Origin of the sequence: Streptomyces arenae (genome assembly GCF_022343545.1) — a bacterium.
Taxonomy (GTDB): Bacteria; Actinomycetota; Actinomycetes; order Streptomycetales; family Streptomycetaceae; genus Streptomyces; species Streptomyces humi.
On record NZ_JAKQYH010000013.1, the window covers coordinates 113,732 to 169,280 of the forward strand.

Consider the following 55,549-nt stretch of genomic DNA (forward strand, 5'->3'; position numbering starts at 1 on the left):
GACCGTCACCGTCTCCGGCACCGTCGACGGACACGCCCACGACGGCAGCAGGGTCACCCTCCCCGAGGGCACCCACCGGATCGCCGCCGGCACCCAGCTCACCTTCGCCAAGGGCACCCGCGTCCCCGCCACCGACCGGGGCACCAACGGCGGCATGTCCACCTCGCTCGCCGAGAGCCGCGAGGAACGCCCCCTGTACGCCACGTACGGCCTGATCCTCGCCACCTTCCTCGGCACCATGGGGCTGCCCCATGTCGTGGTCCGCTTCTACACCAGCCCGCACGGCGTCGCCGCCCGCCGCACCACCGTCGCCGTCCTCGCCCTGATCGGCCTCTTCTACCTGCTGCCCCCCGTGTACGGCGCCCTCGGCCGTCTCTACACCCCCGAACTGACCCTCACCGGGGACGCGGACGCCGCCGTCCTGCTGCTGCCGGACCGGGTCGTCGGCGGTCTCGGCGGCGAACTGCTCGGCGCGCTGGTGGCGGGCGGCGCCTTCGCCGCGTTCCTCTCCACCGCCTCCGGACTGACCATGGCGGTCGCCGGCGTGCTCACCCAGGACGTCCTGCCGTCCCGCGGCGTCCGGCACTTCAGGCTCGGGACCGTACTGGCGATGGCCGTACCGCTGGCCGCCGGCGCCCTGGTCGGCGGCCTGCCGGTCGCCGACGCGGTCGGGCTCGCCTTCGCCGTGTCCGCGTCGTCCTTCTGCCCGCTGCTGGTCCTCGGCATCTGGTGGCGGCGGCTGACCCCGCCCGGCGCCGCCGCCGGAATGCTGGTCGGCGGCGGCTCGGCGTTCTGCGCGGTGGCCGCGACGATGGCCGACTTCCCGGGCACCGGCAACCTGCACGCGCTGCTCGCCTGGCCGGCCCTCTGGTCGGTGCCGCTGGGCTTCCTCACCATGATCCTGGTGTCGCTGGCGACCGCGAGCCGGGTACCGCCCGGGACGGCCGCCGTCCTGGCCCGCTTCCACCTTCCGGAAGAACTGCGCGCGGAGGTCAAGGCGTGACCGGTTTCCTGGCGGGCCTGTGCGTGGCCGTCCTGCCGCTGCTGGCCGCCGGTTTCTGGCTCGGCCGCCGCACCGCACGCCCCGAGAGCCTCGGCGGCCTGGGCACCCCCGTCGAGCACGCCACCTTCGAGACCCTGCACACCGCGTCCCTCGCCGCGCCCCCGCTCCGGGCGGGCCTCACCGAGGAGACCGCCCGCCGCTCGGCACGACGGCTGCGCACCCTGCTCGGCACCGACGCCCTCTGCCTCACCGACCACGAGAACCTGCTGGTCTGGGACGGCGTCGGCGGCCACCACCGCGCCGAGATCCTGGAGCGCCTGGCGGGGCCGCTGGACTCCGGCCGCGGCGAGGCCTTCCGGCTGCACTGCGACACCCCGGACTGTCCGGTCCGCTGGGCCGTGATCACCCCGCTCACCGTCGACGACCGGGTGCACGGCACCCTGGTCGCCTGCGCCCCGCGCGAGTCCGCCGTCCTGGTCCGCGCGGCCGGCGAGGTCGCCCGCTGGGTCAGCGTCCAGCTGGAACTGGCCGACCTGGACCGCTCCAGGACCCGGCTCATCGAGGCCGAGATCCGCGCCCTGCGCGCCCAGATCTCCCCGCACTTCATCTTCAACTCGCTCGCGGTGATCGCCTCGTTCGTGCGCACCGACCCGGAACGCGCCCGTGAGCTGCTGCTGGAGTTCGCCGACTTCACCCGCTACTCGTTCCGCAGGCACGGCGACTTCACCACCCTCGCCGACGAGCTGCACGCCATCGACCACTACCTGGCGCTGGTCCGGGCCCGGTTCGGCGACCGGCTCACGGTCACCCTCCAGATCGCCCCCGAGGTGCTGCCGGTCACCCTCCCCTTCCTCTGCCTCCAGCCGCTCGTGGAGAACGCCGTCAAGCACGGCCTGGAGGGCAAGACCGGCACCTGCCACATCCAGATCACCGCCCAGGACGCGGGCGCCGAGGCACTGGTCGTCATCGAGGACGACGGCGCCGGCATGGACCCGGCACTGCTGCGCCGGATCCTCGCCGGCGAACTCAGTCCGTCCGGCGGCATCGGCCTGTCCAACGTCGACGACCGGCTCCGCCAGGTCTACGGCGACGACCACGGCCTCGTCATCGAGACCGCGGCCGGCGCGGGCATGAAGATCACCGCCAGGCTGCCCAAGTACCAGCCCGGGGTGCACCAGGCCGCCCGCCTCGCGACGGACTGACCGGTCAGTTGCTCTGCTGGGTCATCACCATCGCCAGGGTGAGCAGTCCCAGCACCACCCACCCGAACCACAGCCAGCCGTTGCTGCCGAGCGCCACCGTGTACGCCGTCACCACCACCAGGCCGCCCACGGTGAGGACTCCCATCGCCTTGGTGGAACCGTTCGAACCGTTCGTAGAACCGGGCATCGCGGCAGCCTCCTCGTGGTCCGTCCCCTCCATGGTGCCCCGGTTCAGCCCTCGCGGGCGTTCAGTGAGGCCAGATACGCGTTGTACGCCTCAAGCTCCTTGTCGCCGTCCCGGTCGGCGGCCCGGTCCGTACGGCGGGCCTGGCGCTGCTCGGAGCCGTACCACTGGAACAGCAGCGCGACCAGGACCAGCACGGACGGGATCTCACTGAACGCCCAGGCGATGCCGCCGGCCGCGTTCTGGTCGGAGAGCGCGTCGATGCCGAGCGAGGCGGGCGGGTTCCTGAACGTCTCCACCATCGGCTCGGACGCCATCATCAGCGCGATGCCGAAGAACGCGTGGAACGGCATCCCGGCGAACAGCTCCAGCATCCGCATCAGGTGTCCCGGCCGGTGCGGCCCCGGATCGACACCGATGATCGGCCAGAAGAAGACGACACCGACCGCGAGGAAGTGCACCATCATCGCGACGTGCCCGGCCTTTGAACCCATGAGGAAGTCGAACAGCGGGCTGAAGTAGAGCGCGTACAGGCTCGCGATGAACAGCGGGATCGTGAACGCGGGATGGGTGATCACCCGCATGTACCGGCTGTGCAGCAGCGCCAGCAACAGCTCACGGGGCCCCTTGCGGCCCTTCCCCGCGACGGGCAGCGCACGCAGCGCGAGCGTCACCGGGGCGCCCAGCAGGATGAAGATCGGCGACAGCATGCTGATGACCATGTGCTGCACCATGTGCACGCTGAACATGACCATCCCGTAGTCGTTCAGCCGGGTGCACATCACGAGCATGATGGTCAGCACACCCACCACGAAGGACACCGTACGCCCCACGGACCACGCGTCCCCGCGCCGCCGCAGCCGCACCACACCCCAGCCGTACAGGGCGAGCCCCGCGACACAGGCCACGAGGAAGAAGGGATCAGCCGACCACACCAGCCCCCGCCCCAGCGTGAACGGCGGCAGATCCATGGTCATGCCGTGCCCGCTGTGCTCCATCCGGCGGCTCCTGATTCGTGGGGGGGTTGTACGTTTACTGCCGACCCCACCTTAGAACCGTCCCCGGCCACTGTTACGACCGGGGGCACGAGCGCCCCGTCAGGGGCGCGGGGAACTGCGCGACCGGCCACGCACAACCCGCACCCGGCAACGAATCAGCACCCCCTACGGCGCAGCCCCTACAGCACGGTCTCCGCCTCGTCGTACCGCTGCGCGGGAACCGTCTTCAACGTCTCCACCGCCTCGGCCAACGGCACCATCACGATGTCGGTCCCCCGCAACGCGGTCATCCGGCCGAACTCCCCCCGGTGCACGGCCTCCACCGCGTGCCACCCGAACCGCGTCGCCAGCACCCGGTCGTACGCCGTGGGCGTCCCGCCCCGCTGCACGTGCCCGAGGATCACCGGCCGCGCCTCCTTGCCGAGCCGGTGCTCCAGCTCGACCGAGAGCTGCCGGGCGATCCCCGCGAACCGCTCGTGGCCGTAGATGTCCTTGCCGCCCTCGTCGAACTCCATGCTGCCGGCCTTGGGCTTCGCCCCCTCCGCCGCGACGACGATGGCGAACCGCTTCCCGGCCTCGAACCGCTCGCCGACCCGGCGGGCCAGCTCCTCGATGTCGAAGGGCCGCTCGGGTACGACGATGGCGTGGGCGCCCGCGGCCATGCCCGAGTGCAGGGCGATCCAGCCGGTGTGCCGCCCCATGACCTCGACGACGAGCACCCGCTGGTGGGACTCGGCGGTGGTCTTCAGCCGGTCGAGGGCCTCGGTCGCGACCCCCACGGCCGTGTCGAAGCCGAAGGTGACGTCGGTGACGGCGATGTCGTTGTCGATGGTCTTCGGGACGCCGACGACCGGCAGGCCCGCGTCCGACATCAGCCGGGCCGCCTTCAGCGTGCCCTCACCGCCGATCGGGATGATCGCGTCGAGGCCGAGCTCGGCGACATGGCCCTTGGCCCGCTCCACGCCGTCCCGCAGGTGCGAGGGCTGGACCCGGGAGGACCCGAGGATGGTGCCGCCGCGGGCCAGGATGCCGGCCACGGCGTCGAGGTCGAGCTTGAGGTAGTCGCATTCCAGGAGGCCCTTCCAGCCGTCCCGGAAACCGATGACCTCGTCGCCGTGGTCGGCGACGGCACGGTGGACGACGGACCGGATGACGGCGTTCAGGCCGGGGCAGTCGCCGCCGGACGTGAGGACACCAATGCGCATAGCCCGAAACAACCTTCTCCACGTGGGCCTAAGACCGGACCACGCTGTCCGGCTGTCATCGCCGTCACCCTACCCGCGCAGGGGGGTCGTACCGCACCGGGCGTCCGCCTGCTGGACGTGCCCGCACATGTGAGCGGACACCCTGTCAGGCGGGCCCGGAACCGGACTCTCCGGTACAGCTCAGGCGGGCTGCTGGGCGGACGCGATGCGCTCGTTGCGGAGCGCGTCGTACCAGCGGTCGTCGATCGGCGGCAGCGCGTTCACGTCGAGTGCCAGCTTCAGCAGCAGGTCGGCGATGAGCGGGTTGCGGGCGAGGACGGGCCCGTGCATGTACGTACCGAAGACGGTCTCGTTGTACGCGCCCTCCGTGCCGTCCCCGGTGCCGTTGCCGCGGCCCAGCTGCACCCGGGCGAAGGGGCGGGCGGTGGGGCCGAGCTGGGTGACGCCCTGGTGGTTCTCGAACCCGGTGAGCTGGGGCAGCCCCAGGCGCGGGTCGATGTCGCCGAGGACGTCACCGACGCACCGCTCCCCGGTGCCGCGGACGGTCGTCACGTCCAGCAGGCCGAGGCCGGGCTCCCGCTGCCCCAGGTCGTTGATGAACTCGTGCCCGAGGATCTGGTAGCCGGCACAGACGGAGAACACGATCGCGCCGTTCTCCACCGCCCGGTACAGGTGGCCGTCACGGCGCAGCCGCTCGGCGGCGAGCCGCTGCGGACGGTCCTCGCCGCCGCCGATCAGGTAGATGTCGCCGGAGGTCGGGATCGGCTGGTCGCTGCGCACGTCCAGCCGGGCCACGTCGAGACCGCGCTGCCGGGCCCGGCGCTCCACGACGAGCGCGTTGCCCTGGTCGCCGTAGGTGCTGAGCAGGTCCGGGTAGATCCACACCAGCCGCAGTTGGTTGTCGCTCATGAGGTGATCGTTCCTTCGGGGTCAGTCAGTTGCCGACGCGGCGGCGCAGGTCCTGGAACGCGGTGTAGTTCGCGATGACCTCGATACGGCCCGGCGGGGACATCTGCACGGCCTGGTCGAGGGAGTCGCACACCTGGAAGTGCTGGTTGGCGACCTCCAGGCGCACGGCGAGGTCCAGCTTGCGGTCACCGAGCACGAAGATCGGGTGGCCGGTGAGGCGCGTGTAGTCGACGTCCCACAGCCAGGAGGTGTCGGTGCCGTCCGCGCCGCGGGCGTTCACCGAGAGGATCACCGGCGTCGGCGGCGGGTCGATCAGCGAGAAGGTCTCCAGCCAGCCGGCCGGGTTCTTGGCGAGGAGCAGCCGCAGGTCCCGTCCCTGGAACTGCACGACGTCGTAGCGCCCCGCGACGGCCTGCACCTGGTACATCCGCTCCAGGGCGACCTGCGGCGGCACCCCGAAGACGGCGGCGACGGCGGCCGAGGAGGCGGCGTTCGCCTTGTTGGCACGGCCCGGCAGCTGGAGGTGGATGGGCCAGGCGGACCCGTGCGGGTCGAGCACGTGGTCCCCGGACAGCACCCAGCTCGGGGTGGGCCGCCGGAACCCGCACTCACCGCAGAACCAGTCGTCGCCCGGACGCTGCATCACGCCACCGCAGGACGGGCAGGACCAGGCGTCGTCCTTCCACATCTGCCCGGCGGCGACCCAGACCACGTTGGGGGAGGAGGACGCGGCCCACACCACCAGCGGGTCGTCGCAGTTCGCCACGATGACGGCCTTCGACCCGGCCAGGCCCTCCCGCCAGTTCTCGGCGAGCATCCGGGTCTCGGCGGCGCGGTCGAGCTGGTCGCGGGAGAGGTTGAGCAGGGCGATGCACTTCGGGTCGGTGTCCCGGGCCACTCCGGCCAGGTACTTCTCGTCGACCTCGATGACGCCGAACTTGGACTCCGAGCCGCCCGCCAGCGCCGACGTGATGCCGGCCGGCATGTTGGCCCCGAGCGCGTTGGACACGACCGGCCCGGCGGCCTTCAGCGCCTCGGCGATGAGCCGGGTGGTCGTCGTCTTGCCGTTCGTCGCCGAGACGAGCGTGACGTCCAGGTTCTGGGCGAGCCGGGCGAGAAGGTCGGGGTCGAGCTTGAGAGCGACCCGGCCACCGATCACGGATCCGCTGCCGCGCCCCGCTGCCCGCGATGCCGCCGCGACCGCCTTGCCCGCGGTCACGGCCAGCTTGGCCCGCGGCGTGAGCGGGTCCGAGTTGCCTGCCATCAGTTCTCGATCCTCCTTGCGTACGCGCCGCGCCTCAGCCATCCGGCAACGTGGTGTGAGGTAAGCCTATCGAGATCCGTTCGCACACCCGAATTCCGGCCCTCGCCTGCGCGGCGGGCGGGGGCTGATTCGAACCGTACCCTTGCGACCATGCGACACGGCTCCATTCCGGGCGCCCACGGGCGGGTCCGGCCCCTCACCCTGCTCGGCGACCCCGTCCTGCACGCCCGTTGCGCGGAGGTCACCGACTTCGGCCCGGAACTCTCCCGTCTGGTGGAGGACTTGTTCGCGACGATGTACGCGGCCGAGGGCGTGGGCCTCGCGGCCAACCAGGTGGGGGAGCCGCTGCGGGTGTTCGTGTACGACTGTCCCGACGACGAGGACGTCCGCCACCTGGGTCACGTGGTGAACCCGCGCCTGGTGGCGGTGGACGGCGTGACGCTCCGCGGCCCGGAGGGCTGCCTGTCCCTGCCGGGCCTGGAGGCGGGCACGGAACGCCACGACCACGCCGTGGTGGAGGGCTTCACGGCCCAGGGGGACCCGGTCACGATCCACGGCACGGGCTTCTTCGCGAGATGCCTCCAGCACGAGACCGACCACCTGGAGGGCCGCGTCTACGCCGACCACGTCACAGGCTGGCGCAAACGCAAGCTGATGCGACAGGTGGCCAAATCTTCGTGGCGCCGGTGAGGTGAAGCGCCCCGAAGGGGCGCTGGGGGTACCCCCGGCCGAAGGCTGGGGGAGGAACTGCGCGACCAGCCCCCACCGGCGCTCAGCCGAAACCCGACCCCTCAGAACCCGGGACTCCCCACCTTGTCTCCCGCCGCAGCAAGTCGCCCCCACAGAAGATCGGCCAAACTCTTAACCAACTCGTCACGAGAACACGGCCGTTCCCCCAGCCACCAGTCCCCGGCCGCGTGCATCATCCCGACGATCCCGTGCCCCCACACCCGCGCCAGCTGCTGACTGTTGGGCCCCAGATCCAGCCGGTCCTCGATGACCTGCGCCAGCTCCTCGCCCATCCTCCGCAGCAGCGGCGCCGAGTGCTTGCCGACGTCGAACCCCTGGTCCGCCCCGGTGCTGCCGTCCGCGGGGTGCATCAGGAACCGGTACACCTGGGGCCGCGCCTCGATCGCCGCGAGGTACGTGTCCAGTGTCGCCTCGACCCGCTCACGGCGGTCCGCGGGCGCGTCCAGCGCCGCGCGCAGCGAGTTGAGCAGCGCGTCCGTGTGCCGCTTGGCCAGCGCCGCGTACAGTCCGCTCTTGTCGCCGAAGTGCCGGTACAGGATCGGTTTGGTGATGCCGGCCTCCGCCGCGATCGCGTTCATGGAAGCCTGTGGACCGTCGCGCAGCACCACCCGGTCGGCGGCCTCCAACAGCTCACGCCGTCGGCGGTCGGCGGACCGCTGCTGTTCGGTCCGCTGTGTGGTGTCCATGAGCTCTCCCCACCCCGTGCTGTTTCGGTGACGCCTGCGCAAACTAACACCTGACGGTCAGCCCGTCTCGAACTGGCTACCGAGGTGACCTTGGGAGTTGACTTTTCCTACTGACCGGTAACAGACTTGGGTTACCGCTAGTAACACATTATGCGCCGCCGCTGGAGGGGTCATGGCCGAGTTCACCATGGAGCTCAACGACGAACAGAAGGAGGTCCGCGACTGGCTGCACGGTTTCGCCGCCGACGTCATCCGCCCCGCGGCCGCCGAATGGGACGAGCGTGAGGAGACTCCCTGGCCGGTCATCCAGGAGGCCGCGAAGGTGGGCATCTACTCCCTGGACTTCTACGCGCAGCAGTACTTCGACCCCACCGGCCTCGGTATCCCGATGGCCATGGAGGAGCTGTTCTGGGGCGACGCGGGCATCGCGCTGTCCATCGTGGGCACGGGTCTCGCCGCCGTCGGCGTCCTCGCCAACGGCACCGAGGAGCAGATCGGCACCTGGATCCCCCAGATGTACGGCGACCAGAACGACGTCAAGGTCGCCGCGTTCTGCTCCTCCGAGCCCGACGCCGGTTCCGACGTGGCCTCCATGCGCACCAAGGCCGTCTACGACGAGGCCAAGGACGAGTGGGTGATCAACGGCACGAAGACCTGGGCGACCAACGGCGGCATCGCCAACGTCCACGTCGTCGTCGCCGTCGTCGACCCGGAACTCGGTTCCAAGGGCCACGCCTCCTTCATCGTGCCGGCCGGGACGCCCGGACTGGCCCAGGGCCAGAAGTTCAAGAAGCACGGCATCCGTGCCTCGCACACCGCCGAGGTCATCCTGGACAACGTCCGGGTCCCCGGTTCCTGCCTGCTCGGCGGCAAGGAGAAGCTGGACGAGCGGCTGGCCCGGGCGCGGGAGCGGGCCAAGTCGGGCGGCGAGCGCGTCAAGAACGCGGCGATGGCCACGTTCGAGGCCTCGCGGCCCGCCGTCGGCGCGATGGCCGTCGGCACCGCCCGTGCCGCCTACGAGGTCGCCCTCGACTACGCCAGGACCCGTGAGCAGTTCGGGCGGCCGATCATCGACAACCAGGGCGTCGCCTTCCAGCTCGCGGACATGCGGACGGGGATCGACGCGGCCCGGCTGCTGGTGTGGCGGGCGTCCTGGATGGCGGTCAACGGGAAGCCGTTCACGGCGGCCGAGGGGTCGATGTCGAAGCTGTACGCCAGCGAGACGGCGAAGAAGGTCACCGGGCAGGCCATCCAGATCCTGGGCGGCAACGGCTACACGCGGGAGTACCCGGTGGAGCGGATGCACCGGGACGCGGCGATCTACACGATCTTCGAGGGGACGAGTGAGATCCAGCGGCTGGTGATCGCCCGTACGCTGGCGGGGGTGCCGATCCGGTAGCGCCGTAGGGGTGCGGGAGCGTCGCGGGCTCGCGGTGCGTCGTGGTTGCTCGCGCAGTTCCCCGCGCCCCTAGGCAAATCTCCTCACCGGTGCTTCAGAGGGGTGAGTTGTTCGATGTCGTAGCGTTTGCGGAGGGCTTCGATCGCCTCGTGGTCGGGGGGGCCGCCGCTTCCCAGGATCTCCAGCAGTTCCTCGAAGTAGCGTTCGTGGTCCGGGGGCGGGGACGCCTGGAAGAACATCCGGGCCGGGGCGTCCGTCGGGTTGGCGAAGGCGTGGGGGCAGCCCGGGGGTACGACGATCACCGTGCCCGGGGTCGCCCGCACCACCTTCGACCCCGAACTCGACTCCCAGCGCTGCCAGTTGTCGGGTGTGCGGATACGGGGCTCGAAGGCGAGCACGTCCAGCTCGCCCTCGAGGACGTAGAACAACTCCTCGCTGCGGGTGTGCACATGGGCGCCCACGTCGAAGCCGGGCGGGACGTCCACCTCGAAGGTGGAGGCCATCCGCGAGTGGGTGCCCGTCACCTTGAACGTGACGCGCTGGGCCGGTGTGTGGACCACCCGCCCGTGGCCCGGTGGCACCAGAAGTCCCTCGGTGGTGGTCATCGGCCGCTCACCACGTCACCGGAAGGGCCTCGGGTCCCCGGATCAACGCACCCTTCCTGAAGGGGACCTGTTCCGGGGGCACGGCCAGCCGCAGCCCCGGCAGCCGGTCGAGCAGCGCGTCGACCAGCAACTCCTCCTCCAGCCTGCCGAGCTGGCCGCCGGGGCAGTAGTGCGGTCCGAAGCCGAAGGCGACATGGGGGTTGGGGCTGCGGGTGAGGTCGATCGTCTCCGGGGCCGGGAAGACGTCCGGGTCGCGGTTGGCGGCCAGGTACGAGACGTAGACCGCGTCGCCCGCGCGGATCCGCACGCCCTTGATCTCCACGTCCTGGAGGGCGATCCGGGACAGCCCGACCGCGCTCCGGTGCGGGATGTAGCGCAGGAGTTCGTCGATCGCCCGGGGGCGGATCTCCGGCTCGGTGCGCAGCCGGCCGAGGAGGTCGGGACGGGTCAGCAGCAGGTAGAACATCTGCCCGCTGTTGTTGGTGACCGCCTCGCCGCCGATCTGGAGCAGGACGGCGAGACCGACCGCCTCCTCCAGCGTGACCTCGCCACGGCCCACGGCGGCGCCGAGCAGCGAGGTCACGTCCTCGCCGGTACTGTCCTCGCGGAGCGCGACGAGATCGCTGAAGTAGGCGCTCATCTCACGCTTGGCCCGCTCGCTGACCTCCTTGCCGTGGCTGGAGGACAGGATCAGCTGGGTCCAGAGGTGCATGCTGTGCCGGTCGGCGGCCGGCACGCCCATCACCTCGCAGATCACCGCGATGGGGAACGGGCTGAGCACCGCCGCCGTGAGATCGGCGGGCGGGCCGGCCCGGACGAGTTCGTCGACGATCTCGTCCAGCATCCGGCGTGCCTTCTCCCGGACCCGTTCCACACCCTTGGTGGTGAGCGCGGAGGCCACCGTACGGCGCAGCCGGGTGTGGTCGGGCGGGTCCAGGAAGCCGACCGCGCCCCGGTCCGGGATGAAGTGCGGCGCCAGCCGGGTGACCGGCTGCTCCATCACCGCCTCCCGGCTGAACCGCGTGTCGTTGGCCACCATCCGTACGTCGTCGTACCGGGTGACCAGCCACGCCCAGCCCTCGCCGTTCGGCAGCTGGATCCGGGTGACCGGCCCCTCGCGCATCAGCTCGCTGAGGGTGGGGTCGAAGTCCACCCCCGCCAGGTCCGGCACCTCCCAGTGCCGGACCGGGCAGGCGGCCTCGACGGGCACCTCGCCGGGTGCCTCGTCGGCCGGGTCGAGCGGTTCGGTGAGCGTCATCTCGGTCAGGCCGCCCCTTCGTCCGAACGCCGCCAGCGACCCAGCGACATCTCCGCGGTGATGCCGGGACCGAACCCGGCGAGCAGCCCGCGCGCCTGGTGCTCGACACCGCCCTCGTCGAACATCCGGCGCAGCGCGTCCAGGACGACGGCGCTCGCGATGTTGCCGTACTCGGTGAGCGTGGACCGGCTGAACCGGAACGCGTGCGGGTCGACCTGGAGGAACTTGCTCAGGTCGTCGAGGATGCGGGGGCCGCCCGCGTGGACTATGTAGAAGTCCAGGTCGGCCGCGTCCCAGCCGTGCAGTCCCGCCAGGTCCTGGAGGGCCGGCGCGAGCGGTTCCATGGTCGCAGGCACCCGCTTGTCCAGCAGGAAGTGGAACCCGGTGGCCCGGACGTCGTACATGATCCACTCTTCGGTCTTCGGGATCAGGTACGAGCCGTTGCGTTCCAGCTCGACGCCCGTGCCGCCCTTGCCGCGGACCACGGCGGCGGCGATGCCGTCACCGAAGAGGCCGTTGGACAGGAGCGAGCCGACGCCGAGGTCGGTCGGCTGGTAGCACAGCGAGCAGAACTCACAGGCCACGATGAGCGCGTTGGCGTCCGGGTACGCCGAGCAGAAGTCGTGCGCCCGGTTGATGGCCGCTCCGCCGGCCGCGCACCCCAGCTGGGCGATGGGGAGCTGACGGGTGGTGGAGTCGAAGTCCATCTCGTTGATCAGCCACGCCGTGAGCGACGGCATCATGAAGCCCGTGCACGAGACGTAGATGATCACGTCGATGTCGGTGGTGAGCAGCTCGGCGTCGTCGAGCGCGCGCTGGATGACTGCGGGGACGCGGGCCTTGGCCTCGGCCTCGTAGAGCTTGTTGCGCTCCTCGAAGCCGGGGTGCTTGAGGGTTTCCTCGATCGGCTGCACGATGTGCCGGGTGCGAACGCCCGTGTTCTCGATCAGTCTCAGCGCCAACGGCAGCTGCGGGTGGTTCTCGTGGTGGGAGCGCGCCAGTTCCAGCGTCTCCTCCATCGTGATCACGTACTCCGGGACCGACACTGAGGGCTTGCACAAAGTCGCCATGAACCGTCCCTGCTTTCAGCCTTCCGGCGGGTTTGGGCCCGCCGGCCAGAAGGTGGTTCACCTCAGGAGGTGGTTCCCTCACGATCACCCGAGAGAGCGACGATCTCGCGCCGGACTACTCCGAACCGGTGACCCCGTGTCAGGGCCGGATCACCCTGGAGGTACCCCGAGGAGCAGGACGCGCCGTCCGGCCCGGCCGCGGAAAAGGCTGAAGAAGACCAGGTCAGGGCAGTCGCCGCAGCGGCGCGCGGTGCTGCACCGCCCCCACTGCGACCCGCACCCGCCGAGCTACCCCCCCTGCCCACTGCTGTGGGCGATACAGGCCACGTCGATCCGGTCAGCCAGCTTCGCGAGCTCGATGGTCAGAGCGGCCACCGTGTCCTCGTCCAGCCCGCCTTCGTCGGCCTCGACAAGACGCAGCCACCGCGCCCCCATCGTCCGCAACAACTTACTCACGTCGGCCGCGGTCACCTGCAAGGTACCGCGGTCGTCGACGATCAGAGGCAGGGTCACTTCGCGGTTCACAACCGGGATCGTAGCCGCGTAACCGTCACGCACCCTGCCAAACGGTGGTGATGTTGCAGAACTCCCGGATTCCGTGCCCGGACAGCTCACGGCCGTACCCGGACCGCTTCACGCCGCCGAAGGGGAACGCCGGGTGGGAGGCGGTCATGCCGTTGACGAACACGCCGCCGGCCTCCAGGTCCCGTACGAACCGGTCCACCTCCGCGTCGTCCCGCGTCCACACGTTCGAACTCAGTCCGAAGGGCGAGTCGTTGGCGATGAGGACCGCCTCGTCCAGGTCCCCGGCCCGGTACAGCGTGGCCACCGGTCCGAAGGCCTCCTCGCGGTGGATGCGCATGTCGCGGTGGATCCCGGCGAGGACGGTCGGCGGGTAGAACCAGCCGGGCCCGTCCGGCCGCTCCCCGCCGCACAGCACCTCGGCGCCCGACCGCTTCGCGTCCTCGACCAGCTCCTCCAGGTCCTTGCGCCCCTGCTCGCTGGAGAGCGGGCCGACGTCCGTCCCCTCGTCCATGGGGTCACCGACCGTGAGCTCCCGCATGCCCGCCACGAACCTCTCGGCGAACGCGTCGTAGACGTCCGTGTGCACGATGAACCGCTTCGCGGCGATGCAGGACTGCCCGTTGTTCTGCACCCGCGCGGTCACCGCGATCCTCGCGGCCCGGTCGATGTCCGCCGAGGGCATCACCACGTAGGGGTCGCTGCCGCCCAGCTCCAGCACCGTCTTCTTGATCATCTCCCCGGCGGTGGCGGCCACCGCGCGGCCCGCGGGCTCGCTGCCGGTGAGCGTCGCCGCCTTCACCCGGTCGTCGCGCAGAATGTCGTCGACCGCGCCGGAACCGATCAGCAGGGTCTGGAAGCAGCCCTCGGTGAAGCCCGCCCGGTGGAACAGGTCCTCCAGATAGAGCGCGGTCCGCGGGACGTTCGAGGCGTGCTTGAGCAGTCCCACGTTGCCCGCCATGAGCGCGGGCGCCGCGAACCGCACCACCTGCCAGAGCGGGAAGTTCCACGGCATCACGGCCAGCACCGGGCCGAGCGGGCGGTAGCGCACCCGCACCCGGGACGCGCCCGACTCCTTCACGTCCGTCTCGGCCGGCTCCTCGTCGGCCAGCAGTTCCTCCGCGTGGTCCGCGTACCAGCGCATCGCCTTCGCGCACTTCGCGGCCTCCGCGCGGGCCTGCTTCAGCGGCTTGCCCATCTCCGTGGTCATGGTGCGCGCGACGGTGTCCTGGTCCGCGTCCAGCAGGTCCGCGGCCCGGTGCAGCAGCCGGGCGCGCTCGGCGAAGCCACTCGTGCGGTACGTGCGGAACGTCGCCTCGGCGAGTTCGAGCCGGCGTTCCAGCTCGTCCTCGTCCATGGCCTCGAACGTCTCGAGTGTCTCGCCGTCCGCCGGGTTGACCGTGGCGATGGGCATGGCTGACCTCCCTGGGAGCGGGCTTGCTATGACCTTCCCGCGCGGCCCTGGCGACCGCAACGCGTGGGCCTCTTTCAGCCCGAGTGCTCCGCCAGCCGGTCGAGAAACGCGGCCTGGGCGGGAATGATCACCGTGCGGGCCCGGTCCGGGGCGAACCACGCCACCCGGTCCAGCTCCGGGAACTCCTGGACCCGGCCCGAGCGGGGCGGCCACTCCATGGTGAACGTGCCGGGCACGATCGTCGCCGGGTCCAGGTCGGCCTCGACCGCCCAGGCCGTGACGACCTTGCCGTTGGCCTGCCGGACCTCGCCCAGGGCGATCGCCTCGCCGTCCGGCGGCGCCAGGCCCAGCTCCTCCCGGAACTCGCGCCGGGCCGCCTCCCAGGCGGGTTCGCCGGGCTCGTACTCGCCCTTGGGGACGCTCCAGGCGCCCGCGTCCTTCTTCGCGAAGTACGGACCGCCCATATGGCCGAGCAGCACCTCGATGCCGTCGCCGGTGTGCCGGAACAGCAGCAGTCCCGCACTTCGCCTCGGCTCCGTCAATGCCGTACCTCCGGGTGAGCGGCCAGCAGGGCCTCCACGGTATCGGCCTCCTCCGGACGCTTGTCCTCGCGATAGCGGACGACCCGGGCGAACCGCAGGGTGACGCCGGCCGGGTACCGGGAGGACCGCTGCAGCCCGTCGTAGGCGATCTCGACCACGAGTTCGGGGCGTACGGTCACCACCCGGCCGTTGTCCGAGACCTCCAGCTCCTTCAGCCGGGCGGTCTGCCACTCCAGCATCGCGTCGGTCATGCCCTTGAAGGTCTTGCCGAGCATGGCGAGGGTACCGTCCGGGTTGAGCGCGCCGAGGTGCAGGTTGGAGAGCCTGCCGGTGCGGCGCCCGTGCCCCCACTCGGCGGCCAGCACCACCAGGTCGAGGGTGTGCACCGGCTTCACCTTCAGCCAGGAGGCACCCCGGCGGCCCGCGCTGTAGGGGGCGTCGAGTGCCTTGACGACCACGCCCTCGTGGCCGCGGGCGAGGGTGGCGGCGAGGAAGTCCTCGGCCTCCGGCGCGTCCGCCGGTCCGGTCACCAGCGCCCGGCGTACCCGCATCGGCTCGGGGACGAGACGGGCCAGGGCCGCGTGGCGCTCGGCGAAGGGGAGGTCCAGCAGGTCGTGGTCGCCGACGGAGAGCGCGTCGAAGAAGACGGGGGAGACCGGGACCTCCCGCGCCGCCCGTGCCACGTCCGTGCGGGAGCCGACCCGGCCCGCCGTCTCCTGGAACGAGCGGGGACGGCCGTCCGCGTCGAAGGAGATCACCTCGCCGTCCAGGACGAACCGCTCGCCCGCCAGTTCCCGTACGGCGGACGTCACCTCGGGGAGCCGGTCGGTGATGTCGTCGAGGGTGCGGGTGAAGACCCGCACCGTCTCGCCGTCCCGGTGGACCTGGACGCGGATGCCGTCCAGCTTCTCCTCGACCGCGCAGACGCCCAGTCTCCCCACCGCCTCGGTGACGGAGGCGGCGGTGTGGGCCAGCATCGGCAGGACCGGGCGGCCCACGGTGAGCCGGAACCGGGCGAGGGCCGGCGGCCCGTCGGCCAGCAGCGCTCCGGCCACCGCCTGGAGCGACCCGGCGAGCATCACCGCCCGCCGCACGTCCGCCGCGTCCGCGCCGGTCGCCTGCGCGAGCCCCTCGACGGCGACCGCGTCCAGGGCGCCCTGCCGTACCTCACCGGTGATCAGGCCGAGCAGGAACCGCTGCTCGTCCGCGGTCGCCGCGCCCATCAACGCGCCCACGATCCGTTCCCGTTCGGCCTGCGAACCAGGTCCGGAGACCTTGCCCAGCTCGGTCAGCCGGGCGTCGGTCTCGTGGACCGTGAGGGCAGGTTCGGCGGCGGGCTCGACGGGCCGGCTCAGCACCTTCCAGCCGACGCCGAGCCGGCCCTGCGGGAGCCGGCCGGCCAGATAGGGGATGACGACCGGTACGTCGTCGGGGGCCGTCTCCCGGAAGAGCTCGGCGAGCAGGGCGGTCTTGCGGGACCTGGCCGCGGTGGCGGCCACCTCCCGGGACACTTCGGCGAGCCGGGTCAGCAGCATGCAGCCATAGTGCTCCGGGAGCGCCGCGGCTACACCCGCACCGCCGCGTCCAGGCCCGCGGAGAGCAGCTCGCCGTTGATCACCGCCCCGGCCCGGCAGCCGCGGTTCGCCGCGCCGACGACCGGGGTGCGCCGCCGGGCCCGGCCCAGGACCGGCGCCGCGGACAGCCCGGCCGCGCCTCCGCCGCCGACGCCCGCTTCGTACGCGTCGGTCAGGGTGACCACCTCCGCGCCCGACGGTCGCCGGTCCGGTGCCGCATTGACAAACGTCTTTGCCGAAACTGCAATACGACCATGACTACCGACGACGTCCTCGCGGGCGTGGGCCCCCGGCTGCGCCGGCTCCGCAAGGAGCGTGAGGTCACCCTCGCCGCCCTCGCCGAGACCACCGGCATCTCGGTCAGCACCCTCTCCCGGCTGGAGTCCGGGCTGCGCAAGCCCAGCCTGGAGTTGCTGCTGCCGATCGCGCAGGCCCACCAGGTGCCCCTGGACGAACTGGTGGGCGCCCCACCGGTCGGCGACCCCCGGGTGCGGGCGAAGCCGGTGGAGCGGCACGGCCGTACCTTCTATCCGCTGACCCGGCAGCCCGGCGGCCTGCAGGCCTTCAAGGTGGTCGAGCCGAAACGGCGACTCGAACCCGAGCCGCGTACCCACGAGGGCTACGAGTGGCTGTACGTGCTGGCGGGGAAGCTGCGGCTGGTGCTCGGCGAGCACGATGTCGTCCTCGGGCCGGGCGAGGCGGCGGAGTTCGACACCCGCGTGCCGCACTGGTTCGGATCGGCAGGGGAGGGGCCGGTGGAGTTCCTGAGCCTGTTCGGGCCGCAGGGGGAGCGGATGCATGTCCGGGCCCGGCCCAAGGCGTGACGCTGTTACCCCGGACACGGTTCCCCAGTCGGCAAGCGACCGCTTAGTATGCGATGGACCCTGACGAAGCAGTCCCTGGAGGCACCGCATGCAGGCATGGCAAGTGCACGAGAACGGTGAGCCGAGCGAGGTGATGCGGCTCCAGGAGGTGGAGCGGCCCACGCCCGGCGACGGCCAGGTCCTGCTGAAGGTGCGCGCCGCCAACATCAACTTCCCGGACGTCCTGATGTGCCGGGGCCACTACCAGGTGCGCCCGCCGCTGCCGTTCACCCCGGGCGTGGAGATCTGCGGCGAGACCGAGGACGGGCGCCGGGTGATCGCCAACCCCGCGCTGCCCCACGGCGGCTTCGCCGAGTACGCGGTCGCGGACGCCGCCGCCCTGCTGCCCGCCCCGGACACGCTGGACGACGCCGAGGCCGCCGCGCTGCACATCGGCTACCAGACCGGCTGGTTCGGCCTGCACCGCAGGGCGGCGCTCCGGGCCGGCGAGACGCTGCTCGTGCACGCCGCCGCGGGCGGGGTGGGCAGCGCGGCCGTACAGCTCGGCAAGGCGGCCGGTGCCCGGGTGATCGGTGTCGTCGGCGGTGCCGACAAGGTGGCGGCGGCCCGTGCGCAGGGCTGTGACGTCGTCGTCGACCGGCGCTCCGAGGACGTCGTCGCCGCCGTGAAGGAGGCCACCGGCGGGCGCGGCGCCGACGTGATCTACGACCCGGTCGGCGGTGAGGCCTACACCCAGTCCACGAAGGTCGTCGCCTTCGAGGGCCGGATCGTGGTCGTCGGCTTCGCCAGCGGCACCATCCCGAGCCCGGCCCTCAACCACGCCCTGGTGAAGAACTACTCCATCCTGGGCCTGCACTGGGGTCTGTACGCCACCAAGAACCCCAAGCTGATCCCGCACTGCCACGAGCAGCTCACCGAACTGGCCGCCAAGGGCGCCATCAAGCCCCTGGTGAGCGAGCGGGTGCCGCTGACCGGGGCCGCGGCGGCCGTGCAGCGGGTCGGTGACGGTGTCACCACCGGCCGGGTCGCCGTCGTACCGAACGGAGCCGCCGCATGACCGACGCAGCCGGACTGAGGCGCCGCACAGCCGAGTTGCTGGCCGCCAACCCGCCCGCCACGACCGAGAAGCTCGACTTCCTCAAGGCCCGTTTCGACGCGGGTCTGGCCTGGGTGCACTACCCGGAGGGCCTCGGCGGCCTCGGCGCCCCGCGCTCCCTCCAGGCCGTCGTGGACGCCGAACTGGAGGCAGCGGGCGCCCCCGACAACGACGCGCGCCGCAACGGCATCGGCCTCGGCATGGCCGCCCCGACCATCCTCAAGTACGGCACGGAGGAGCAGAAGCAGCGCTTCCTGCGGCCGCTGTGGATCGGCGAGGAGGTCTGGTGCCAGCTGTTCAGCGAGCCGGGTGCCGGATCCGACCTGGCCGCGCTCGGCACCCGTGCCGTGCGAGAGGGAGACGACTGGATCGTCAACGGGCAGAAGGTGTGGACGTCCGGCGCGCACAACGCCCGCTGGGCCATCCTGATCGCCCGTACCGACCCGAGCGTGCCCAAGCACGCGGGCATCACCTACTTCGTCTGCGACATGACCGACCCGGGCGTGGACGTACGCCCGCTGCGGCAGGTCACCGGAGAGGCCGAGTTCAACGAGGTCTTCCTCACCGACGTCCGCATCCCCGACGCCCACCGTCTCGGCGAGACCGGCGACGGCTGGCGGGTCGCGCAGACCACGCTCAACAACGAGCGCGTCGCCATCGGCGGCATGCGCCTGCCCCGTGAGGGCGGCATGATCGGCCCGGTCGCGAGGACCTGGCGCGAACGCCCGGAACTGCGCACCCACGACCTGCACCAGCGGCTGCTGAAGCTGTGGGTCGAGTCCGAGGTCGCCCGGCTCACCGCCGAGCGGCTGCGCCAGCAGCTCGTCGCCGGACAGCCCGGCCCCGAGGGCGCCGGCATGAAACTCGCCTTCGCCCGCCTCAACCAGGAGATCAGCGGCCTCGAGGTCGAACTCCGAGGAGAGGAAGGCCTGTTGTACGACGACTGGACCATGCGCCGGCCCGAACTGGTGGACTTCACCGGCCGGGACGCCGGTTACCGCTACCTTCGCGCCAAGGGCAACAGCATCGAGGGCGGGACCAGCGAGGTCCTGCTGAACATCGTCGCCGAACGCGTCCTGGGCCTGCCGGCCGAGCCGCGCACCGACAAGGACGTCGCATGGAAGGACCTGGCCCGATGACAAAAGCGCCCGACCTGCTGTACTCGGAGGAGGAAGAGGCGCTGCGTTCCGCCGTGCGGGACCTGCTCACCGACCACTGCGACGCCCCCGGTGTCATCGCCCGCACCGAGTCGGACGCCCCGCACGACCTGGCGGCCTGGAAGGCGCTGGCCGACGGCATGGGTCTGGCCGGTCTGCTGGTGCCGGAGGAACTGGGCGGCCAGGGCGCCTCGCACCGCGAAGTCGCCGTCGTGCTGGAGGAGTTGGGGCGCGCGGTGGCGCCCGTGCCGTATCTGACCAGTGCGGTGGTGGCGACCGAGGCGCTGCTGGCCTGCGGTGACGAGGAGCTGCTGGGGCGACTGGCGTCCGGGCGGACGATCGGGACGCTGGCGGTCGGCCTGCAGGTCGCGCCAGGCGCCGCGTTCAAGACCGTACGGGTCGAAGACGGGCTGCTGCACGGGGAGTTGACCGGGATCGCGGACGCGGTCGCCGCGGACGTGCTGCTGGTGCCGGGCGACGACGGCGGGCTGTACGCGGTCGACGCGGCGGCGGTGACCGTCACCCCGCAGGTGGCCTTCGACCTCACCCGGCCGCTCGCCACGGTCACGCTCGACGGGACCGCTGGGCGTCGCCTCGGAGACGCGGAACCCGCTGTACTGCGTGCGCTGCGGGCCGGGGCCGGGCTGCTGGCCTCCGAGCAGTTCGGGGTCGCCGAGTGGGCGCTGACCGAGACCGTGCGGTACCTGAAGGAGCGCAAGCAGTTCAACCGGCCGGTGGGCGGGTTCCAGGCGCTGAAGCACCGGTTGGCGCAGCTGTGGCTGGAGGTCGTCAACCTGCGGGCCGCGGCGCGGGGGGCCGCAGACGCGCTCGCCTCCGGCGGGGATGCCGATGTGTTGGTTGCCGTTGCTCAGGCTTATGCCGGGCCGGTTGCCGTGCACGCGGCTGAGGAGGCGCTGCAGTTGCATGCGGGTATTGGGATGACCTGGGAACATCCGATTCATCTGTATCTGAAGCGGGCCAAGGCGGATTCGATCGCCTTCGGCACGGCGGGGGCGCATCGGGAGGCGCTTGCCGGGCTCGTCGATCTTCAAGCGCCGTGATGCAACGGTTTTCGGGTGCGGGTGCGTGGGGGCTGGTCGCGCAGTTCCCCGCGCCCCTTCGGGGCGGCCGTAGTGAACCGGGGGTGGCAGTCCAGCCAACTCCCTTCGCAGACAACTGAATCGGGCTCTGTTTGCCCGCATACTCCCTTGGGTCCCACAAGGCCCTACAAGGGAGGCAGAGCATCATGGCCCTCACCACCCGTCGCAGAGCCCTCACCACCCTCGGTGCCGCCCTCTCGGGTGCCGTCGTGCTGCCCGGCACGCAGGCCTGGGCGGGCGGGCGGCACCGCGGTCGGCGGCCGCTGTGGCGTGCACACGCCCACAACGACTACGAGCACACCCACCCCCTCTTCGACGCCCTCGGCCACCGTTTCGGCAGCGTCGAGGCCGACATCTTCCTCGTCGGCGACCAGCTCCTCATCGGCCACACCGAGGACGACCTCGACCCGAGCCGCACCCTCGAATCGCTCTACCTCGACCCGCTCGCCGCGCTGGTCAAGGCCAACCACGGTGCCGTGTACCGGGGTTGGCGCCGACCGCTGCAACTGCTGATCGACATCAAGACCGAGGGGTCCTCGACGTACCTGGAACTCGACCGGCACCTGCGGCGCTACCCGCACCTGTTCACCACGTACGCCCACGGCCGCGTCGTTCCCGGTGCGGTCACCAACGTCGTCTCCGGCGACCGCGCCGCGCGCACCCCGATGGCGGCGCAGACCGTGCGCCGGGCCTTCTACGACGGCCGGCTCACCGACCTCGGTACCCCGGCGCCCGCCTCCTTCGCCCCGCTGATCAGCGACAACTGGACCCTCAACTTCACCTGGCTCGGCGAGGGCGACTGCCCGGCGGCCGAGCGGCAGAAGCTGCGTGCCATCGTCCAGCAGGCGCACGCCGCGGGGCAGCAGGTGCGGTTCTGGGCCACCCCGGACACGGCCGGACCGGCGCGCGACGCGCTGTGGGGCGAGCTGCTCGCGGCCGGCGTCGACTACCTCAACACCGACGACCTGGCGGGCCTGGAGGCCTTCCTGGACGCCCACCAGGCGTCGTAAGACCACCCGAACGGGGGACGTGTCAACCGCACGGGCCGACCCTCCGCTGGGCCACACTTGCGGCCGAACGCCCTGGAACGGGCGTGGCGGAGGAGGTTCGCGATGGCCGTTTCCATTTCTGTGGTGCTGCTGCTCCTGTTCGTGGCGGTGCTCTTCATGCGCCAGGGCGGGCTGAAGATCTCGCACGCCCTGGTCTGCATGGTGCTCGGCTTCTTCCTGGCCAGTACCAGCATGGCGCCCACCATCAGCAGCGGGCTCACCGCGACCGCCGACCTGGTGAGCACCCTGCGGCCCTGAGCCGACCGCCGGGGCCGTCGCCTCAGGGCCGTACCGGTCAGGGTCTCCAGAAGACGCCGATGCCGTTCGCCACGGCGCGCTCCGGGCTGTCGGTCGGGTGGTTGAGCACGCTCACCGTCTTCGCCCCCGCCGTGCGGGCCACCATCGTCGTGGAGCCGCCGCCGTCCAGACTGAAAGCGTCGACGGCTCCCAACTCCCGCATTTCAGAGGCCACTTCCGCGATGGTCAGGCCCCTGCGGTAGGCGGTCGCGCCGTCCAGCGCCAGGAGCAGCAGCCTGCGCCCGCCGTGCGCGTAGCCCGCCGCCGTGCGCACGGCGGAGACATTGTCGTCCAGGCCGGGCAGGGGCTCGCCGTCGCGCAGCACCGGATAGCCGCCGACCGCGAAGCGGTACGGGATCCTGGAAGCGGACCGCACCAGCCGCTCGCGCACCGCGACCCGTTCACCCTTGACGAGGGCCCGCAGCCGGTCGGCGCCCCCCTCCCGGCCGAGCAGGACGGTGGTCCCGGGTGCGATCGCCCCGCTGCCCGGCGTGGCCGACACGGCGACGACCCTGCCGTGCCGGACCTGGACCTCGTAGGTGTCCGTGCTGCACCCGGCCGCCCGGTCGGTGTCCGAACCGCAGGTGGCGCGCCTGCGGGAGACCGAGCCCCAGGCTGCCGTGTAGGCGCCGACCGAACCCTGGGCCAGCGCGTACTGGTTGAGGCCGCGCAGCGTGAGCTTCCCGGCGGGGGTGCGGACCGAGCCGGCGAGCGTCAGCCGGTCGAGGCGGGCCCGCCCGTCCACGCCCACGCCGAGGACGTCCGTGGTGGCGGTGCCCGGCGGCAGCGAGGGGCCGAACCGCTGGGCCGTCGGCACCGCCGCCTTGAGCACCCTGCCGTGCGCGATCGCCGGTCCGACGCTCGCGCCGGTCGCCTCGACGCCCGGGTGCTGGGTCTCGTTGATGTTGAAGAAGTCGCCGTTCACGCCCGCGACCGCGCCCGACGCGTCCGCCATCGCGGACACCCGCGCACGGGCGGCCACCGCGCCCGGGGTGAGCAGGTCCACCCGGACGTGCCGGTCGGTGAGGTCGACGGTCAGCAGATGGACGTGGACCGTGCCCTTGGCCGCCCGGACGTCGAACTGCCGGTAGCTGACGCCGGACGAGATCCGGTCGCCCGCCGGCACGGCGCCGGCCGGTGCCGCACCCGTGAGGGCGGCACCGGCCAGCACGCCGGACGTGGTGAGAATCGTGAACAGAGTTCGGATCGTCGCTGCAGGCCGTCTCCGACGATGCGTCACCGCACCCCCTGATGTCTCGTCAGTTTCCTCAGGACACAGGGAAGTGCAGCAGACGCGGGTGACCTACGGGGCGGCTAGACGTCGACTACGCGAGAACGGGTGAGAAAACGCACCCCCTCGGGTGCTTCCAGCGAGAATCCGCTCCCCCTGCCGGGCACCACGTCCACGATCAGCCGGGTGTGGCTCCACACTTCGTACTGGCTGCGGGAGATCCAGAACGTGACGGGCGCCTCGACCCCGTCCACCGCCAGCTCGGCCAGCAGCACGTCCGAGCCGCCGGTGCGGAACTCGCCGTCCGGGTAGCACATGGGCGCGCTGCCGTCGCAGCAGCCGCCGGACTGGTGGAACATCAGCGGACCGTGCTCGGCGTGCAGCCGGCGCACCAGGTCGGCCGCCCTCGGCGTGAGTTCCACCCGCGGCGGGGCTGTCGTGTCGTCGTCCATGGTTCACCCTCCTGGGCCGGATCCGGCGGACCTCCCAGTCTCACGCCCGAGCATCCCTTCCTGACAAGAGAGTTGCGTCAGAAGTGCTGGGAGTTCTTCCGTGAACCCGGCAGGGTGGGCCGGGGCTGACCGGTGCGGCTCAGGAACCGGGGACCAGGTCCGTGACGAGCCGTTCCAGGAAGGGCAGGGCCCGCTGGCTCCAGACGGCCAGTGCGACTGACGCGGCCACGGCGGTCAGGGCAACCGGGCCCAGCGGGGTGCAGCCGAAGAACTGACTCGCTCCCGGTGTCTCGATGAGCGCGACCAGAACGGCGGCCGAGCCGAGCGAGGTGAGACGCACCAGCGTGCTGCCCCGGCGGTCCAGGAGGGTCTGCACGAGCTGGGTACCGACCACCGCGGCCAGCGCCATGGTGCCGGAGCGGCGGGGCGTTCCGGGGGTGACCCGACCGAGGAGCCAGGCCAGCAGCGCGCCGGCGCTGGTCGTCAGGGCCCGGTGCCGGATCTGCTCGATCAGGGGCGCTCCGAGCACGTCCGACGGCGCCCCGGGATCCGACCGCTCCTCCGGCTCCTTCGGCGTGACGGCCACCGCCATCGCCGGGAACAGGTCGGTGAACAGGTTGACCAGCAGCATCTGCCGGGTGGACAGCGGGGCCCGGCCGGCCATCAGGGTGCCGAGGATCCCGAAGCCGATCTCGCCCGCGTTGCCGCCGATCAGGATCGCGACCGCGTCCGCGACGCTGTGCCACAGTGCCCTGCCCTCGCCCACCGCGTCCATCAGCACCGTCAGGTCGTCGTCGGTGAGGACCAGGTCGGCGGCGTTGCGGGCGGCGGCGGAGCCCTGGGCGTTGATACCCACGCCGATGTCGGCGGCGCGGATCGCCGCCGCGTCGTTGGCGCCGTCGCCGACCATGCCGACCACCCGCCCGGCATCCCGCAGCGCCTCGATGACCTGAAGCTTCTGTTCCGGTGCCACGCGCGCCACGACACCCGCGTCGCGCAGCATCCGGGCCCTGCCCGCGCGGTCGGCCGCGGCGAGGTCGTCACCGGTCACCACGACCGTGTCCGCGGGCCAGCCCAGCTCCGCGGCGATCGACCGGGCGGTTCCCGGGTGGTCGCCGGTGAGCATCACCGGCCGGATGCCCTCCTCTTGGAGACCCCGTACCAGGGCCGTCGAGGTCTCCCGGGGCGTGTCCGCGAGCCCCAGGAGTCCGACGAACTCCAGGTCCTCCAGGGGCTGTTCCAGAACCTTCTGGGCGTCCTCGGCAGCACCGAGCCCGCGTTGGGCGACGGCCAGGACGCGCAGTCCCCGGCCGGCCAGCTCGTGCGCGACCTCAGAGGCGTCCCCGGAGAGCCCACGACAGGCGGGCAGCACCGTCTCGGGCGCTCCCTTCAGCACCAGCACCCGCCGCCCGGCGCCGGCCCGGCCGACGGCGGCCGCGTAGCCGCGGGCCGCCTCGAACGGCAGCCCCTCGGTCTGCTCCCAGTCCGGGTCGGGCGCGGCCGCGTCGAGGACCGCCGCGTCGGTGACATGCTCGGGCGGCCGGGCGCCGTCACCGACCTGCGGGCAGGCCCGGGCCGCCACCCGCACCGTGCCGGCCGCCGCCTCGTCGCCGGCCGCGAGGACCCTCCCGTCCGCGTCGGTCGCCCGGGCCAGGCGCAGTTCGTTCGCGGTGAGCGTGCCCGTCTTGTCGAAGCAGACGGTGTCCATCCGGCCCAGCGCCTCCAGTGCGCGGGGCGCCCGGACCAGGACCCCGCCCCGGCTCAGCCGCCGGGCGGCGGCCAGCTGTGCCACCGTCGCCACCAGCGGCAGCCCCTCCGGTACGGCGGCCACGGCGACGGCCACGCCGCCGCCGACCGCCTCCCGGATCGGGGTCCCGCGCAGCAGCGCGAGACCGGTCACCGCGGCGCCGCCCGCCAGTGTCAACGGCAGCGCCTTCGCGGTGAGTTCGTGCAGCCGGGCCTGGACTCCGGCGGCCGGGGGCGTTCGCGCGGCGAGGTGAACGGCGCGGGCGGCCTCGGTGCGCTCGCCGGTGTCGACCACGACCGCGCGCGCATGACCGGCGGCCACCGTCGTGCCCTCGAAGACCATGGAGTGCCGGTCGGCCACCGGGACGTGCGGGGTCGCGGCGGTGTGCTTCTCCGTCGGCACCGACTCGCCGGTCAGCGCGGACTCGTCGACCTCCAGGCCGTCCTCCGAGAGGACCCGGGCGTCGGCCGGCACCACGTCGTCGGTGTGCAGGTCGATCACGTCGCCGGGGGACAGGCGCACCGCGTCCACGGTGTGCGTCTCCGGATCGCCCGGGGCGTCCGCGACCCTGGCCTGCCGCTTCTGGTCCGCGAGCAGCCCGGACACGGCTTGTTCGGCCCGCAGCCGCTGGATACCGCCGACCAGCGCGTTCAGGTCGAGCGCACCGACCACCAGGAGCGCGTCCACCGCCGATCCGACGATCGCGGACGCGGCCGAACCGACGGCGAGCACCGGTGTCAGCGGGTCGTCCAGTTCACTGCGTACGGCGTGGGCGAGCCGCCGGATCCACCGCACCGGCACGAGCACCGGGTGTCCGGGCGGCCCGGTGGCCTGCTGCCGCTCCTCGGGCGGTGCCGCCTCCCGCTCGTGCTCCAGCCGCTCCAGGGTCTCCCGCGGCCCGAGTTCGTGCCAGTGCACCCGGGCCCGGGGGTGCGGCGCCTCGGCCCGCGCCACCCGCAGGGCCGCCCGGATCGCCGAGAGCAGCGCGGCCGCGGCGGCGCCGTCGACCGGCGCGTGCCGCAACCCGGGCAGTGCGGCCAGCCGGCCGCGTCCGCCGCGCGACTCGCCGACGGCCACCAGCAGCCCGGAGAGCGCGGCGCCCGACCGGGCCAGGGTCCCCGAGCGGCGGCCCACCCGGCGGGCGGCCGGTATCGCGCTGAGCAGCCGCCACACATCGGGCAGTCCGTGCAGAGCGAGGGCGTCCGCGCTCCACACGACCGCGCTGTCCGTGTCGGTGAGCGCGACCGCGATGTCACCGGCCAGCAGACCGGCCAGCAGTACCTGGTCCCGGGCCGACCACAGCCGGGCCACCGTGATCACCGCGCCGGCGTCCTCCGGCAGCGAGTGGACCACGTCGTCCAGGGGCCGACGGGCGTCCACCACCTGGTCGGCGAGGCCCGTGAAGTCCTCCAGCGCCGGGTCGTCGACCAGCACGACCCGCAGTCCGGCTCGCCGGGCGGCGTCCAGCACCGGTTCCGTCCAGGGATCGGCCTCACCCTCCTCGGTGCGCACCGCCGACGGATGCAGCACGATCGTGCCGGCCAGTTCCAGTTCCCGCAGCCGCTCCGGATCGCGGACGAGCAGCCCCGAGCGGGCCAGCACGGCACCGAGTACCGCCTCGAATGCGGTCGGCCCGTAGCGGGCGGCCTTCGGCGAGCCGGCGAGCACCGCTTCGGCGGCCTCGGCGACCCGCTGTTTCACCAGCAGCGTCGCCGCCGCGCCCAGCACACTGCCGGCGGTGGCGTGCGTGGCGTACTCCTGGGCCGGGGTGGTGCGCAGGGGCGGGCGTGGCCGACCACCGTCGCCGACGCTCGGCCGGTCCGGGGTGCACAGCTCGTCCTGGAAGAACTCGAAGGCGGATGCCCGGGCGACGGTGTCCGCGAGCTGGCAGCCGCGCAGCACGGCGTCGAGCAGCAGCGCGGTGGGCGTCTGCCCCGCGGCGTGGGCCGCGGCGTTCGCACAGGTCAGCAGCAGGTCCGTGGCATCGGCACCCAGGCGGGCGCGGAGCAGTCCACGGAAGCGTGGGTTCTCCCGCAGTACCGTCACCAGGGCGGTCACCACCCGCGAGGAGGGTGGCAGCCGCAGGGTGTAGGCGGCGATGCCCACGCCGGTGCCGACAAGATCGGCTGCGAGGGTCGCCAGCGCCGCCCGGACCCCTCTCGGGTCGGCCGGATGCGTGACCTCCTCGGGGCCTTCTCCGGCGGCGACCAGACCGTGCCGGGCGGCGAGGTCGGCCGCGCGCTGCATGACCTCGTCGGTGACCGCCTCCTCGGCGGCGGCCACCACCAGACGGCCGAGGCCTTCGTCCCAGTAGGCGAACAGGACGTCCGGGTGTTCCGTCAGCACCTCGGCGACGTGCGCGGCGAGCCGGTGCGCGCCGCCCGCGGCCCGGGCCTGCTCCGGGTCGGCCGCGCGCAGGGAGAAGTGCGCGCGGGCGCCGGAGCGCCACTGCCACTCGGCGCCGGCCAGCGTGTTGCGTGCCGCCCTGGTGAGCCGGGTGGCCGTGTCCAGGCTCCGGACACCGGCCCGTGCGGTACCGGCCGCGGCTCCCGCGACCGCGCCGACACCCTCCGTGGCGACCCCGGCCAGCAGCCGGGGCGCCGCGGAGAGGGCCCGCGCGGCCACGGACGGCACCGCCTGGAGACCGAGCGCCATCACACGTCACCCCCGGCCCGGATCAGCTGGACGGCGGCGCGACCGGCGCACCGGGCCCCGCGTCCGGCTCCCCGCCCGACTCGGCATCGGCGGGCGGGGCGACCGGAACCGGCGCGGCGGTGGGCGGTACCGACTCGGCGACGGGCAACGGCCCCGGCCCGACGCCACTCACGCCCGACTCGGCGGCGGATGAGGCTGGTTCGGCGGCGGGGGTGTCCGACTCCGCGGCGGGCCGGGCCGGTTCGCTGTCAGGTGCACCCGACTCGGCGGTGGGTACGGCCGGTTCGGCGACGGACGGCGGGCCCGGCTGGGTGGCAGGCGTGTGCGGCGCGGCGGTGGGCGGGGCCGACTCCGAGGCGGGCGGGCTCGGCTCGGTGTCGGGCGCGCCCGGCTCCGCGGAGGTCAGGCCCGGCTCGGTCGAGGGCACTGTCAGGCCGTGGGTGCCCGGCTCCGGCATCTGGTCCTCCCGCACCGGGCCCGGCGCTGCCGTGCCCGTGGCCGTCTCCTGCGCCGTCGCCGCGTCGCCCATGGCCACGTAGGCGCCTTGACCGGTGCCGGCCGTCGGGTCGTCGGTCGCCTCCGGCGGCGCCGTCCGCGGGCTCTGCCCCGGCCGGGGTTGGGTGAGCCAGGCGATCGCCGCACCGCTCAGCGCGACGGGCCACTCCACGACGCCTGCCACGCCCAGCACTCCCGCACCGGCGTACACCGCCATTCGACGGCTCCGGGGCGAGACGACGCCGATCTTGTCCAGCGTTCCTTCGGCGGCCCTGGTGACGGCCCCGGCGCCGGGCACCTTGCGCACCGCCGAGGCCGCGTTCCGCAGGGGCGCGGTGAGGGCCGAGGACGACTTCTGCTCAGCCATGACTACTCCTCGTCAATGCCGGGATCACACTCTCTGGCCGCCGAGTTCCCCGCACCGCGGTGCCCATCCGGAATTAATCGGGCATATCGGAAGTCTCGCCCGAACGTGACGGGCTCGCCCCTGTCGAAGTCCTTCGTGCCCCCTGGCCTGCCCTCTTGACCTGGGCATGCCCGCATCTCTAGCCTCTGTCTTCATACGGAGACACTGTCTCTGTATGTGGGCGTCAGTCCGTCCTGGATGACGTCAGAGCCCGTAAGGACGTTCTCCCATGAGCCAGCCCGTCGTCACCCGCTTCTCCGTGTATCCGGTGGCAGGCCGAGACTCCATGCTGCTCAACCTCTCCGGCGCCCACGCCCCGTACTTCACCCGCAACGTCCTGGTCGTCGAGGACTCCGAGGGCCGGACCGGGCTCGGCGAGGTGCCGGGCGGGGAAGCCATCACGCGGACTTTGCGGGACGCGGAGCGGCTGGTCGTCGGCGCGCGACTGGGCGACTGGAAAAGGGTGTTGCGGACCATGGGGGAGGAGTTCGGCGGGCGGGACGCCGGCGGCCGCGGCGCGCAGACCTTCGACCTGCGGACCACCGTGCACGCCGTCACCGCCGTCGAGTCCGCCCTGCTCGACCTGCTCGGACAGCATCTGGAGGTGCCCGTCGCCGCCCTGCTCGGCGACGGCAAGCAGCGCGACTCGGTACGGGTCCTCGGCTACCTCTTCTACGTCGGCGACCCCGGCCGCACCGGCCTGGACTACCTCCGCGAGGCCGACTCGGACGTGCCCTGGTACCGGATCCGCCGCGAGGAGGCCCTGACCCCGGAGGCCATCGTCCGCCAGGCGGAGGCGGCCCACGACCGTTACGGCTTCCGGGACTTCAAGCTGAAGGGCGGGGTCCTGGCCGGCGCCGAGGAGGTCAAGGCCGTACAGGCACTGAAGCAGCGCTTCCCCGAGGCCCGGATCACCCTCGACCCCAACGGTGCCTGGTCCCTGCGCGAGGCCGTCGAGCTGTGCCGGCCGCTGCTCGGCACCCTCGCCTACGCCGAGGACCCCTGCGGGGCCGAGGACGGCTACTCGGGACGCGAGATCCTCGCCGAGTTCCGCCGGGCCACCGGGCTGCCCACCGCGACCAACATGATCGCCACCGACTGGCGGCAGCTCACCCACGCCCTCGCGCTCCAGTCGGTGTCGATCCCGCTCGCGGACCCGCACTTCTGGACCCTGCGGGGCTCGGTACGGGTGGCGCAGCTCTGCCACGAGATGGGCCTGACCTGGGGCTGCCACTCCAACAACCACTTCGACATCTCGCTCGCGATGATGGCCCACTGCGGTGCCGCGGCCCCCGGCGAGTACAACGCCCTGGACACCCACTGGATCTGGCAGGAGGGCCGGGAGCGGCTCACGGCCGAGCCGCCGCGGATCGTCGGCGGCGAGGTCGCCGTCACCGACGCCCCCGGGCTCGGCATCCGCCTCGACACGGACCGCCTGCTCGCGGCCCACGCCCTCCACCAGGAGAAGAACCTCGGTGCGGGCCGGGACGACGCGACCGGGATGCGGTACCTGGTGGAGGACTGGACCTTCGACCCCAAGCGACCCTGCCTGGTGCGGTGAGCCGGCAGGCGCTGTGGGGTGAGCCGTCAGGGGCTGTGGGGTGAATTGTCAGGGGCTGTGGGGTGGGTTGTCAGGCGCTCCGCGCGGCCGAGGGCTGCTCGTCCCTGCTGGGCTGGGCACCCGCCGCCCTGAGCGTCGGCTGCCGCCGGGGCGTGCGCAGCAGGACCACCGCGACCAGGGCCGCCAGCAGGGTGAGGCTGCCCGCCGTGATCAGGCACAGCCGCATGCCGTCCAGGAAGGAGTCGCCGAGCGCCCCCATGGCCTGTCCGGTCTCCGCGCCCAGGTCCAGTCCGGCGACCGCGCCGAGACCGTCCGTCTGCGCGACGGAGACGATCCGGTCCTGGACCGCGCCGCCCACTCCCGCGTCGGCGAGGTGACCGGGCAGCGCGTGGAGCGCCCGGGTGGTGAGCAGGGCACCCAGGACGGCCGGCCCGAGGGCGCCGCCGACCTGCCGGAAGGCGTTGTTGCCCGCGGCCGCCATGCCGGCCAGGTGATACGGCACGGAGGCCACCGCGGTCGCCGTCATCGGCGTCATCACCAGCCCCATGCCGAGGCCCAGCAGGGCGAGCCGCCAGGCGGCGGAGCCGAAGGAGGTGTCGGCGGCCAGGCCGATCAGCGCGAACTGGGCGGCGGCGACCATCAGCAGACCACCGGTGATCATCCAGCGTGCCGAGACCCGGTGCATCACCCGCCCGGCCGGTCCGCCGACGAGCAGGGCGGCCCCGGTGACCATCAGCAGCCGCCAGCAGGCCTGCAGCGTGTCCAGCCGCTGCACCATGCCGAAGTAGAGGCTGAGTACGAAGAAGAACCCGATCAGCGCCAGGAAACTGGTCATCGCCACGAGCGTGGTGGCCGTGAAGGCGGGACTGCGGAACAGGCTCAGGTCCAGCATCGGGCTGTCACTGCGCCGCTCCGCCAGCACGAACGCGACCCCGGAGACCACGGCGGTGAACAGCGCCACCATCACCTTGACGTCGGTGAACGAACCGGCGCCGCCCTCGATCACGCCGTACACCAGCGCGGTGATCGCGAGGGTGGCGGTGATCTGCCCGGGCCAGTCCAGCCGGCGCCCGTGCGGAGCGCGCGAGTCGGACAGCTGCCGGGCCGCGATCGCGACCGAGAGCAGCGCGACGGGGACCGACGGCAGGTAGATCCAGCGCCAGGAGAAGTGCGCGACGACCACACCGGCGACGACCGGACCGACCGCCAGGGCCGCCATCAGGCAGGTGGCCCAGATGCCGATGAACTTCCCGCGCTCCCGGTGGTCCGGCACCGCATGGCTGATCAGCGCCAGCGTGGTCGGCAGCAACGCCGCCGCACCGAGCCCGGCCAGTGCCTGCCCGGCCCAGACGACCTCGACGGAGTGCGCGCACAACGCGGTGACCGCGCCCGCGGCCGAGAACAGCAGACCGGCCTGGAAGACCTTCTTGCGCCCGTGCACGTCCCCGAACACACCGGCGGTCAGGATGAACGCGGCCATCGGCAGCACGAACGCGTCCTGCACCCACGACAGCTGGGCCGTCGAGGCGTCCAGTGCCGCTTGCAGGGCGGGCAGGCTCACGGCGACGGTGGTGACCGGCAGATAAGCGACGAAGACGCCCAGGCAGGCCATCACGATCGTGGCCGTCCGCCGCTCGACCGGCCCGCTCGCCGGTGTCGTGAGATTCACGGAGACACTCCTTCGCGGCGCACGGCACCGCGCTCGTAGGCCGCCCGGCATCCCCGGCGGCCCGCTGTCGACCGGGCCTCCGAGGGGAAACCCGCCGCCATAGCATCCGGTCCGAGGCCGCACAACCGCCAACCCCACCCCCGTGCACCTGCGAAAGCCTCCATTTTCTCGTCTTCTCATGTCAGAATTCCGCCATGCTCGACACCGTGGACAGGAAGATCCTCCGCGCCCTGCAGTGCGCGCCCCGGCTGCCCTTCCGCCGGATCGGTGAGGTGGCCGGTGTCTCCGAGCAGACCGCGGCCCGCCGTTACCAAGCGCTGCGGCGGGCCGGCGCACTGCGGGTCCTGGGCCTGGTCAACCCGCGGGTGTACGGCACCGTGGAGTGGGCCACCCGCATCCGCTGCCGCCCCGACCTGGTCCGCCCGCTCGCCGACAGCCTGGCCCGGCGTCCCGACATCGCCTACGCCCATCTGGCCTCGGGCGGCTCGGAGATCTTCTGCGTCATCCGGGCACCGCTCGACATGCAGCGCGACGACGTCCTGCTGCGGCAGCTGCCGCGGGCCGCCGCGGTCCTGGACATCACCGTCGACCTGCTCATCCACTCCTACGGCACGCCGGGCAGCAGCGAGTGGACGGGCTACGGCGACAACCTCGACCCCGAGCAGGTCCGGCAGCTCACCGCGGAACGGCCGGCCCCCGCCCCCGGCCCCCCGCCGCCCCCGGCCGAGGAGGACACCCCGCTGCTCGACGCCCTCGCCGAGGACGGCCGTACCACCCAGACCCGGCTCGCCGAGCTGACCGGCTGGTCGCCGGCCCGGGTGGCCCGGCGCCTGGAGGCGCTGGAGGGCTCGGGCACCCTCACGTACGACGTCGAACTGCTCCCCGAACGGCTCGGCCACCACCTCAACGCCACCGTCTGGCTGCGGGTGGCCCCCGCCCGGCTGGAGCGGGTCGGCGAGGAGATCGCCCGCCATGAGGAGGTCGCGTTCGTCGGGGCCATCAGCGGCGAGCACAACCTGATGGTGATCGTCATCGCCCGGGACGCCGAGGACTTCTACCGCTATCTGACCACGAGCATCGCCGCGATCCCGGGCATCGACGGCTACAGCGTCAGCATCCGGGTCCGCCGCCTCAAACAGGCCGCCTCCCTCATCTCCCACGGCCGCCTGGTACCACCGCCGGGCTAGGCACCGACGACGGTTGAGGTTGGTTGCTTGAGCACGCTAATCTTCCCCGGATGGCCGCCGATGATCCACTGACCGCTCAGGAAGAACGCCTCTGGCGCGCGCTGATGCGTGTCATCGTCGCGCTGCCGCGCTCACTGGACGACGACCTGCTGCGGTCCACCGGGCTCACCCTCACCGAGTACGTCGTCCTGATGAACCTCTCCGAGGCCGAGAACCAGGAACTGCGGATGACGGACCTCGCCTCGGCCACCGCACTGTCGGCGAGCCGCATCACCCGCGTCGTCGAGGCGCTCCAAGGACGCGGCCAGGTGGCCAAACGGCGTTATGAGGGCGACGCCCGCGGCAATGTCGCCAAGCTGACCCCCGAGGGGCTGAAGCGGCTCCAGGACGCCTACCCCGTGCATCTGGCGAGCGCCCGCAAGCGCGTCATGGACCTGCTCGACGGGCGCTCGGTGTCGGCCATGGCGCGGCAGTTCGAGGCGGTCGTGGAGAACCTCGACTGAGCCCCGCGGGCGGGCACGGAACCGCTCGCCGGCGCCCGGCCACCGGTGCGGGGGTATTTCAGGCCGTGGTCAGCGGCTTGACGAGGGGGGCGGGCCGGGCGGGGTGGAGCTGCCTGGTGATCTCCGTCAGGTCGGCGATGAACATGCCCGCGAGTTCGGCGGTGAACCCGGTGCGTACGACCAGACGCAGCACGGAGACGTCCTGGCAGGGGGCGGGGAAGGCGTAGGCGGGCAGGTGCCAGCCGCGTGCCCGCATGGCGTGGGAGACGTCGAAGACCGTGAAGCCCTGGGTGCCGGGCGCCAGGCGGAAGGCGAAGGCCGGGAGTTCGGAGCCGTCCGTGACCAGTTCGTAGGGGGGAATGGAGCGGATGCGGGTGGCCAGCGCACGGGCCGTCGTACGGCTCTGGGTGGCCAGCTTCCGCAGCCCCTCGAAGCCGTAGCGCAGGAAGCTGTAGTACTGCGCGACGACATGGGCGCCCGGACGGGAGAAGTTGAGGGTGAAGCTGGGGTTGCTGCCGCCGAGGTAGTCGACCTCGAAGACCAGGTCGTCGGGGAGTGCGTCGGCGTCGCGCCACAGGGCCCAGCCGAGGCCGGGGAAGACGTGCCCGTACTTGTGCCCCGACGTGTTGATGGAGGCGACGCGTTCGAGCTGGAAGTCCCACATCAGGCCCGGGTCGAGGAAGGGGGCCACCATCGCGCCGGACGCGCCGTCGACGTGCACGGGGATGTCGGTGCCGGTGGCCGCCTGGTAGCCGTCCAGGGCCAGGCAGATGTCGGCGACGGGTTCGTAGGAGCCGTCGAAGGTGGAGCCGAGGACGGTGACGACGCCGATGGTGTTGTCGTCGCAGTAGGCGGTGAGGGTGTCGGGCGTGAGGTGGTAGCGGCCCGGCTCCATCGGGACGTAACGCGGCTCGACCTCGAAGTAGTTGGCGAACTTCTTCCAGCACACCTGGACGTTCGCGCCCATCACCAGGTTCGGGCGCGCGGTGTCCTTGCCCTGGCCGCGGCGGCGCTCCTGCCAGCGGCGCTTGAGCGCGAGCCCGCCGAGCATGGCCGCCTCGCTGGAGCCGGTGGTGGAGCAGCCGCGGACCCGCTCCGGGTGCGGGGCGTGCCAGAGCCTGGCGAGCATCCGCACACAGCGCTCCTCCATGGCGGTGATCTGCGGGTACTCGGCGCGGTCGGCGAGGTTCTTCTCCGCCGTCTCCGTCATCAACTGCCGTGCCTGCGGCTCCATCCAGGTCGTCACGAAGGTGGCGAGGTTGAGCCGGGGATTGCCGTCGAGCATCAGCTCGTCACGCACCCGCCGCAGCACCAGGTCGGGCGAGGCCGCCGACTCGGGCAGCTCGTCGACGGGCGAGAGGAGGTCGGCGGCGGAAGCGCTCAGGGTGTCGAACTCGGTCGCGGTCAGGACGTCGGTATTCGGGAGGACGTCGGTGTTCGGGATGGGCATGCGTGCCTCGGTGCTTTCTGGTTCGTGTGGCCCCCGTGCACTCCGACGCTAGATCGCCGTGCGGTCCGACATGTCTGCCGATTACACCGATCCAGCGATCGGTTTGCGCACTGATGAACTGAATTTTCCCTCGCCCATACTGGGCCCGGGCGGCGGTGCGAAGGAGATGGTTCCGGTGGGACGCCGGTCGCCGGGCCGGGTGCCGGCGGCGAACGGCATCGCGCTCTCCGCCACGTAGGCCGGCACCGTCCGGCTCACTGGGAACCCTGGCCGGCCCGCCCCCGGCGCGATCTGCGGGCCTCCAGCAGCAACGGCACCACGGAGAGCACGACGATCGCGCCGACCAGCGGCAGCAGGTAGTCGTCGACGTGGGAGACCGAGGAACCCAGGGCGTACCCGGCGAGGACGAAGCTCTGGGACCACAGGATGCCGCCGACGCTCTGCCACAGGGTGAACGGCCGCACCGGCACCCCGAGCGCCCCGGCCGCCGGGTGCAGCACGGAGCGCAACATCGGCACGAAACGGCCGATGACCAGCGCCTTTCCGTACCCGTAGCGGGCCAGCAGCCGTTCCGCGCGGGCCGCTCCCTCGCGCACCCGGGGCCGGGAGGTGCGGGCGAGCAGCGGCCGTCCGCCGTGCCGTCCGATGAGATAGCCGACCTGCCCGCCCGCCACCGCGCCGACGGCCGCGCACACCAGCACCTGCCACAGCTCCAGCCGGGGCGGCCGGTCCGCGGTCGCCGCACACAGCACACCGGCCGGGAACAGCAGGGTGTCGCCCGGCAGGAAGAACCCGACGACCAGCAGGGCCGACTCGGCGAAGATCACCGCCAGCACGCCCAGCGCTCCGAAGGCAGCCAGCAGCGAGGCGCTGTCCGTCGGATCGACGGCGATCACCACGCTCGCCTCCCCGGCCCGCTCGCCCACTGTCTCCTTCCCCCCAAGTGTCGCGTGAAGACCCTCCGGAACTCTTCTCCAACACCGCGCTCCGCGCCCCCGGAGCAAATGATCAGCCGGAGAGCACCCGGTACGCCGCTGTCGGCCGCTTCCGTCGGGGCCACCGCGACGCGTACGGCCGGTCGCCCCGGTGCCGGCCGGGGGACCGGGCCGTCCGACGGCGTCGCCGCCGGGCCGCGGGTGCGCTACCAGGTGAGGGCGGTGGACGCGTCGCTCTGCCAGTAGGTGACGCGCAGGGCGCTGTCGATGTGGACGCCCTTGGCCGGCAGCGCGACCTTGGTGCCCGTGCCCGGGAACTCGAGGTCGCGGTTCTGGAAGTAGATCCGCAGGGTCTTCGCGGTGTGGCCGCCCTCGCCGCTGCCGTCGGCGCTGGAGAGGGTCACACCCGCGTAGCCGGACTTCCCGGGGGCGAGGGTGACGACGGCCTGCGGCTGCGACTCGTCGATCACCGGGGGCACGGCCTGTGCGTCGGTGAACTGCAGGGCCGGGTAGCCGTACAGGTCGCAGGCCTTGGTGCCGGTGTTGGTGACGGTCAGGAGCAGGTGGTTCAGCGGACGGGTCACGGTCTGGGCCGTCACCTTGGTGTTGGCGCCGGTGCACGTGACCGGGGCCGCCGCCTTCTTGGCGACCGCCTTGGCGACGGCGGGCCGCGGGGCGGCCTGGCCGGAACCGCCCGCCGCCAGCGAGAGCGCGGCGGCCGCGGCGAGGGTGGCGGTGACAAGAGCCGTACGGCGACGGGTGGTCTGAACGGACATGCGGGATTCCCCCTGCGAGAGAGATCTGAAGAGCGCGCCACTGGTCGAGGTGGATCGCGCCGTCGGACGACCACACCATCGGCCGAGATCCGTCCCGGCCGCCACCCCGCCACGCGATCACGGGACACTGGAACGTTCGCACCGACGCTGACCTGCACGAACAGCATGTCCCTGGAACGGCCGGACGGGACGGTTCGTCAAGTCGCCCCCTGCGTACGGCAGATGAGATGCCCGAGTACGATCATCACAAGTTCGGTCTGTATCTCTCACCGGCGCGACGGAGTTGCCATGACGACCAGCCCACAGCCGTCCGTGTCGATCGACACCAGCAGGGCGCACCCCGCCCGGGTCTACGACTGGCTGCTCGGCGGCAAGGACAACTACCCGGTGGACGAGGCCGTCGGCGAGAAGCTGCCGCCCCAGGCACGCGACGCCGCCCGCCAGAACCGTCAGTTCATGCACCGGGCGGCGGCCTGGCTCGCCACGCAGGGCATCGACCAGTTCCTGGACATCGGCACCGGCATTCCCACCGAGCCGAACCTCCACCAGATCGTGCAGGACGTCATACCGTCGGCCAAGGTCGTCTACACCGACAACGACCCGATAGTCCTTCGGCACGCCGAGGCCCTGCTGATCAGCCGGCCCGAGGGGACGACGGACTACATCCAGGCCGACGTGCGCGACCCGGAAGCGATCGTCGAACACGCCCGGCACGTCCTGGACTTCGACCGGCCCGTCGCCCTGTCGCTGATCGCGCTGATGCACTTCATCACCGACGAGCAGGACGCCCACGGAATCGTCCGGGCCCTGGCCGGCACCCTGCCGGCCGGCAGCCATCTGATCCTGTCGCACGCCGCGTCCGACCTGTATCCGGAACTCGTCGAACGGGTCGTCGCCGAGTACGCGCAGGCCGGCATCCGGCTCGCCTTCCGCACCCGCTCGGAAGTGGCGCGGTTCTTCGACGGCATGAGCCTCGTGGAGCCCGGCCTGGTGACGGCGACGGAATGGTTCGCCGCCGCCCCGGCCACCGAACCGGAGGGCAGCGGCATCTACGCGGGAGTGGCCCGCATCGGCTGACACCGCCCGGCCCGGCACCTCCGCCACGCGTACCGCTTCGTTCGCCGCTGTCAACGGAGCCGTCACCCGTTCGGATTGCTGTCGGACGGAGAATCCTGTGGGATGCCTGAGGGGCGTACGGTCACTGGATCGCCGCTGTTCGAGGGCGGACAGCAGAGGAACGGGAGGGGACCGGACCATGGCGAACAGTTCTGGCGAGGAATGGCAGGCGCGGGCGAAGTGCCGTACCGCCGACCCTGAGGAGTTGTTCGTCGAAGGGGCCGCCCAGAACCGGGCGAAGGCCGTCTGCACGGGGTGCCCCGTGCGCACCGAGTGCCTCGCGTACGCCCTCGACCACCGTGTCGAGCACGGTATCTGGGGCGGTATGACGGAGCGTGCCCGACGCGGTCTGCTGCGCCGCCGGCCGACGGTGACCTCCTGGCGTGCCCTGCTGGAGACCGCTCGCACCGAACACGAACGGCCCGCCGCCGACGGCCACCTCCCGGGGCAGGCCTGCTGAACATGCGGCCCCCAGGGAACGCGGCCCCCGTACAGGAGAGGGCGCCGGCGTCACCGTAGGGGCACGGGACACCACACGGCCGACCCGACCTGCCGCCCACGGCCACCGCGTCCCCGCGCGGTGTCGGCCGTGCTGCCGCGCCCGCGTGCGGTGTCACCGGCGGCCCCGCGTCCCAAGTGCGTCCCAAAGCGGGCGGATCGTCCCTGGTGGTCGCGGCAACGGCGTCCCAGCCTCCCGCGACCGGCGGAACTCCTCCTCGGACGGCACCGCCGTCGATAGCGTCTGCGCCGCTCGTTCCAGAGCGCCCCGGCAGCACGCCGGAGACCGTGGATCACCGAAGGGGACCCCCAGTGATGAGCAAGGGTACGTTGCACGACCGCGCCGGCAGGACACGCGCCGCGAAGCGGGGGACCATGACCGCGAGACCGGGCTGGAGAGTCAGAGCCGGCGTCTTCGCCGCGACGACGGCGCTCCTCTCGGCGGGCACCCTGCTCGGTGCCGCCCCCGCGTCGGCGGCCCCCGCGGCGATCAGGCTGACCTCCGCGTCCTGCCCCGACGAGATCTTGCAGGGCCAGGTCAGCGGCTGCGTCACCGAGTTGCAGAACCTGCTCAACGCGCACGGCGCGGGTCTGACGGTGGACGGCAGCTTCGGGGCGAACACGCTCTACGCGGTGCGCCAGTACCAGGCCTCCACCGCGATCGCCGTGGACGGACGGGTGGGCCCCCAGACCAAGGCCAAGCTGTACGCCACCGGCGGATCGGCACCGTCGCCCATCAATCTCAACTCCTCGTCGTGCCCGGCCAACATCGTCCAGGGCAACAAGGGCGGCTGCGTCACCGAACTGCAGCGGCTGCTGCGGCACTTCGGCTACTCGATCGACGTGGACGGCGACTTCGGCTCGGCGACGGACAGCGCGGTCCGCAACTTCCAGTCCACGCACGGCCTTTCCGTCGACGGCCAGGTGGGCACGAACACCAAGCGGGAGCTCTACGACACCGACGAGTCACCGTCCACCGCCCTGGACCTGCGGTCGGCGTCCTGCCCGTCGAACATCGTGGAGGGGGAGAGCGGCGGCTGTGTCGCCACGCTCCAGGCACTGCTGAACGGCAAGGGCCAGCACCTCGACGTGGACGGTCAGTTCGGCCCCGCCACCCTGGCGGCCGTGAAGTCGTTCCAGTCGGCGGCGGGCCTCTCCGTCGACGGTGAGGTCGGCCCCAACACCAAGGCCGCCCTGTACTCGAACATCAGCACCGGCGGCGGCAGTGGCGCACCGGCACCGATCAACCTGAACTCCGCCTCGTGCCCCAGCAACATCGTGAAGGGCCAGAAGAGCGGCTGCGTCACCGAGTTGCAGAGCCTGCTCAACCACCACGGAGCGGACCTCGCCGTCGACGGCGACTTCGGACCGCTGACCGAGAGCGCGGTCCGCGACTTCCAAGCCGAGAAGGGCCTGTCGGTCGACGGCCAGGTCGGCACGAACACCAAGGCCGCCCTGTACGGCGCGGTCACCCCGCCGTCCTCACCCGCGCCCGGAGGCGGGTACAGCAAGATCCTGGACGTGGCCGCGGCCGAGGTCGGCACGGTCGAGGGCAGCGCGCGGGCGAACAGCTACGGATCGGCCGTGGGCCTGTCGCTGTCCACCAGCAACTACGCCTGGTGCGCGACCTTCGTGAGCTGGGTGGCCAAGCAGACCGGCGCGAGCTCCTACCGCAACACCTACGTCTCGGGCTGGGTCAAGCAGGCACGGGCCGGCAACTACCACCTCTCGGTGACGACGGATCCGCAGCCGGGCGACATCGTGGCCTTCGACTGGAACGGCGGCAACGACTACACCGGCGGCCACGAGCACATAGGCATCGTGCGGACGGTGAGCGGCGGCTCCAGCTTCACGACCGTCGAAGGCAACACCAGTAATCCCAACGGTGGTTCGGACGGCGTCTACGTCAAGACCCGCAGCACGAACAGCGGCTACGACGTGCTGTTCATCCGAGTCCGCTGACCGCAGGATCCGGGCGCCCGGAGGAGAGCGTTCCTCCGGGCCACCGGAACACGGGCCCGCGGGAGGCGACTCACTCTCCGTCCGGTCGGCGAACCGTGACGTCCGCCGACCGCATACGGGCACGCAGCCGTGTCATGACGCGGAGGGCCTGGGCGGCCGGTGTCGCGTCATCGAGGTCGTCGGTCACGGCCACTTCGACTCCGCCGCTGAAGCGTGCGGTGTAGTTGTACATGAAGCTGCACAGGCAGGCCATGACGGTGCCCAGGACCACCTCCAGCGTGACCACCCCGGTCGCGATGAAGAGCGTGTCCGAGGGTGTCGGCCAGGCGCCCGGGGCCACGATGTCCAGGATCACCGACGTGCCGAGCATGGCGCCGAGGACGCACACGCCCAGGCCCCCCAGGAAGAGCGAACTCATCACCGTGACCGACCAGGGGTTGGTCCCGGTGATGCGTATCCGGGTGGGCGGCTCCGGAGGGGCGTGGGGGAGGGGGCGGTCCCGGACCGGCGCCGACGGCGGCGCTGCGGGGCCGGGTGCCGTGGGGGCGGGCGCGATGGGCGCGGTGCGGGACGCGGTCCGCGGCACCGGCTTACCGGTACTGCTGCGCTTGATTCGGCTCATGTGCACTCCCTGGCTGGTCCACACCTGCGACGTTAGGTCCAGCCGTGCCGCCACGCATCCCCGACGATCACCGTGCGTGAGCGGGTGCGGGGAACTCCGTACCACCTTGGCGCCCGGGAAACCGGCGTCACCCCCGGCACCTTCCCGATTCAACTCACCTTTCTCCTCGCCGGATATGGCATGCCCCTACGAAGTTCTCCGTAATTCACGTGCTCGCGCAGGTGACAGGGCTGGTGGCCGGCGAAATTCTCCTGAATCATCGTGAAATAGCAGTACTGCAACCGGCTCGTTCCGGTTGCGAACCGATATCCGTCGGCAGGGGGAGGAAAAAGATGAGCGATGAGTCGAACGGGAATACGGACGCCGATAGCGCGCTCCGCAGGCGCGTTCTCTTCGGGGGCGTTCTGGCACTGGCGTCCGGTGCGGTGCTGGGCGGGGCGGCGAACGCCTTCGCCGGGACGAACGCGGCGTTCCGCTGGTGCCGACGCTGCCAGGGCCTGTGGCGCCCGGGCGCGGGGGACAACGGTCACTGTCCGGTGTCGCACTGGTGGGACCACAGCCACTACGTCGACGGCAGCGGCGTGTATTGGTTCGTCGACCAGGGCGGCGACTACAGCCACGACGGCAGGACCAACGGCAACCTCGACATGAAGTGGTGCCGGACCTGCAAGGCGGCCTACTGGGACGCCGGCGGACCCACGCTGTGCCCCAACAACTCGCGGGGCCACACCCCGTCGCCCGAGACGTACCGCGTGGAGACGTCCCGGGACTTCAACCCCAGGTACCGGCACCAGGCCGGCTGGCGCGCGTGCCAGAACTGCTTCGGGTACTTCTTCATCGGCAACGGGCTGGGCAGGACCCACTGCGCCACCGGCCGTTGGCACGTGCCGCTGACGGTGAACCGCAGGGAAGTGGAGCTCCTGCCCCGCTACGGAAACCCCCCACGCCGCTGACGACCGCCACCCGGGGGGGCTCCTTTGACCCGGGTGTGACGCGCAGCCGGACGTGCCGTTGTCAACGTGCCGACCCACTTTGTCCACGCGGTCACGAGCCGCTGGAGATCGGAGCGCTGTTCCTTCGACAGCAGGTCCTGACCGGTCAGCGCACGACGCGGTAACGGTGCTCGGGACGCCCGGTCGCTCCGTAGCGCAGTTCGAGCCGGACCATGCCTTCCTTGACCAGGTAGGACAGATAGCGCTGGGCCGTGGCACGGGACACCCCGGTGCGTTCGGCCGTCTCCGCGGCCGACAGGGCGTCGTGCGCGGTGCGCAGGGTCTGGTGCAGCAGGGCGAGCGTCGGCGCGGAGTGGCCCTTGGCGGGGACCCGGGGCACGGCGGGCGGGCGGGCCGCGCTGAACAGGGCGTCTACGTCGGCCTGTTCGGTCTCGGGGACCGTGCCCAGGGCGTCCATGCGGTGCTGGAGCTCGCGGTAGGCGGTGAGCCGCTCGGCGAGATCGGGCGCCCCGAAGGGCTTCACCAGGTAGCCGACGGCACCGAGTTTCATCGCGATCCGCACCGAGGTGATGTCCCGGTCGGCGGTGATCATGATGGCGTCGGGACGGTCGCCGCCCTCGTCCCCGCTCAGCCGGCGCAACACGTCGAGCCCGCTGCCGTCCGGCAGGAAGATGTCGAGCAGCAGCAGGTCCGGGTGGAGGACGCGTACCGCGTCCAGCGCCGCGCCCACGCTCGCCGCCTGGCCGACCACCTCGAAGCCCTTGACGCGGGACGCGTAGTCGCAGTGGACACGGCTGACCCGGAAGTCGTCGTCCACCACCAGGGTCCGGATCACCAGCCGTCACCTCCTGAGACGCCGTCCCGCGCGCCGACCGGCACCGGCAGAGCCGTCGTGAACAGGGCGCCTTGCGGGGCTGGGGCGGTGTCGGGCACGGGCAGCGTCAGGGTGAAGACCGCGCCCGGCCCTTCGCTGACCGTGATCGTGCCCCCGTGCCGCTGTACCAGCCGGTGGACGAGAGCGAGTCCGAGTCCGCGCCGCGCGGTGCCCCGGTCCGGACGGGTCGACCAACCGTCCTCGAAGATCGACTCGACGGTGCCCGGCGGGATGCCCGGCCCGGTGTCGGCCACCTCCACCCGCACCACGCCGACGGCCTCGATCAACGACAGCCGCACCTCGGGACCGCCCGGCCGCGCCGGGCCGGTCGCGGACGCGTCGATCGCGTTGTCCAGCAGGTTGCCGACGATGGTCAGCAGCCGGCGCAGGTGCGGCGGGTCCTCACCCAGGGCGGAGTCCTCGCTGAGGACGATCCGCACCCCGCGTTCCGCGGCCACGGTGGTCTTGGCGACGATCAGACCCACGAGCAGCGGGTTGCCGATCCGTTCCCGTACGGACTCGGTGAGCGCCTGCTCGGCGCCGGCCGTCTCCACGGCGAACTCGTAGGCGGCGGCGTGGTCACCGATGTCCAGCAGCCCGGCCACCGTGTGCATCCGGTTGGTGAACTCGTGCTGCTGCGCGCGCAGCGCGTCGGTCAGGCCACGCACCGAGTCCAGTTCGCGCAGCAGCCCGATGAGCTCGGTGCGGTCGCGGACGGTGACCACGGCGCCCAGTTCACGGCCGTGCAGGGCCACCGGCATCCGGTTCACGACCAGGCAGTGGCCGTCGGTGAGCACGCTGATGTCGCTGCCCGTCAGGGTGCCGTCCAGGGCGCGCCGCAGCCTCCCGTCCGGCAGTACCTCGGCCAGCGTGCAGCCGAGCGCGGTACCGAGGCCGAGCAGGTCGCGTGCCTCGTCGTTGACGACCGTGATCCTGCCCTCGGGATCGAAGGCGACTACTCCCTCACGGATGCCGTGCAGCATCGCCTCCCGGTCCTGGAGCAGCCCGGCGATCTCCTCCAGTTCCAGTCCGAACGTCGTCCGCTTGAGCCGCCTGGCCAGCAGGAACGCCGCCGTCGAACCGAGCGCGACGGCGCTGGCGCTGTACACGCCGAAGGTGGGCAGCTCACGCCACAGCTCGCCCAGCACGTAGTGCTCGGGAATCCCCGCGGACACCTCGCCGACCAGCGTGCCGGTGGGGCCGTACAGCGGGGCCTTGCCGTTGGCGGAACGCCCGGTCGCGCCCTGGTCGGTACCGACGTGGGTCCTGCCGTCCAGCACCACGATCTGATCGCCCGTCGGTTCACCGATCAGGGCCGGATCGGGGTGGGAGTGGCGGATGCCGCGCAGGTCGAGCACGACCACGTACGAGGCACCCGAGGCCCTGCGGATCCTTTCGGCCACCCTCTGCACCACGTCGCCGCCACCCCCGTACCGCATGGCCTGGCGGATCTGCGGTTCGGCGGCCGTGGTCCGCGCGATGTCCAGCGCCCGCTGCTCGTAGGCGCGGTCGATCTCGCCCCGCTGCGCGAACGCGAACAGCACGAAACCGATCATCCCGGTCAGCGCCAGAATGGTCAGCTGGCTGGCCAGGATCCGCGCGGAGAGCCGCCCCTTCCCGCCACGGCCGGGCACCGGGATACGGATGGGTTTCACAGGTGTCCCTGCCTGCCGTACGGGCCGGGCGCGGCCCCTGCGCCGCACCCGTGGTGGCGTGATTGTGCCCCCGCCGTCCGCCTTCTGCCCACCCCCGGACCGCTGAGCAGAACGAGCAGAACCCCGGCTAACACAGCTAACGCGGGATACGGATGAAACAGCGACGTAACACCCGGCGGCCCCTAGCGTCTGCCTTCCTCGACCCCCGAGGTCCGACCCCCGAGGTCAGGAAGGAGACAGCTTCAGATGGCTTCGCTAAACGATGCCGCGGTGAGTCCGGTCGCCGGGAGAGCCGGCCAGGACAGCGCGCGAGTCGAGATCTCCGGGCTCACCAAACGATTTCTGACTCCCGCAGGTGAGGTGTTCACGGCGCTGGAGGATGTCTCGTTCACCGTGGAGCCCGGCCAGTTCTGCGCGGTGGTGGGCCCGACGGGCTGCGGCAAGTCCACGACGCTGGGCATGGTGTCCGGGCTCGACCGGCCCAGTGAGGGCTCGGTGAAGGTCGGCGGCCGTGAGGTGGACGGCGTCACCGACGGCGTCAGTTTCATGTTCCAGGCCGACGCGCTGCTGCCCTGGAAGACCGTGCTCGGCAACGTGCTGATGGGCCCCGTCTTCCGCGGGGTGCCCAAGCGGCAGGCCCAGGCCTCGGCGCGCGACTGGCTGCGCCGGGTGGGCCTCACCGGGTTCGAGGACCGCTACCCGCACCAGCTCTCCGGCGGTATGCGCAAGCGCGTGGCCATGGCCGCCGCGCTGATCAACGAGCCCCGGATCCTGATCATGGACGAACCGTTCGGTGCCCTGGACGTGCAGACCAAGGCGATCATGTCGACCGAGCTGCTCGGTCTGTGGGAGCAGATCCGGCCGTCGGTCATCTTCATCACCCACGACCTCGACGAGGCCGTGGCGCTCGCCGACCGGGTCGTCGTCATGACGTCCAGCCCCGGGTCGGTCAAGGCGGTCTTCGACATCGACCTGCCCCGCCCGCGCGGCTCGGTGCAGGAGATCCGCTTCCAGCCCCGCTTCATCGAACTTCAGCACCAGATCTGGGACTCGCTGCGCGAGGAGGTGGAGCGCGCCTACGCACGCACCGCAGGAGGTACGGCATGAGCACGACGTCCGCGGTGTCCCCCGCTCCCGCCAAGGGCAGCGCACAGCTCTCCGCGGGGGCCGCCGCCAGACGCGCTCGCCGGCGCCGTGCCGGCCTGGTCTGGGCGGGCCGCATCGGCCTCGCGGTCCTCGTCATCGGCGGCTGGCAGGCGTTCACCACCTGGGGGATCGTCGACCCGTTCTTCTTCGGGCAGCCCTCCGGCATCGCCAGACGACTGACCGACCTCTTCCGGCACGGCACCGAGTTCGGATCCTTCTACGCGAACATCTGGACCACGCTCCAGGAAGCACTCGTCGGCTTCGCCGTCGGGGCCGCCGCCGGTGTGGTCTTCGGTGTAGCGCTGGGCCAGAGCCGCTTCCTCGCCGACGTCCTCGGCCCCTACATCAAGATGGTCAACGCGATCCCACGGATCGTCCTCGGCTCGATCTTCATCGTCGCGTTCGGCATCGGCGTACTGCCGAAGATCCTGCTCGCCGCGGTGCTGGTGTTCTTCATCGTGTTCTTCAACGCCTTCCAGGGAGTGCGCGAGGTCGACCGCAACATCCTCGCCAACGCCAGGGTGCTCGGCGCCTCCCAGTCGCAGATCATCCGGCACGTCACCGTGCCGTCCGCGCTCACCTGGATCATCGCCAGCCTGCACAGCGCCTTCGGTTTCGCCATCGTCGGCGCGCTGGTCGGCGAGGTGCTCGGCGCGCAGAGCGGCCTGGGCCTGGTGATCAAGACCGCGCAGAACAACTTCGACCCCAACGGCGTGTTCGCGACGATGCTCGTCATCTCGGTCATCGTGCTCGGCGCCGAGTGGCTGATCGGCAAGCTGGAGCACCGGCTGCTGTCCTGGCGCCCGCCGGCCCCCTCCGAGGCGTCGAACGCCCTCTGACCCGGCCCCTCACCTCAGCTCCTTCCCCCTGCTCCTCCCTGTCCCACCCCAGCAAAGGAATGTGGCCTGCCATGTCCAGACGACCCGTCGCCGTCGCCGCGTCCGTCCTCACCGTCCTCGCCCTCGGCGCGGTCAGCGCCTGCTCCGGCGGTTCCGGCAGCAGCACCGCGAGCAGCGGCTCCGGCTCCACACCCACCGTCAAGCTCATGGTCGGCGGTATCGACAAGCAGATCTACCTGCCCTACCAGCTCGCCCAGAACCTCGGCTTCTACAAGAAGTACGGCGTCGACGTCCAGCTCAGCACCGAACAGGACGGCGGTGTCGGCGCCGAGGAGGCCATGGCCTCCGGGCAGGTGGACATGGCGGGTGCCTGGTACAACCACACGATCGAGTTCCAGGCCAAGGGCAAGGCGGTCGAGGACGTCGTCCAGCTCTCCGGCGCGCCGGGCGAGCGGGAGATGTGCACCAAGAAGTCGGGGGTCACCTCGGGCGCGGATTTCAAGGGCAAGTCCCTGGGGGTCACCGACCTGGGCTCGGGCACCGACACCCTCACCCAGTTCCTGGCCGCCAAGAAGGGCGTCACGCTCAGCCAGTTCCACCGGATCGGGGTCGGCGCGGGCTCCACCGCCATCGCCGCGCTGCAGAACGGCAAGGTCGACTGTGTGATGACGACGCAGCCGACGGTCGCCGCGATCGAGAAGAAGGGTGTCGGCACCTCCGCGATCGACCTGGCCACCACGCAGGGTGCCACGGCCGCGATGGGCGGTGCCTTCCCCGCGGCCAGTGTGCTCGCCCGCACCGACTGGGTGAACGCGCACAAGGACACCGTGCAGAAGGTCGTCGACGCACTCGTCGCCACCATGCACTGGATCAACACGCACAGCGCGGCCGACATAGCGAACAAGCTGCCCGCGTCGTTCGTGTCGAACCAGCTGGTGACCAAGGCCGACTACGTCAGCGCCCTGACCGAGGACAAGGGCCAGTTCCTCCCCGACGGCATCATGCCGGCCGGCGGTCCGAAGACCTCCCTGGCGACGGAGCGGCTGGTCGGCAACGTGAAGGGATCGGTGGACCTCGGCAAGACGTTCACCAACGACTTCGCCCTCCAGGCCAACAGGACGGAGGGCTTCAAGACCACCACGACGCCGGCCGGACCGACCGGCTGATCCCCACCGGACCCGGGGCCGCCCAGGCGACAGCCACCCGGCGGCCCCGCGGCATGCTCACCCAACCGTCCCCGCCTCGTGCGTCCCGGCCTGACCGACAGGAAGAAGCAGGGTGAACATCGCCGGGGCTCGACTGGTCAGGGAGAGCCTGCCACCGAGCGAGACGGCCAGGTCACGTGCGAGGGCCAGGCCGATGCCCGTGCCGTGCCCGTCCCCGGTGCGGCCGCGGTCGAAGAGCCGGGGCGGCTCGCCCGTCACGGCACCCTCGTCGCTCACGTCGAAGGCGAGGACGTCGTCCAGGTCCCGCACCGCCACGCGGACCGTGCCACGCCCGTGCACCCGGGCGTTGTCCAGCAGGATCCCGAGCACCTCCGACACGGACGCGCCCGGAACACGGACGTCGGCCGGTACGTCCTGGCCGGCGCACTCCAGTCGTCTGCCGTCCTGCGCGAAGGCGCCGTGCCAGCGTTCTTCCGTCTCCCGCAGCAACTGTCCTACGGCGATCGTCCCGGCGGTGGGGCGAGCCGTCTCTCCGGAGCGGGACAGGCGCAGCACCTCGTCCACCGTGTGGTGCAGGCGCTCGGTGGTGGCCAGCGCCTCGGTCAGCACGGGCCGCAGCCGCGCGTCGTCGTCCTGGGCGAGGCCCGCTTCCAGAGCGAGTTGCAGGCCGGTGAGCGGGGTGCGCAGCTGGTGGGAGGCGTTGGCGGTGAAGTCACGCTCGTGGCGCAGGAGTTCGGAGAGGCTGTGCAGCATCTCGTTGTGGGTGCGGGCCACCTGGTCGATCTCGGCTACGTCGCTGGGGGCGGCCCGTGCGGTCAGGTCGCCCTCGGTCACCGCCCGGCAGTGGCGGGAGAGGTCCTCCAGAGGCGCGGCGAGCGCCCGGGCCTGGCGACGGGCGACGAGGACGGCGACGGTCAGCGCGAGCGCGGCGACACCGAGCAGCAGCGTCCAGGCCGCGATCACCCGGTCGCGTACGGCGGCGACGGGGGTGGAGGCCCGTACGACGCCGATCACCTTCTCGGCGTGGGAGACGGGCACGGCCACCACCAGGTCGGCACCCGCCCGGCTGCGTACCGCCGCACCACCCAGAGACCGCCGGACCGGGGTGTCGCCGGGCCGTGGGCCGTCGCCCGCACGCAGGCGCAGGTGCGAGTCGTACAGGCCCAGATGCCCTCCGGACGGCGGCTCGGGCAGTTCCACAGGGTCGCCGGTCACGAAGTCCGGGCTCACCCGGACGGCCGCGGCCAGGGCCGACCGCTCCAGGGTGTCGCGCTGGTCGGCGTACAGGGACGACCTGATCGCCAGGGCCAGCGGGACGGCGAGGAGGACGACGGCGACCAGAGCGGCGGTCAGGGCGACTCGCACCACGCGCTGTCTCATGTCCTCATCATGCGGGCCGCTCACCTGGGCGGATGCACTGCGCCACACGCTTTTGCCGTCGTCTAACCCGCCGCGGGCCGGGCGTTAACCGGCTGCTTCCTAGCGTCGGTGCCATGACCGTCCGGTCCGAGGCTCCTCTGGAGGGCAGTGGCCATGGCAGCACACACCAGGACGTACGCGGTCGTCGGGCTGACCCTCGTGGCGGCGGTGACCGCAGGCTGTTCCGGCTCCGGGTCGCACGCCGGCTCCGGCAGCCGGGCGTCCGGGGCGATCACCGTCAGCGGACAGAAGCAGCCGGCACCCACCGAGTCCAACCCGCCCGGCGACATCCCCGACAACCAGGTGTACGTCCCCTACCGGCCCACCGGCGGTACCCTCACCGGCTTCACCCTGAAGGTGCCCGAAGGCTGGGCCCGCACCAGCCAGGGCTCCACCACCGCGTTCACCGACAAGCTCAACACCGTGAAGATCACCGCCGTTTCCGCCTCCGGCGCGCCCACGGTCGGCTCGGTCACCCACACGGTCGTACCCCAACTCCGTTCCCAGGTGCCGAAGTTCTCCTCGCCCAAGGTGAGCGAGGTGACCCGGCACGCCGGCCGGGTGGTCCTGCTGACCTATCAGGGCGACTCGGGGAAGGACCCGGTCACCGGCAAGGTGGTGCGGGACGCCTTCGAGCGGTACGCGTTCTACCGCACGGGGCACGAGGTGGACCTGACCCTGTCCGGACCGGTCAAGGCCGACAACGTCGACCCGTGGCGCATCGTCAGCGACTCGTTCACCTGGCGGTGAGCACCATGTCCGACGGCACACGGCCCGGCGGCGCCGCCGACGACGTCCTCACGGCCCGCGAGCTGTACCGCTTCTACCGGGCCGGCGAGGAGGAGACACTCGCGCTGCGCGGGGTGTCGCTGAGGGTGGGGCGTGGCGAGACGGTCGCGGTCGTGGGTCCCTCCGGGGCCGGTAAGTCGACCCTGCTGGCGTGCCTGGCCGGACTCGACGAGCCCTCCGGCGGTGAGGTCCGCGTCGACGGCGTACGGATCAGCCACCGGCCCGAGACCGAGCGGGCCCGGCTGCGGGCCCGGCACATCGGCGTCCTGCTCCAGACCCGCAACCTGCTGCCGCACCTCAGCGTGCGCGACAACGTCCGCCTGCCGCAGCGGGCTCGGGGCCGCAGGGCCCCCGTCTCGGTCGGCGAACTACTGGCTCGGGTGGGGCTCGCCGACCGGGCGCACGCCCTGCCACGCCAGCTGTCCGGCGGAGAACTGGCGCGGGCCGGGCTCGCCATCGCGCTGGCCAACTCGCCCGCCGTCCTGCTCGCCGACGAACCGACCGGTGAACTCGACGGCGAGACCGAGCAGTTGGTCCTGGCGATGCTGCGGGAGCGGGCCGCGGAGGGGTGCGCGGTGCTGATCGTCACGCACAGCCGGGAAGCAGTGCGTATCGCGGACCGGGTGATCACCCTGACGGACGGGAAGGCCACCGATGCCCGGCGGCAGGACCACGAGGAGGCACCCGATGCCGTCGGCTGAGGTACTCGTCAGCTGCGCGGACGCGGCCCTGACCTTCGGCCGTGGGCCTCAGGCGGTCGTGGCCGTGCACGGGGCCGACCTGGAGATCCGGGCCGGGGACCGGCTCGCGGTCGTCGGCCCCTCGGGGTCGGGCAAGAGCTCGCTGCTGCACCTGCTCGCCGGGCTGGAACAGCCCACCAGCGGCACCGTCACCCGGGCCGCCGCGCTCGGACCGTACGACATCGGTCTGGTCTTCCAGGGCGACAGCCTGATACCCGCCCTGAACGTGGTGGAGAACACCGCTCTGCCCCTGATCCTCACCGATCGCCCGGAGGGCGAGGCGCGACAGTGCGCGCTCGCGGCACTCGCCCTCGTGGACGCCGCCGACCTGGCCGACCGGCTCCCCGAGGAGATCTCCGGCGGCCAGGCCCAGCGGGTGGCCGCCGCCCGGGTCCTGGCCCAGGAGCCCCGCCTGATCCTCGCCGACGAACCCACCGGGCGCCTCGACCACGCCACCGGCAGCCACGTCCTGGACGCCCTCCTGACGGCCGCCGGCCACACCGGCGCGGCCCTCGTCGTCACCACCCACGACCCGGCCGTCGCCGCCCGGCTCACCGTCCGCCGGAGCATGCGCGACGGACGCCTGCTCGCACCCGAGGAGGTGCCGTGATCACCACCTGGGCGAGCGGACTTGCCCGCCACCGCACCGGACGGCTGCTGGCCGCCCTGACCGGCGTCGCGCTCGCTGTCGCCCTGGTCGCCGCGCTCGGCTCCTTCCTCACCGCGTCGAAGGCGACCATGACCCAGCGTGCCGTGCGCTCGGTCGCCGTGGACTGGCAGGTCCAGGTGCAGCCCCCCGCCGACCCGCGTACGGTCCTGTCCCTGGTGGCCGGGGCGCCGGGCACCCGCACCGCCCTGCCCGTCGGCTTCGCGCACACCAGCGGCTTCACCGCCCGCGTGCAGGGCAGCACCCAGGCCACCGGCCCCGGCATGGCCCTCGGCCTCCCCGACGGCTACCGCGCCCGCTTCCCCGACGCCATGCGCACGCTCTCCGGCTCGTCCACCGGTGTCCTGCTGGCCCAGCAGACCGCCTCCAACCTGCACGCGGCCCCCGGCGACACTGTCGGCATCCGGTTTCCGGGTGCCGGTTCGCGCCAGGTGAAGGTGGACGGCGTGGTCGACCTGCCGCAGGCCGACTCCCTGTTCCAGACCGTCGGAGCCCCCAGCCAGTCCCAGCCGACCGCGCCCCCGGACAACGTCGTCCTCCTGCCCGCCGCCCGGTTCGCCGCCCTCACCCGCGGCGCCACCGGTGTCACCACCCAGATCCACGCCGCTCGCGACAACACCCGGTTGCCCTCCGACCCGGCCGCCGCGTACTCCGCCGTCACCGGAGCCGCCCACCACCTCGAAGCCCGCTCCGCCGGCACGGCCCTGGTCGGCAACAACGTCGGCGCGGCGCTCGACTCGGCCCGCCAGGACGCCCTGTACGCCCAGATCCTCTTCCTCTTCCTCGGTGTGCCGGGCGCGGTGCTGGCCGCCACGCTGACGGCTGCGGTCGCCTCGGCCGGCGGCGAACGGCGCCGTCAGGAACAGGGGCTGCTGCGGATGCGCGGTCTGCGGCCCCGTCAGATCACCGCACTCGCCGCTCTGGAGGCCGCCCTGATCGGCCTCGCCGGCGGCCTGGCCGGGCTGGGCGTCGCCGCCCTCACCGGCCGTCTCGCCTTCGGCACGGCCTCCTTCGGGGCGAGCGCCGGCACCTGGTCCGTCTGGTACGCCGTCGCCTTCGTGCTCGGGGCCGCGGTGGCCGCGGGCGCCGTCCTCGTTCCGGCCCTGCGGGACCTGCACACGGTGACCGTCGCCGACACCCGCAAGCAGGAGGACGTACGGCACTCCCGGTCGCCCTGGTGGATGCGCTACGGCCTGGACTTCGCGCTCCTGATCGGCTCGTGGCTCGTCTTCCGCGCCTCCTCCGGCAACCAGTACGCACTCGTCCTCGCCCCCGAGGGCGTCCCCAGCGTCTCCGTGTCGTACTGGGCCTTCCTCGGCCCCGCCCTGCTGTGGATCGGCGCGGCCCTGCTCCTGTGGCGTCTCACCCTGCTCGCCCTCACCCACGGCCGGCCCGCCCTGGCCCGGCTGGTACGGCCGTTGACCGCGACCCTGGCCGGCACCACCGCCGCCGTCCTGGCCCGGCGCCGCCGCCCGTTCGCCCGGTCGGTGGTCCTGCTCGCCCTCGCCGTCTCCTTCGCGGTCTCCACCGCCGTCTTCAACGCCACCTACCACCAGCAGGCCGAGGTCGACGCCCGGCTGACCAACGGCGCCGACGTCACCGTCACCGAACCGCCGGGTGCCCAGGTCCCGCCCGCAGCCGGAGCAGCGCTGAAGGTCTCCGGCGTACGGCACGTCGAACTCCTCCAGCACCGCTTCGCCTACGTCGGCTCCGACCTCCAGGACCTCTACGGCATCCGACCGGACAGCGTCGCCAAGGCCACCTCACTCCAGGACGCCTACTTCGCCGGTGGCACCGCCGACCAGTTGATGCGCCGCCTCGCCCAGCGCCCCGACAACCTCCTCGTCAGCGTCGAGACCGTCAACGACTTCCAGCTCTCCCCGGGCGACACCGTCAACCTGCGCGTCCAGGACGCGCGCACCAAGTCCCTGCGCACGGTCCCCTTCCACTACGCCGGCATCGCCAAGGAGTTCCCCACCGCCCCCAAGGACAGCTTCTTCGTCGCCAACGCCGCCTACGTCGCCAAGGCCACCGGTGACGACTCGGTCGGCGCCTTCCTCCTCGACACCGGCGGCACGAACCAGCAGCGGATCGCCGCCCACCTGCGGGGACAGCTGGGCACCCGGGCCACCGTCACCGATCTCACCCAGACCCGCGGCACCGTCGGCACCAGCCTGACCTCCGTCGACCTGGCCGGCCTCACCCGCATCGAACTCGCCTTCGCCGTCCTGCTCGCCGCCGGGGCCGGCGGCCTGGTCCTCGCCCTCGGGCTCGCCGAACGCCGCCGGACCTTCGCCATCGCCACCGTCCTGGGCGCGCGCCCACGCCACCTGCGCGGCATGGTCCTCACCGAGGCCCTGCTGCTGGCCGTCGCCGGCCTGGCCGGCGGCGCCCTCATCGGCTGGGCCCTGTCGGAGATGCTGGTCAAGGTCCTGACCGGCGTCTTCGATCCGCCCCCCGCGGCCCTGTCGATCCCCGGTGCCTACCTGGCGCTCACCGGGGCAGCCGCCGTCGCCGCCATCCTGGCAGCGGCCCTCAACGGCATCCGCGGCAGCCACCGCCCCGCCGTGGAGGAGCTCCGCGACCTGTGAACCCGGCGTGCACCCACGGCGAGCCCTCCGCCCCGGCGACTCCTAGGCTGTCGACCATGCGCCCGCCCGCCGCACCGGACCACAGCCGACTGCGCGTCCTCGTCGTCGAGGACGACGACACCATCGGCCGCCACCTGGAAACCGGCCTGCGCGGTCACGACTACGCCCCGACGTGGTGCCGCACCGGAGCGGGCGCACTGGCGGAGGCCCAGCAGGCACCGTACGAGGTATTGCTGCTGGACCTGGGGCTGCCGGACATGGACGGCCTGGACGTCGCCCGGCAGCTGCGCGCCCGTCTCCCCGACCTGCTGATCGTCGTGCTGACGGCACGGACCGACGACATCGACATCATCGCCGGGCTGGACGCCGGTGCCGACGACTACCTGGTCAAGCCGTTCAGCCTGACCGTGCTGCTCGCCCGGCTGCGGGCCCACCTCAGACGCCACGTGGTGGCCGCGCCGGCCCGGGAGCCGGTACGGCTGGGCGACCTGGTCGTCGACGTGACGGCCCGGCGCTGCGCCCTGCTCGGCGTCGACGTCCCGCTGCGGGCCAAGGAGTTCGACCTGCTCGCGGTGCTGGCCGAACGGGTCGGCGAAGCGGTCTCGCGCGAGACACTGATGGCCGAGGTGTGGGACGAGAACTGGTTCGGCTCCACCAAGACCCTCGACGTGACGTTGGCGGGACTGCGCCGCAGACTCACCGAGGCGGCGCAGCCGGGCGGGCGGCCGGCCCGGCTGCCCCGGATCACCACGTTGCGGGGGTACGGATACCGACTGGAACGGCAACCTGATCCGCCGGACTGAGAACACGCGAGGCGGCGGGCCGCCCTCAGAGGTCGGGCTGCCGCTCTCTCTCCGGCCGGACCGGAGCAAAGGGTGAGCCGGTCAGGGGTGTCGGTTCCGCGACGTGGATCCGGCGTCGGGTTCGGCTTGCGAACAGGAAGGAGAGCGCGAGCGCGGCGATGAGCGAGACACCGCCGCCCAGGACCAGGGTGAAGCGGGCTCCGAGAACGTCGGACACCAGGCCGACCAGCGGCGCGCCGACGGGGGTGCCGCCGAGGAGGACGAGGAAGTAGACGGACAGGACGCGGCCCCGCAGCGGCGGGTCGGCATGGAGCTGGATCAGCGCGTTGGCAGTGGTGGTCACGGTCACCGCGGCACACCCGGTGACGAACAGTAGGACGAGGAACGAGCCATAGCTCGGCATGAGGCCCTGCGTGACCTCCAGTGCGCCGAAGCCGATCGTGGTTGAGACGAGACGGCGCCCGGTGGGGGGCTTGCCGTGGTGGGCCCAGTAGAGCGCGCCGAGGAGGCCGCCCAGGGCGTAGGCGGCGGACA

52 protein-coding genes (2 of these 52 cut by a window edge) are annotated in these 55,549 nt (G+C 72.1%); 25 read left to right on the plus strand and 27 right to left on the minus strand.

Features of this window, described 5'->3' with window-relative positions; genetic code table 11:
* Together MB828_RS07080 and MB828_RS07085 are read left to right on the plus strand one after the other, a co-directional pair.
* Positions 1-1,003, plus strand: the 3' portion of a protein-coding gene (locus tag MB828_RS07080) for a cation acetate symporter (RefSeq protein WP_301647402.1). It extends 710 nt beyond the left edge of the window; the window shows 1,003 of its 1,713 coding nt (coding positions 711-1,713); its start codon lies off the left edge, out of view; its stop codon occupies positions 1,001-1,003.
* Positions 1,000-2,205, plus strand: a complete 1,206-nt coding sequence (locus tag MB828_RS07085; RefSeq protein ID WP_301647403.1) for a sensor histidine kinase — start codon at positions 1,000-1,002, stop codon at positions 2,203-2,205. The genes MB828_RS07080 and MB828_RS07085 overlap by 4 nt, the downstream gene beginning before the upstream one ends.
* Positions 2,206-2,209: 4 nt before the next feature.
* On the opposite strand, the gene MB828_RS07090 is transcribed toward MB828_RS07085, so the two are convergent.
* The 5 genes from MB828_RS07090 to MB828_RS07110 form a co-directional block, all read right to left on the minus strand.
* A complete protein-coding gene (locus MB828_RS07090) occupies positions 2,210-2,392 on the minus strand; it encodes a hypothetical protein (RefSeq protein WP_133024852.1) in 183 nt (60 codons plus the stop codon).
* A gap of 44 nt (positions 2,393-2,436) precedes the next feature.
* Positions 2,437-3,387 carry a cytochrome c oxidase assembly protein gene (locus MB828_RS07095; RefSeq protein ID WP_133024853.1) on the minus strand — a complete coding sequence of 317 codons (951 nt, stop codon included), beginning with the start codon at positions 3,385-3,387 and terminating at the stop codon, positions 2,437-2,439.
* Positions 3,388-3,566: 179 nt separating this feature from the next.
* A complete protein-coding gene (locus MB828_RS07100; RefSeq protein ID WP_046729968.1) occupies positions 3,567-4,592 on the minus strand; it encodes a 6-phosphofructokinase in 1,026 nt (341 codons plus the stop codon).
* 180 nt (positions 4,593-4,772) lie between these two features.
* Positions 4,773-5,501, minus strand: a complete 729-nt coding sequence (locus MB828_RS07105) for a type 1 glutamine amidotransferase (RefSeq protein ID WP_046729967.1) — start codon at positions 5,499-5,501, stop codon at positions 4,773-4,775.
* Between the two features lie 25 nt (positions 5,502-5,526).
* Entirely contained in the window at positions 5,527-6,765 is a 1,239-nt protein-coding gene (locus tag MB828_RS07110; RefSeq protein ID WP_133024854.1) for a MurT ligase domain-containing protein, read from the minus strand.
* A gap of 150 nt (positions 6,766-6,915) precedes the next feature.
* Here MB828_RS07110 and def point away from each other — a divergent pair, with 150 nt between their 5' ends.
* Positions 6,916-7,455, plus strand: a complete 540-nt coding sequence (gene def / locus MB828_RS07115; protein WP_301647404.1) for a peptide deformylase — start codon at positions 6,916-6,918, stop codon at positions 7,453-7,455.
* 101 nt (positions 7,456-7,556) lie between these two features.
* Here def and MB828_RS07120 read toward each other — a convergent pair whose 3' ends face one another.
* Complete coding sequence (locus tag MB828_RS07120) at positions 7,557-8,201, minus strand: TetR family transcriptional regulator (RefSeq protein ID WP_301647405.1); 645 nt, start codon at positions 8,199-8,201, stop codon at positions 7,557-7,559.
* A 172-nt stretch (positions 8,202-8,373) separates the two neighbouring features.
* On the opposite strand from MB828_RS07120, the gene MB828_RS07125 reads away from it, so the two are divergent.
* On the plus strand, positions 8,374-9,600 hold the full coding sequence (locus tag MB828_RS07125) for an acyl-CoA dehydrogenase family protein (protein ID WP_133024857.1): 1,227 nt from the start codon (positions 8,374-8,376) through the stop codon (positions 9,598-9,600).
* A gap of 83 nt (positions 9,601-9,683) precedes the next feature.
* Here MB828_RS07125 and MB828_RS07130 read toward each other — a convergent pair whose 3' ends face one another.
* From MB828_RS07130 to MB828_RS07165, 8 genes are all read right to left on the minus strand, one after another.
* Positions 9,684-10,205, minus strand: a complete 522-nt coding sequence (locus MB828_RS07130) for a cupin domain-containing protein (RefSeq protein WP_133024858.1) — start codon at positions 10,203-10,205, stop codon at positions 9,684-9,686.
* A gap of 7 nt (positions 10,206-10,212) precedes the next feature.
* A complete protein-coding gene (locus MB828_RS07135) occupies positions 10,213-11,472 on the minus strand; it encodes a cytochrome P450 (protein ID WP_430381342.1) in 1,260 nt (419 codons plus the stop codon).
* A complete protein-coding gene (locus MB828_RS07140; RefSeq protein ID WP_133024860.1) occupies positions 11,469-12,533 on the minus strand; it encodes a type III polyketide synthase in 1,065 nt (354 codons plus the stop codon). Before MB828_RS07140 ends, MB828_RS07135 begins: the two co-directional genes overlap by 4 nt.
* Positions 12,534-12,821: 288 nt before the next feature.
* Positions 12,822-13,058: a DUF6213 family protein gene (locus tag MB828_RS07145; RefSeq protein ID WP_133024861.1), complete on the minus strand. Its 237-nt coding sequence runs from the start codon at positions 13,056-13,058 to the stop codon at positions 12,822-12,824.
* Positions 13,059-13,083: 25 nt separating this feature from the next.
* On the minus strand, positions 13,084-14,469 hold the full coding sequence (locus MB828_RS07150) for an NADP-dependent succinic semialdehyde dehydrogenase (protein ID WP_301647407.1): 1,386 nt from the start codon (positions 14,467-14,469) through the stop codon (positions 13,084-13,086).
* 74 nt (positions 14,470-14,543) lie between these two features.
* Positions 14,544-15,011 (minus strand): NUDIX domain-containing protein, encoded by a 468-nt coding sequence (locus tag MB828_RS07155; RefSeq protein WP_133024863.1) that lies wholly within the window; start codon positions 15,009-15,011, stop codon positions 14,544-14,546.
* Entirely contained in the window at positions 15,008-16,546 is a 1,539-nt protein-coding gene (locus tag MB828_RS07160; protein WP_301647408.1) for an ATP-dependent DNA ligase, read from the minus strand. Before MB828_RS07160 ends, MB828_RS07155 begins: the two co-directional genes overlap by 4 nt.
* 29 nt (positions 16,547-16,575) lie before the next feature.
* Positions 16,576-16,770, minus strand: coding sequence for a hypothetical protein (locus tag MB828_RS07165; protein WP_301647409.1), 195 nt, complete (start codon positions 16,768-16,770; stop codon positions 16,576-16,578).
* 69 nt (positions 16,771-16,839) lie between these two features.
* Between MB828_RS07165 and MB828_RS07170 the strand changes: the two genes are divergently transcribed.
* The 6 genes from MB828_RS07170 (at position 16,840) to MB828_RS07195 (ending at position 22,069) form a co-directional block, all read left to right on the plus strand.
* The gene (locus tag MB828_RS07170; RefSeq protein ID WP_301647410.1) at positions 16,840-17,409 is read left to right on the plus strand and encodes a helix-turn-helix domain-containing protein; all 570 of its coding nucleotides are present in this window, start codon (positions 16,840-16,842) and stop codon (positions 17,407-17,409) included.
* An 88-nt stretch (positions 17,410-17,497) separates the two neighbouring features.
* Positions 17,498-18,466 carry an NADPH:quinone oxidoreductase family protein gene (locus tag MB828_RS07175; protein ID WP_133024866.1) on the plus strand — a complete coding sequence of 323 codons (969 nt, stop codon included), beginning with the start codon at positions 17,498-17,500 and terminating at the stop codon, positions 18,464-18,466.
* Positions 18,463-19,644 (plus strand): acyl-CoA dehydrogenase family protein, encoded by a 1,182-nt coding sequence (locus tag MB828_RS07180; RefSeq protein WP_301647411.1) that lies wholly within the window; start codon positions 18,463-18,465, stop codon positions 19,642-19,644. Before MB828_RS07175 ends, MB828_RS07180 begins: the two co-directional genes overlap by 4 nt.
* A complete protein-coding gene (locus MB828_RS07185) occupies positions 19,641-20,723 on the plus strand; it encodes an acyl-CoA dehydrogenase family protein (RefSeq protein ID WP_301647412.1) in 1,083 nt (360 codons plus the stop codon). Before MB828_RS07180 ends, MB828_RS07185 begins: the two co-directional genes overlap by 4 nt.
* Positions 20,724-20,908: 185 nt before the next feature.
* Positions 20,909-21,772, plus strand: coding sequence for a phosphatidylinositol-specific phospholipase C/glycerophosphodiester phosphodiesterase family protein (locus MB828_RS07190; RefSeq protein ID WP_301647413.1), 864 nt, complete (start codon positions 20,909-20,911; stop codon positions 21,770-21,772).
* A gap of 102 nt (positions 21,773-21,874) precedes the next feature.
* Complete coding sequence (locus tag MB828_RS07195; protein ID WP_046729951.1) at positions 21,875-22,069, plus strand: hypothetical protein; 195 nt, start codon at positions 21,875-21,877, stop codon at positions 22,067-22,069.
* A gap of 37 nt (positions 22,070-22,106) precedes the next feature.
* Here MB828_RS07195 and MB828_RS07200 read toward each other — a convergent pair whose 3' ends face one another.
* The 4 genes from MB828_RS07200 to MB828_RS46810 all read right to left on the minus strand — a co-directional run bounded on the left by MB828_RS07200 (position 22,107) and on the right by MB828_RS46810 (position 29,055).
* Positions 22,107-23,279, minus strand: a complete 1,173-nt coding sequence (locus MB828_RS07200) for a phosphodiester glycosidase family protein (RefSeq protein ID WP_301647414.1) — start codon at positions 23,277-23,279, stop codon at positions 22,107-22,109.
* Positions 23,280-23,422: 143 nt separating this feature from the next.
* Positions 23,423-23,791: a DUF779 domain-containing protein gene (locus MB828_RS07205; RefSeq protein ID WP_133024871.1), complete on the minus strand. Its 369-nt coding sequence runs from the start codon at positions 23,789-23,791 to the stop codon at positions 23,423-23,425.
* Between the two features lie 139 nt (positions 23,792-23,930).
* A complete protein-coding gene (locus tag MB828_RS07210; protein ID WP_301647415.1) occupies positions 23,931-28,193 on the minus strand; it encodes a cation-translocating P-type ATPase in 4,263 nt (1,420 codons plus the stop codon).
* A 22-nt stretch (positions 28,194-28,215) separates the two neighbouring features.
* A complete protein-coding gene (locus MB828_RS46810) occupies positions 28,216-29,055 on the minus strand; it encodes a hypothetical protein (protein ID WP_430381341.1) in 840 nt (279 codons plus the stop codon).
* 268 nt (positions 29,056-29,323) lie between these two features.
* Between MB828_RS46810 and MB828_RS07220 the strand changes: the two genes are divergently transcribed.
* The gene (locus MB828_RS07220; protein ID WP_301647416.1) at positions 29,324-30,655 is read left to right on the plus strand and encodes an enolase C-terminal domain-like protein; all 1,332 of its coding nucleotides are present in this window, start codon (positions 29,324-29,326) and stop codon (positions 30,653-30,655) included.
* 70 nt (positions 30,656-30,725) lie between these two features.
* Here the strand turns inward: MB828_RS07220 and MB828_RS07225 are convergent, their stop codons facing one another.
* The gene (locus MB828_RS07225; protein WP_301647417.1) at positions 30,726-32,324 is read right to left on the minus strand and encodes an MFS transporter; all 1,599 of its coding nucleotides are present in this window, start codon (positions 32,322-32,324) and stop codon (positions 30,726-30,728) included.
* Between the two features lie 194 nt (positions 32,325-32,518).
* Between MB828_RS07225 and MB828_RS07230 the strand changes: the two genes are divergently transcribed.
* Together MB828_RS07230 and MB828_RS07235 are read left to right on the plus strand one after the other, a co-directional pair.
* Positions 32,519-33,511 carry an Lrp/AsnC family transcriptional regulator gene (locus MB828_RS07230; RefSeq protein WP_301647418.1) on the plus strand — a complete coding sequence of 331 codons (993 nt, stop codon included), beginning with the start codon at positions 32,519-32,521 and terminating at the stop codon, positions 33,509-33,511.
* 50 nt (positions 33,512-33,561) lie between these two features.
* Positions 33,562-34,014, plus strand: a complete 453-nt coding sequence (locus MB828_RS07235; RefSeq protein ID WP_301647419.1) for a MarR family winged helix-turn-helix transcriptional regulator — start codon at positions 33,562-33,564, stop codon at positions 34,012-34,014.
* A 58-nt stretch (positions 34,015-34,072) separates the two neighbouring features.
* Here MB828_RS07235 and MB828_RS07240 read toward each other — a convergent pair whose 3' ends face one another.
* The 3 genes from MB828_RS07240 to MB828_RS07250 all read right to left on the minus strand — a co-directional run bounded on the left by MB828_RS07240 (position 34,073) and on the right by MB828_RS07250 (position 37,175).
* Positions 34,073-35,464, minus strand: coding sequence for a glutamate decarboxylase (locus MB828_RS07240; protein WP_301647420.1), 1,392 nt, complete (start codon positions 35,462-35,464; stop codon positions 34,073-34,075).
* A gap of 254 nt (positions 35,465-35,718) precedes the next feature.
* Complete coding sequence (locus MB828_RS07245) at positions 35,719-36,360, minus strand: DedA family protein (protein WP_301647494.1); 642 nt, start codon at positions 36,358-36,360, stop codon at positions 35,719-35,721.
* 245 nt (positions 36,361-36,605) lie between these two features.
* Positions 36,606-37,175, minus strand: coding sequence for a DUF4232 domain-containing protein (locus MB828_RS07250; protein WP_301647421.1), 570 nt, complete (start codon positions 37,173-37,175; stop codon positions 36,606-36,608).
* Between the two features lie 288 nt (positions 37,176-37,463).
* Between MB828_RS07250 and MB828_RS07255 the strand changes: the two genes are divergently transcribed.
* From MB828_RS07255 to MB828_RS07265, 3 genes are all read left to right on the plus strand, one after another.
* Positions 37,464-38,252, plus strand: a complete 789-nt coding sequence (locus MB828_RS07255) for an SAM-dependent methyltransferase (RefSeq protein WP_301647422.1) — start codon at positions 37,464-37,466, stop codon at positions 38,250-38,252.
* A gap of 178 nt (positions 38,253-38,430) precedes the next feature.
* Complete coding sequence (locus MB828_RS07260) at positions 38,431-38,751, plus strand: WhiB family transcriptional regulator (RefSeq protein ID WP_301647423.1); 321 nt, start codon at positions 38,431-38,433, stop codon at positions 38,749-38,751.
* Positions 38,752-39,164: 413 nt separating this feature from the next.
* Positions 39,165-40,751, plus strand: coding sequence for a peptidoglycan-binding protein (locus MB828_RS07265; protein ID WP_301647424.1), 1,587 nt, complete (start codon positions 39,165-39,167; stop codon positions 40,749-40,751).
* Positions 40,752-40,821: 70 nt separating this feature from the next.
* Here MB828_RS07265 and MB828_RS07270 read toward each other — a convergent pair whose 3' ends face one another.
* The gene (locus MB828_RS07270) at positions 40,822-41,373 is read right to left on the minus strand and encodes a DUF3566 domain-containing protein (RefSeq protein ID WP_301647425.1); all 552 of its coding nucleotides are present in this window, start codon (positions 41,371-41,373) and stop codon (positions 40,822-40,824) included.
* Between the two features lie 332 nt (positions 41,374-41,705).
* Here MB828_RS07270 and MB828_RS07275 point away from each other — a divergent pair, with 332 nt between their 5' ends.
* Positions 41,706-42,326 (plus strand): hypothetical protein, encoded by a 621-nt coding sequence (locus tag MB828_RS07275; protein ID WP_301647426.1) that lies wholly within the window; start codon positions 41,706-41,708, stop codon positions 42,324-42,326.
* Positions 42,327-42,471: 145 nt separating this feature from the next.
* On the opposite strand, the gene MB828_RS07280 is transcribed toward MB828_RS07275, so the two are convergent.
* Entirely contained in the window at positions 42,472-43,161 is a 690-nt protein-coding gene (locus MB828_RS07280; RefSeq protein WP_301647427.1) for a response regulator, read from the minus strand.
* Positions 43,158-44,855 (minus strand): ATP-binding protein, encoded by a 1,698-nt coding sequence (locus MB828_RS07285; protein WP_301647428.1) that lies wholly within the window; start codon positions 44,853-44,855, stop codon positions 43,158-43,160. Before MB828_RS07285 ends, MB828_RS07280 begins: the two co-directional genes overlap by 4 nt.
* Positions 44,856-45,101: 246 nt before the next feature.
* On the opposite strand from MB828_RS07285, the gene MB828_RS07290 reads away from it, so the two are divergent.
* The 3 genes from MB828_RS07290 (at position 45,102) to MB828_RS07300 (ending at position 48,006) form a co-directional block, all read left to right on the plus strand.
* Positions 45,102-45,962, plus strand: a complete 861-nt coding sequence (locus MB828_RS07290) for an ABC transporter ATP-binding protein (protein ID WP_301647429.1) — start codon at positions 45,102-45,104, stop codon at positions 45,960-45,962.
* On the plus strand, positions 45,959-46,840 hold the full coding sequence (locus MB828_RS07295; protein ID WP_301647430.1) for an ABC transporter permease: 882 nt from the start codon (positions 45,959-45,961) through the stop codon (positions 46,838-46,840). Before MB828_RS07290 ends, MB828_RS07295 begins: the two co-directional genes overlap by 4 nt.
* Positions 46,841-46,911: 71 nt before the next feature.
* Entirely contained in the window at positions 46,912-48,006 is a 1,095-nt protein-coding gene (locus MB828_RS07300) for an ABC transporter substrate-binding protein (RefSeq protein WP_301647431.1), read from the plus strand.
* 57 nt (positions 48,007-48,063) lie between these two features.
* Here MB828_RS07300 and MB828_RS07305 read toward each other — a convergent pair whose 3' ends face one another.
* A complete protein-coding gene (locus MB828_RS07305) occupies positions 48,064-49,386 on the minus strand; it encodes a HAMP domain-containing sensor histidine kinase (protein WP_301647432.1) in 1,323 nt (440 codons plus the stop codon).
* A 153-nt stretch (positions 49,387-49,539) separates the two neighbouring features.
* On the opposite strand from MB828_RS07305, the gene MB828_RS07310 reads away from it, so the two are divergent.
* From MB828_RS07310 to MB828_RS07330, 5 genes are read left to right on the plus strand one after another with little or no spacing between them, the layout of a single operon-like run.
* Complete coding sequence (locus MB828_RS07310; RefSeq protein ID WP_301647433.1) at positions 49,540-50,175, plus strand: hypothetical protein; 636 nt, start codon at positions 49,540-49,542, stop codon at positions 50,173-50,175.
* Between the two features lie 5 nt (positions 50,176-50,180).
* Positions 50,181-50,915, plus strand: a complete 735-nt coding sequence (locus MB828_RS07315) for an ABC transporter ATP-binding protein (protein WP_301647434.1) — start codon at positions 50,181-50,183, stop codon at positions 50,913-50,915.
* Positions 50,902-51,564: an ABC transporter ATP-binding protein gene (locus tag MB828_RS07320; RefSeq protein ID WP_301647435.1), complete on the plus strand. Its 663-nt coding sequence runs from the start codon at positions 50,902-50,904 to the stop codon at positions 51,562-51,564. The genes MB828_RS07315 and MB828_RS07320 overlap by 14 nt, the downstream gene beginning before the upstream one ends.
* Positions 51,561-54,212, plus strand: a complete 2,652-nt coding sequence (locus tag MB828_RS07325) for an ABC transporter permease (protein ID WP_301647436.1) — start codon at positions 51,561-51,563, stop codon at positions 54,210-54,212. Before MB828_RS07320 ends, MB828_RS07325 begins: the two co-directional genes overlap by 4 nt.
* A gap of 56 nt (positions 54,213-54,268) precedes the next feature.
* Positions 54,269-55,015, plus strand: a complete 747-nt coding sequence (locus MB828_RS07330; protein ID WP_301647437.1) for a response regulator transcription factor — start codon at positions 54,269-54,271, stop codon at positions 55,013-55,015.
* 25 nt (positions 55,016-55,040) lie between these two features.
* On the opposite strand, the gene MB828_RS07335 is transcribed toward MB828_RS07330, so the two are convergent.
* Positions 55,041-55,549, minus strand: partial view of an MFS transporter gene (locus MB828_RS07335; protein ID WP_301647438.1) — the 3' end only. The gene runs 796 nt beyond the window's last position; 509 of the gene's 1,305 nt are visible here — the last part of the coding sequence; the start codon falls outside the window, past its right edge; its stop codon occupies positions 55,041-55,043.

What these genes read in the sequence shown, in the direction of transcription:
- MB828_RS07270 (WP_301647425.1), bottom strand. Translation starts at nt 41,373, where the DNA reads ATGAGCCGAATCAAGCGCAGCAGTACCGGTAAGCCGGTGCCGCGGACC.
- MB828_RS07220 (WP_301647416.1), top strand. Translation starts at nt 29,324, where the DNA reads ATGAGCCAGCCCGTCGTCACCCGCTTCTCCGTGTATCCGGTGGCAGGC.
- def (WP_301647404.1), top strand. Translation starts at nt 6,916, where the DNA reads ATGCGACACGGCTCCATTCCGGGCGCCCACGGGCGGGTCCGGCCCCTC.
- MB828_RS07205 (WP_133024871.1), bottom strand. Translation starts at nt 23,791, where the DNA reads ATGGACGACGACACGACAGCCCCGCCGCGGGTGGAACTCACGCCGAGG.
- MB828_RS07230 (WP_301647418.1), top strand. Translation starts at nt 32,519, where the DNA reads ATGCTCGACACCGTGGACAGGAAGATCCTCCGCGCCCTGCAGTGCGCG.
- MB828_RS07210 (WP_301647415.1), bottom strand. Translation starts at nt 28,193, where the DNA reads ATGGCGCTCGGTCTCCAGGCGGTGCCGTCCGTGGCCGCGCGGGCCCTC.
- MB828_RS07240 (WP_301647420.1), bottom strand. Translation starts at nt 35,464, where the DNA reads ATGCCCATCCCGAACACCGACGTCCTCCCGAATACCGACGTCCTGACC.
- MB828_RS07170 (WP_301647410.1), top strand. Translation starts at nt 16,840, where the DNA reads ATGACTACCGACGACGTCCTCGCGGGCGTGGGCCCCCGGCTGCGCCGG.
- MB828_RS07150 (WP_301647407.1), bottom strand. Translation starts at nt 14,469, where the DNA reads ATGCCCATCGCCACGGTCAACCCGGCGGACGGCGAGACACTCGAGACG.
- MB828_RS07235 (WP_301647419.1), top strand. Translation starts at nt 33,562, where the DNA reads ATGGCCGCCGATGATCCACTGACCGCTCAGGAAGAACGCCTCTGGCGC.
- MB828_RS07180 (WP_301647411.1), top strand. Translation starts at nt 18,463, where the DNA reads ATGACCGACGCAGCCGGACTGAGGCGCCGCACAGCCGAGTTGCTGGCC.
- MB828_RS07195 (WP_046729951.1), top strand. Translation starts at nt 21,875, where the DNA reads ATGGCCGTTTCCATTTCTGTGGTGCTGCTGCTCCTGTTCGTGGCGGTG.
- MB828_RS07310 (WP_301647433.1), top strand. Translation starts at nt 49,540, where the DNA reads ATGGCAGCACACACCAGGACGTACGCGGTCGTCGGGCTGACCCTCGTG.
- MB828_RS07250 (WP_301647421.1), bottom strand. Translation starts at nt 37,175, where the DNA reads ATGTCCGTTCAGACCACCCGTCGCCGTACGGCTCTTGTCACCGCCACC.
- MB828_RS07175 (WP_133024866.1), top strand. Translation starts at nt 17,498, where the DNA reads ATGCAGGCATGGCAAGTGCACGAGAACGGTGAGCCGAGCGAGGTGATG.
- MB828_RS07130 (WP_133024858.1), bottom strand. Translation starts at nt 10,205, where the DNA reads ATGACCACCACCGAGGGACTTCTGGTGCCACCGGGCCACGGGCGGGTG.
- MB828_RS07110 (WP_133024854.1), bottom strand. Translation starts at nt 6,765, where the DNA reads ATGGCAGGCAACTCGGACCCGCTCACGCCGCGGGCCAAGCTGGCCGTG.
- MB828_RS07290 (WP_301647429.1), top strand. Translation starts at nt 45,102, where the DNA reads ATGGCTTCGCTAAACGATGCCGCGGTGAGTCCGGTCGCCGGGAGAGCC.
- MB828_RS07160 (WP_301647408.1), bottom strand. Translation starts at nt 16,546, where the DNA reads ATGCTGCTGACCCGGCTCGCCGAAGTGTCCCGGGAGGTGGCCGCCACC.
- MB828_RS07300 (WP_301647431.1), top strand. Translation starts at nt 46,912, where the DNA reads ATGTCCAGACGACCCGTCGCCGTCGCCGCGTCCGTCCTCACCGTCCTC.
- MB828_RS07330 (WP_301647437.1), top strand. Translation starts at nt 54,269, where the DNA reads ATGCGCCCGCCCGCCGCACCGGACCACAGCCGACTGCGCGTCCTCGTC.
- MB828_RS07275 (WP_301647426.1), top strand. Translation starts at nt 41,706, where the DNA reads ATGAGCGATGAGTCGAACGGGAATACGGACGCCGATAGCGCGCTCCGC.
- MB828_RS07320 (WP_301647435.1), top strand. Translation starts at nt 50,902, where the DNA reads ATGCCGTCGGCTGAGGTACTCGTCAGCTGCGCGGACGCGGCCCTGACC.
- MB828_RS07095 (WP_133024853.1), bottom strand. Translation starts at nt 3,387, where the DNA reads ATGGAGCACAGCGGGCACGGCATGACCATGGATCTGCCGCCGTTCACG.
- MB828_RS07105 (WP_046729967.1), bottom strand. Translation starts at nt 5,501, where the DNA reads ATGAGCGACAACCAACTGCGGCTGGTGTGGATCTACCCGGACCTGCTC.
- MB828_RS07090 (WP_133024852.1), bottom strand. Translation starts at nt 2,392, where the DNA reads ATGCCCGGTTCTACGAACGGTTCGAACGGTTCCACCAAGGCGATGGGA.
- MB828_RS07120 (WP_301647405.1), bottom strand. Translation starts at nt 8,201, where the DNA reads ATGGACACCACACAGCGGACCGAACAGCAGCGGTCCGCCGACCGCCGA.
- MB828_RS07315 (WP_301647434.1), top strand. Translation starts at nt 50,181, where the DNA reads ATGTCCGACGGCACACGGCCCGGCGGCGCCGCCGACGACGTCCTCACG.
- MB828_RS46810 (WP_430381341.1), bottom strand. Translation starts at nt 29,055, where the DNA reads ATGGCTGAGCAGAAGTCGTCCTCGGCCCTCACCGCGCCCCTGCGGAAC.
- MB828_RS07185 (WP_301647412.1), top strand. Translation starts at nt 19,641, where the DNA reads ATGACAAAAGCGCCCGACCTGCTGTACTCGGAGGAGGAAGAGGCGCTG.
- MB828_RS07265 (WP_301647424.1), top strand. Translation starts at nt 39,165, where the DNA reads ATGACCGCGAGACCGGGCTGGAGAGTCAGAGCCGGCGTCTTCGCCGCG.
- MB828_RS07260 (WP_301647423.1), top strand. Translation starts at nt 38,431, where the DNA reads ATGGCGAACAGTTCTGGCGAGGAATGGCAGGCGCGGGCGAAGTGCCGT.
- MB828_RS07125 (WP_133024857.1), top strand. Translation starts at nt 8,374, where the DNA reads ATGGCCGAGTTCACCATGGAGCTCAACGACGAACAGAAGGAGGTCCGC.
- MB828_RS07140 (WP_133024860.1), bottom strand. Translation starts at nt 12,533, where the DNA reads ATGGCGACTTTGTGCAAGCCCTCAGTGTCGGTCCCGGAGTACGTGATC.
- MB828_RS07255 (WP_301647422.1), top strand. Translation starts at nt 37,464, where the DNA reads ATGACGACCAGCCCACAGCCGTCCGTGTCGATCGACACCAGCAGGGCG.
- MB828_RS07100 (WP_046729968.1), bottom strand. Translation starts at nt 4,592, where the DNA reads ATGCGCATTGGTGTCCTCACGTCCGGCGGCGACTGCCCCGGCCTGAAC.
- MB828_RS07190 (WP_301647413.1), top strand. Translation starts at nt 20,909, where the DNA reads ATGGCCCTCACCACCCGTCGCAGAGCCCTCACCACCCTCGGTGCCGCC.
- MB828_RS07295 (WP_301647430.1), top strand. Translation starts at nt 45,959, where the DNA reads ATGAGCACGACGTCCGCGGTGTCCCCCGCTCCCGCCAAGGGCAGCGCA.
- MB828_RS07305 (WP_301647432.1), bottom strand. Translation starts at nt 49,386, where the DNA reads ATGAGACAGCGCGTGGTGCGAGTCGCCCTGACCGCCGCTCTGGTCGCC.